Origin of the sequence: Sinomonas sp. ASV322, from assembly GCF_030908245.1 — a bacterium.
Classification (GTDB): domain Bacteria; phylum Actinomycetota; class Actinomycetes; order Actinomycetales; family Micrococcaceae; genus Sinomonas.
The window spans coordinates 1-54565 of sequence record NZ_JAVFJJ010000017.1; the positions used below are offsets into that span (position 1 = coordinate 1).

The window sequence follows — 54565 nt, forward strand, 5'->3', positions numbered from 1 at the left end:
TGGCGCGGGTCGTGGTGCCCCCAGCCGTGGACCCGTCGGTCTTCGAGGCCTTCGACGGGCTGGGCGCCGAGGCCTGCGAGATCGAGGCCCTGTGGGAGGCGGCGCTTCCGGCGAGGGCGCTCATGGCTCGGGCGCGGGCCGAACGGGCCGAGGAGCTCGTCGCGGAGCTGGAGCGCATCGATGCGGCGCAGGCGCGGCTCGAGGCGCGCAAGGCGATCACCCTCGCAGCGCTCGCCGCCGCCGTGGGAGGGTCCTCGGAGAACCCTGCCCACCGGCTGGACGCCCCCGCCGTGGCCGCGTCGGAGCTGGCCGCGGCCCTGCGGATCTCCCAGCGCACGGCCTCCGCCGCCGTCGCCGAGGCCCTCACCATCACGAACCGCCCCTGGGCGCCGGTGCTCGAGGGCATGTTGTCCGGTGCCCTGCCCCGCCGGCGTGCCGCCGCGATCCTGGACGCCGCCGTGCCCGTCCCCGTGGAACGGCTCGAATTGTTCGCCTCCGAGGCGGTGGCCATCGCCAGCCCGCCCGACCCGGAGGCCATTCCCACCCAGGGGGCACTCAGGCGCCGCTTGCGCCGCCTGGCCGAGAAGCACGCCGAGGAGCCGCTGGAGGTCCGGAAGGAGCGGGCGGGCGCCCACCGGCGGGTCGAGCTCGAGCCGGACCAGGACGGGATGTGCTGGCTGAGCGCCTACCTGCCGCTCGAGGTCGGGGCCGCGATCGACACCCGGCTGCAGGCCATCGCCCGGTCCCTGCAGAGCCCCGAGGAGGAGCGCACAGTCAACCAGCTGCGGGCCGACGCCCTCGCGGACCTCCTCACCGGCCACGGCCATTCCCCGCTCGGAGGGGTGCGCACCGAGCTGATCGTCACCGTCCCGGCCCGCACCCTCGCACGTGGGGCCGCCCCACCGGGGGAGGACGCGCCGGGGGAGGACACACCGGGGGAGGACGCACCGGGGGAGGACGCCCCGGGGGAGATTGTCGGCTACGGGCCGATCGACGCCGACGCGGTCAGGCTCCTCGCCGCCGAGGCCGCGACGTGGTCCCGGCTCTACGTCGAGCCGGGCACCGGCACGCCGCTCGCCCTCGGCAGGCGGCGCTACACGCCCACCCCCGCCATGCGCCGCTTCCTCGGGGCCCGCGACCGGACCTGCCGGTTCCCCGGCTGCGACAAGCCGGCGGCCGCGACGGAAGCTGACCACACCCGGGAATGGTCCGACGGCGGCGCCACAGCCACGGACAACCTCGCCCTCCTGTGCCCACAGCACCACCGGCTCAAGACACTCGGACACTGGCAGGTCCGCCAGATCGGCACCGCGAACGACACCCCCGGCGCTCGGGCCAATGCGGGAGTGGCGAGCACCGGCGCCGCGGCCAGTGGAGTGGCCGGTACCGGCGCTGCGGCCAGTGCCGGCGCTTCGCCCAGCAGCCGGGAGACCTCGCCGCCGCCCGGAACTCTCGAATGGACCGCGCCTTCCGGGCGGAGATACATCACCTATCCCGAAGGCGATGCGCCGCCGCCCTTCTGATGCGCCAACTTTGACGATGGCAGCTTGATTCAGCACAGGGATCCGTGCCCTGCTCGAAGCGTGGTGGGCAGGGACACTGTTGGGCGGGGCACGGTTGGGCCGGGATATGGTGCGGACCGGACCCGCCCGCGCGGACCCGCCCCCGCGGAGGGACCTCGCTGTGGACTCTGACGAGGCTGACCCGCCGTCCCGGCACGCGGCGATCGACGTCAACGACGTCGCTGCGCGCCTCGCACCGTCGCTCGAACAGGCCCGCGCTGAGGCGCGTGGAGCGTCGCCCTGGGGCGCAGTCAGCTGGGCTGAGTGAGGCCGAGCAGATTGCCCTCAGAGTCGTGGAACCACGCAGAGCGTCGCCCACCCATATCGGCAATGCCATTCACGGTCTTGAGGCCGGGCAGGTCGTACTCCTCGAACCGGACTCCCCTTGAGCGGAGCTCCTCCACCGCAGCCTCGACGTCGTCAGCGGAGAAGGCGACCTGCGTGTGGTCTCCGCTAGGCTTGCCCGAACTCGGGAAGACGAGCAGCCGACTGCCTCGCCCCAGTTCGTACGTCAGGCCTTGCGCCGTATCCTCGACCGGGTCGAGGCCCAGCGTCTGAGAATAGAAACGCCGGTCCCGGTCAATGTCTTGAGCCGGCATGGTCGCGTACGCCAGTGCTTGTCCTAGCCTTGTGCTGTTGGCCAAGGTCGACTCGCCTCCTTCGGATGCCCCTCGACCAAGATCCCGGCTGCAGAGTAACGCCGCCCAGAAACCCCGACAAGACCGGGCGCACGGAATCCCGGTCACGTCGTCCGGCATGTGGTCGAAACGTGAGAATCTGTCGCATCCCGCGTCCCTGACCAACGAGATCTCACGCCTCGGGACGCCCTAACCGTTCGCGTCGCGGTGCCGATAGTCCACTCTGAGCACGGAATGCTCGCCCACTTCTGGCCACGGATCGGCCGGCACGTTCGGACCCAGGCAGGATTGTGTGCTCGATTCCGTGACCTCCGCTGCGCTCTCGAGCGCCCTCGACGGTCTCTCACTGCGCCAGCAGGCCATCGCGGACAACATCGCGAACGTCAACACGCCTGGCTACCACGCCAAGCGGGTCCAGTTCGAGGCCGCCCTCGCCGCCTCGGTCCAGGACGGCAACGGGCACGCGGCCGCGACCACCGCGACGTCGCTCGAGCCCACGCGGCTCGACGGAAACAACGTGAACCTCGACACCGAGACGCTCTCGAACATCGACACGGTGTTGCGCTACCAGTTCGCGTCGCAGGCCGCGGGCGCCGAGTTCGCCGGGTTGCGCACGGCGATGCGGACGGCGTGAGAGGGGCAATGAGGATGAGGAGCGCCGGATGACCTTCGACACCATCGGCATCGCGGGGACCGCGCTCACGGTCCACCGCAAGTGGCTCGACGCGATCTCGGACAACCTCGCCAACGTCAACACGGCCGCCCCGACGAGCGGCCCCGCGTTCCAGGCCCGGTACATCGAGGCGCAGGCCGGGCCCGGCACGAGCGGCGTCTACGTCAAGAGCACCCCCGAGGGCGACGCGACCGGCAGGCTCGTCTACCAGCCGGACAGCCCGCTCGCCGACAAGGACGGCTACGTCCGCTACCCGGACATCGACCTCAACGAGCAGATGGGAGCGCTCATCATGGCCCAGCGGGGCTACCAGGCCAATGCGCAGGTCGTGGACCGCGCGCGGGACATCTATGAGGCGGCCCTCCAGATCGGGAAGCAGGCATGAGCGTCGCACCCGTCGGCTCGATTGGCTCGGCCGTCGCCGGAGTCGCCGCGCCTACCGTGCAACAGACGACGACGGCGGGCGCCGGGGCTTCCAGCGGCGACTTCGCCGCGAGCCTCGCCGGCGCCGTCGACCACCTCCAGCAGCTCCAGTCGGCGTCGAACCAGCTCGCGGTCCAGGCCGTCACGGGCAACCTCGACGACATCCACCGGGCGACCCTCGCCGCGACACGCGCCCAGGTGACCTTCGAACTCGCGGCCGCCGTGCGCAACAAGGGCGTCGACGCGTTCAACGAGATCATGAGGATGCAGGGCTGATGCCGCCGTTCGCAACCGCCGGGTTCCGCCGTTTCGCCGCAACCGTCAAGGGCTTCACGGTCGGCCAGCGGACCGTCGCGATCATCGGGCTCGCGGTTCTCGCCCTCGGCTCGGCCGCCCTCGTTTCGTGGCTCACGAAGCCGAACTACGTGCCGCTCTTCACGGGCCTTCAGAGCTCGGACGCGAGCGCGGTCGTGCAGCAGCTCGGCAAGGACAACGTGCCCTACGAGCTGGCCGACGGCGGCGCCACGGTCCTCGTCCCGCAGGACAAGGTGTACGACGAGCGGCTTAAGGCGGCCTCCGCTGGCCTTCCCGCGGCCCCGGCCACAGGGTATTCGCTGCTTGACAAGATGGGCGTGACGTCCTCGGAGTTCCAGCAGAACGTCACGTACAAGCGGGCCATCGAGGGCGAGCTCGGCACGACCATCTCTCATCTCGACGGCGTCCGGGCTGCGACCGTGCAGCTCGCGATCCCCGAGAAGACGGTCTTCACGTCCCAGCAGCAGGACCCGACCGCGTCCGTCTTCGTCCAGACCCAGCCGGGCACGACTCTCGCGAGCGACAAGGTCGACGCGATCGTTCACCTCACGTCGGCGGCCGTCCACGGGCTCAAGCCGGCCAACGTCTCGGTCGTGGACTCGCAGGGGAACGTGCTCTCGGCGGTGGGGACCGGGACGTCCAGAAGCGGCACGAAGCAGGCCGCGGACTACCAGCAGCGGACGCAGGCCGCCGTCCAGGCCGTGCTCGATCGCGTGCTCGGCCCGGGCAACGCGACGGTCGCGGTGATTCCGGACATCAACCAGGAGTCCGCGCAGCAGAAGTCGGAGACGTTCTCGAGCTCCAAGGACACGGCCCCGCTGAGCCAGTCGTCCAAGACCGAGAAGTACACGGGAAGCGGGGGCTCGGGGGCGTCGGGCGTGCTCGGGCCGGACAACATCGCGGTCCCGTCGGGTGGGGGACCGACGGCGGCGGGCGGCGTGGGTGGGACAGGGGGTGGCACCTACGACTCGACGACGGACACTCGCGACAACGCGATCAACAAGGTGACCGAGGACCGTACGGTTCCCGCGGGCGCGCTCAAGCGCCAGTCGGTCTCGGTCGCGGTCAACCAGGCGGCTGCGAACGGCCTCAACCTCCAGAACCTCAACGCGCTCGTCTCCGCCGCGGCCGGCATCGACACGGCCCGCGGGGACGTCCTCTCGATGCAGGTCGTTCCGTTCAGCACGGCGTCCGCGGACCAGGCCAAGGCCGCGCTCGCCCAGGCCCAGGCCGACGACGCCGCGAAGGCGCAGGCAGCCATGTGGACGAACATCATGTGGGCGGCGATCGCGCTGCTCGCGATCCTCGCGGGGGCGCTGCTGATGTGGCTGCGATCCCGCCGCGGGACGGTCCGCGAGCCGCTCGACGTGGGGGCGAGCATCGTGTTCGACGAGATCGAAGAGCCCATCGCGATCGAGGCTCCGGCCACGGCGGCGCTGCCGGTCGCGGAACACCTCCCCGCCCTCCCCGACCCCGCCGCCGAGGTGCTCGACGCCGAGCGGCGCCGTGCCCAGATCGACCGCCTCGGTGCGACGGATCCGCAGAAGACGGCCGAGTACCTACGCGGCCTCATGGACGAGAGGCAGCCGGTATGAGCCCCGCGGCGACGCTCACGGGGACGCAGAAGGTCGCCATCGTCCTCATGCAGATGAGCCCTGCGAACGCGGCGAAGGTCATGGCGCAGTTCAGCGAGTCCGAGGCCGAGGATGTCGCGGCCGAGATCGTGCGGCTGAGCCGCGTCGATTCGGCCGTCTCCGAGGAGGTCATCGCGGAGTTCCACGAGATCGCGGTCGCGGGACGGCGCACGACGCGCGGCGGGCGCGAGCTTGCGGCGGGGCTCCTCGAGTCCTCGTTCGGGGCGGACCGCGCCGCCGGCGTCCTGGACCGTCTCGCCTCGACGATGGCGGGCAAGTCTTTCGAGTTCCTCGAGTCCGTGGACCCGTCCCAGCTGCTCACCCTCCTCGACGGCGAGCTCCCCGAGACGATCGCGCTCGTCCTCGCGCATCTGCGTCCGGACAGGGCCTCCGCCGTCATGGCGGGCCTCGGCGAAGGCCAGGCGATCGACGTCGCCCAGGCCCTCGCGACGATGGGCGCCGCGACCCCCGAGGCCGTGAGCATCGTCGCCGAGAGCCTCCGGGCGCGCACTGGCGTGGCGCTTGCGCCCGGGCGGCGTCAGGTCGAGGTCATGGGCGGCGTCCAGCCCCTCGTGGACATCATCAATCGCTCCGACATCTCGACCGAGCGGACGGTCCTCGACGGCCTCCACGAACGCGACCCCGAGCTCGCCGAGGAGGTCCGTTCGAAGATGCTCACATTCGCGGACATCGTCAAGCTCGAGCGGCGCGACATCCAGCAGATCCTCCGTGGGGTCGACGCCGGCGTCCTCGCCCGGGCGATGAAGGGGGCGGCGCAGCCGGTGCTCGACGCGATCAACGGCAACGTCTCCGATCGCAACCGCGAGATCCTCCAGTCCGAGATCGCCGCCGTCGGTCCGGTCCGCGCGTCCGAGGTGCAGGAGGCCCGCGCGTCGATCGTCCGGGCCATCCGCGAGCTGGAAGCGTCGGGCACGATCACCGTCCGCCGCGGGGAGGAGGACGACTTTGTCTACTGAGCTTTTTTCCGCGCTTCGCACGGAGGTTCGGCCCGTCGTGTTTCCCGCGCTGCGTGCGCCTGGCGAGGCCGAGGGCTTCACGCGCGGCCATGCGGCCGGCTACGCAGCGGGGCTGCGCCGTGCCGAGGCCGAGGCGCGTGCGCGGCGCGACCAGCACGAGGCGGAGCTCGCCGGCGTCCTCGCGGCGGGTCGCGAGCGGGTTGAGCGGGCGGTCGCCGTCCTCGACACGGCGGCGGACGCCCTCGCGCGGCGCGTAACCCCGGTCCTCGCGGAGGCCGAAGCGCAGCTCGCCGCGGCCGCCGTCGCCCTCGCCGAAGCGGTCATCGCACATGAGCTGACCGACGCGCCGCGGGGCGCGAAGCTCGCGCTCGCCCGGGCGCTCTCGGGAGCCGATGCCGCAGACGTCGTCGGCGTGCGGCTGCACCCCGAGGACCTCGAGCTCCTTGCGAGTCTTGGGGGCGACGCCGAGGCGCGCCCCGGCGTCGCGCTCGTCGCGGACCCCACGCTCGCGCGCGGCGACGCCGTGGCCGCGTATCCCGACGGAGAGCTCGACGCGCGCATCGCGACCGCCCTCGCACGCGCGGTCGAGGCGCTCACCGAAGAGTGCGCGGGGGAGCGCGCATGAGGGGGCTGGTCTCATGAAAGGTCTGGCCGCCGCGATCGAGGCCGCGGCGCCCGAGCGCGCCGGGGTGGTCACGTCGGTGCTGGGGCTCGGGCTTGAGACGGCCGGGCTGCCGTGCGCGGTCGGCGACCTCGTCGTCGTGACGAACGACGACGGCGCCTTCACCGAGGCGGAGGTCGTCGCCTCCACGCGGGGCCGGGCCACGTGCATGCCGCTCGGCAGCATGGCCGGCCTCCGCCCGGGCGACCCCGTCCGCGCGCGGCGGGGTGGCGCCGTCGTCCCCACGGGGGCGGGCCTGCTCGGCCGGGTGCTCGACGGCCTGGGCCGGCCCATCGACGGGAAGGGGCCGCTCGCCGCCGTCGAACGCGTCCCGCTCGACCGCGAGGCGCCCCGCGCGATGGCCCGCGCCCGCATCGACTCCCCGCTCGAGACCGGGGTGCGCGCGATCGACGCCCTCGCGACCCTCGGCCGCGGCCAGCGGCTCGGCCTCTTCGCGGGGTCGGGCGTGGGCAAGTCGTCGCTCCTGTCGATGATCGCGCGCGGCACGGAGGCGGAGGTCTCCGTCATCGCGCTCGTGGGCGAGCGTGGACGCGAAGTCCGCGAATTCCTCGAGGACGACCTCGGCCCCGGGGGGCTCGCGCGCTCGGTCGTCGTCGTCGCGACGTCCGACGAGCCCGCCCTCATGCGCCGCCGCGCCGCGTTCACGGCGACCCGCATCGCCGAATCGTTCCGTGACCGCGGCGCCCACGCGCTGCTCATGATGGACTCGCTCACGCGCGTGGCGATGGCGCAGCGCGAGATCGGGCTGTCCGCCGGCGAGCCGCCCGCGACGCGCGGCTACCCGCCGTCGACCTTTGCTCTGCTCGCCCGGCTCCTCGAACGCGCGGGCACCGCCGAGGCTGGTTCCGTGACGGGCATCTACACCGTCCTCGTCGACGGCGACGACCACAACGAGCCGATCGCGGACGCCGCCCGCTCGATCCTCGACGGCCACGTGGTCCTCGACCGGAAGCTTGCCGTCATGGGCCATTACCCGCCGATCGACGTGCTCGGCTCGGTCTCGCGCGTCGCGTCGAAGGTCACTCCGCCCGAGCGTATCGAGCTCGCCGCGGCGCTTCGCCGCGTGCTCGCGGCACGCAAGGCCGCGCAGGACCTCATCGACGTCGGCGCCTACCAGCGCGGGAGCAACCCGCTCGTCGACGCGGCCCTCGCCCACGAGGCCGAGATCGATGCCTTCCTCCGCCAGCGCCTCGACGACCAGACGCCGGGTCCCGAGGCCTGGGAACGGCTCGCCCGGCTCACCACGATCCTTGGAGGTGCACGATGACCCCCTCATTCCCCCTCGCGGGGCTACTGCGGCTGCGCCGCCTCGAGCAGGACCAGGCGGCCGCGCGCTTCGGCGCCGCCAACGCGCGGGTCCGGGCGCTGTCGACGCGCGAGGACGCGGCGAGGTCAGACTCCGAGCGGATCGCGTCTGACGTCGACGGCGCGGCGGCGCTGCGTGCGATCGCCGCAGCGCGGGCCTCGTCGCTCGGCATGCTCGCCGAGCTTCATGCGCTCGCCGACGTCGCCGACGCCGAACGCGACGAGGCGCTCCTCGAGTTCGGGACGGCCCGCGCCCGCACGATCGGGCTCGAGAAGCTCGAGGCCCGGCACGCCGCCGCCCTCGCCGCGGCAGACCTCGCGGCCGAACAGGGCGTCCTGGACGACCTCGGGTCCGGCGCGCTCCGGCGCGAGAGCCCCGATCCCCGCGGGCAGGACCTCAGCGGGCGCGGGATGGTGGCGCCGTGACGCTCGACGCCGCGATCGGACGGATCGGCGAGATCCAGTCGACCCTCAGCCAGCTCGATCCCGCGCTCGCGGCCGTGACGGCCCGCGCACAGGCCAGCGCAGGGGCCCGCACGTCGTCGGACGCCGTCGGCCGGGCCTCTCGCGCGTTCGGCGCCGCGCTCGCGGGTGCCGTGGGGGCGTCCGGTTCCGGGGGTCCGACCGGGGACGCCGTCGCCGCGGACGCTCAGCGCTACGTGGGCGTGCCCTACGCGTGGGGCGGAACGGATCCCGCGACGGGCATGGATTGCTCCGGGTTCGTCCAGCGTGTCTATGCCGACCTCGGGGTCTCGCTACCGCGCGTCGTACACGACCAGATGACCCAGGGTACTCCCGTGGCCTCGTTCGCGGACGCCCGCCCGGGCGACCTGCTCGTGAGCTTCGGCGGCGAACACGTGGCCATCTACCTGGGCAACGGCAAGGCGATCGACGCACCCGAGCCGGGCAAGACCATCCAAGTCCGCGACGCGTGGGAGCGACACGCGAACCTCACGGCGATCCGGCGGATCGTGCCAGACGCCGGCTCCGGGCCGGGGGCTGGGTCGGTGTCAGGATCCGGATCGGGGGCGGGTACCAGCGGCCTCGACGCGACCCAGCTCGGCTACGCCCGGGCGATCGTGGGCGAGGTCCGCGCTCGCGGGCTCCCACCACAGGCCGCCGTCGCGGCCGTCTCGACCGCGCTGCAGGAGTCCTCGCTGCGGATGTACTGGAACCCGAAGGTCCCCGGATCTCAGGCCCTCGCCCCCGACGCGTCCGCACGCGGCACCGACGGCTATTCCGTCGGGCTGTTCCAGCAGCAGGTCCATGGGACGGACTTCTCGTGGGGCACGGTCGCGGACGCGATGGATCCCGTGCGGTCCACGGACGCCTTCCTCGACCGCCTCGCGGTGATCCCCGGCTGGCAGAGCCTTCCGGTCGCCGCCGCGGACCAGGCCGTTCAGCGTTCGGCCTATCCGGACGCCTACGCGAAGTGGGAGCCCGCCGCGCGCCGGATCGTGGCCGAGCTTTCTGGGACGGGAGCCTGATGCGCGCTCTTTCTGGCCTTGCGTCTCTCGGTGTGGGAGCGCCTGCCGCATCCCCGTCGCCCGCGCCTGCGGACTCCGGCGGGCAGTTCGCCGAGACTCTCGCGGGGCTGCAGCCTTCGTCCCGCCCGGGCGGGCTCGCTCCCGACGGGTCGCCCCACCCCCGTGGTCCCCGCGGGGTGAAGACGGACGACGACGGCGGGGCCGCCGCGTGCTCGTCCGGGTCCGACCCGCAGATGCTCGCCTCGTGCGCTGGGCTTCTCGCCTCTCAGAGTGTGGGGGGTCAGGGGCTCGGCGCGGCTGGGGCTGGGCTTGACGGGGGTGGGGTCGGCGGGCCGGGGCTCAGTGGGGTTGAGTTAGGCGCGGCGGGACTCGGCGGGGCGGGGCTCGACGTCGAGACCGCCGCTGGACCGCCGGGTGCGGGACCGGCGGGTGCGGGACCGAGGGGTGCGGGATCGGGGGGCGCAGGTTCGGGGTTGGCGCGATTCGGGTCGGACGGGCTCGTGGCCGGTGTGCCATCGTCGAGTCCTGCACAGTTGAGTCCTGCGCTGCCGGGTCTCGCGCCGGCGGTGCCCGGGGCCGATGCGTCCAACGTCGCCGCTGCGTCCAACGTCGCCGCGTCAATGACGGGCGCCCGCGCTGAAGCGCCCGGTCTCGGTTCGCCCGGTCTTGGCTCGCCCGGTCTCGGTTCGTCAGGTCTCGGTGCGGCGTCCGGGTCCCGGTCCGTGCTGGCTGGCGGTGTCGCGATCGGGGGAGTCGCGGTCGGAATCCCTGGCACTGCTGGCGTTCTTGGAGCCGTCGGGGCTTCCGGCGCCGACGGCGTCCGGGCGGCCGATCACGCGGCAAACCTGTCCGGCGCGGCCGCGGGCCCGGCCGGATCCCCCGTGGGCACCGCGGCGCTGTCCGCGGCTCTGGTCGGGGACGCTCAACAGGCCCCCGGACCGGGCGGCACGTTGGGGCGTCGCCCCGGCGCGGGCCCGACCGGGAAAGCGCTATCGGCCACGGCGTCCGCCGCGCTCCCGCCGTCGTTCGCTCCGCTCGGGCCGCACGCGACGGGAGGCGCCGTTGTTCCCGGAGCCACCGGCGCGCCGGGCGAATCCACGCCGGCGCCGCCGTCGTTCGGGTCGCAGCTCGCGAAGCCGCTCTTCACACTCGCCGCCGCGGCGCCCGGAGAGCACGTCATGACCGTGAAGGTCACACCGGAGGACCTCGGGCCGGTCACCGTTCAGGCCCACATCGGTCCGGGCGGCACGCGGGTCGAGCTCTTCGCGCCCACGGAGGCGGGTCGCGCCGCCGTCCAGGCCGCCCTGCCCGAGCTCCGCCGGGAGCTCGCGGCTGCGGGGATCGGCGCGAGCCTTGATCTCTCGAGCCGCAGCGCGCCGCACGACGCCGGTCCCGGCCCGGGCGGCCACGGCGGCCCGGGCGGCAGCGGCCCGGGGGACGGGAGCGGCGCTCGCCAGCCGGACGCCGAGGCGCGGGGCGGGTCGGGGGAGGGGGCCCGCGCGTCGCCCGCCTTCCGTGGCCTCAGGGCAGGCACCCTCGGCAGCGGCCCCCTCGGCACCGCCGGCCTCGACATCCTCGCGTGAGAAAGCAGAAACCCATGAGCATCAGCCCACCGAACATCACCCCTTTGGCCGGCGCGGCCTCGACGAGTCTGACTTCCGCCGCGCCGACCCGCACGCCGCAGCAGACCATGGATTCCAGCGTGTTCATGTCCCTCCTCGTGACGCAGCTCAAGAACCAGGACCCGAGCTCGCCCATGGACACCAACGCGATGATCAATCAGACGACGCAGCTCTCGATGATGGAGAAGCTCACCCAGCTCACGGCCACCAGCGCCTCGGGCCTCTCGGTCCAGGAACGCGCCGCGGCCGCGGCGCTCATCGGGCGCTCGGTGACGTACCTGGGCGCGGATGGCGGCTCGGGGCGCGGGACCGTCGCCTCGGTCTCGTTCGGCGGGGTTGCGCCGTCGCTGTCCATCGGGGGCGCGTCGATTCCCCTGTCATCGATCACGGGCGTCGCAGGCGCCTGACGCCGTCCCGGCAAGCCCCCAAGAACCTCGCCCACCGAAGAAAGGCAGCACCGTGCTCCGTTCCCTGTACTCCGGCATCTCGGGCCTCCGTGCCCACCAGACCATGCTCGACGTCACGGGCAACAACATCGCGAACGTCAACACCGTGGGCTTCAAGGGGTCCGCGACCGAGTTCGAGGACACGCTCTCGCAGCTCACGCAGGGCGCCTCGGGGCCGCAGGCCGCGACGGGCGGCACGAACCCCGCGCAGATCGGCCTCGGGGTCAAGGTGGCCGCCGTTGCGACGAACTTCAACCAAGGCTCTGCCCAGTCCACGGGCAAGGCCACGGACATGATGATCTCCGGCGACGGATTCTTCATCACGAGCCGCGGCGGGCAGCAGCTCTACACGCGCGCGGGGTCGTTCGGCTTCGACGCGTCGGGACAGCTCGTCACGCCCGACGGCGGCCTCCTCCAAGGGTGGACCGCGGATGCTTCCGGCGTGGTCAACTCGGGCGCACCGCTCGGGACCATCGCGCTCTCGCCCACCGCGACGATTCCTGCCGTCGCGACGAGCAAGGCCAGCGTCGACGGGAACCTGCCCTCGGATGTGGCCGTGGGGACCACCCTCGAACGGGACCTCCGCGTGTTCGACGGCAACGGCGTCGCCCGGAATCTCGCGCTCACGTTCACGCGCACCGCGGCCGGCTGGGACGTCGCGGGAGCGGACGCCAACGGCAGCACGGGCGCGGGCTCGCTCGCGTTCACGAACGGCGCCCTCACGTCGGGCGGCTCGCTCACGGTCGGCGGGATTGCGGTGAACCTCGCGGCCGTGACGGGATACGCGGGCATGACGACGGTCGCCGCCGCGGGCCAGAACGGCTCGGCGGCCGGCACCCTTGAGTCCTTCACCCTCGGCGGGGACGGCTCGCTCATCGGGGCGTTCAGCAACGGACTCAAGCAGATCGTCGGGCGGGTCGCGCTCGCCAAGTTCACCAACCCCGCGGGCCTCGAGAAGACCGGCGACTCCTCCTACACGGTCACGGCGAACTCGGGCGCCCCCCAGATCGGGCAGGCCGGGGCGCCGGGGTTCGGGACCCTCACGGGCGGGGCGCTCGAGATGTCCAACGTCGACCTCTCGCAGGAGTTCACGAACCTCATCGTCGCGCAGCGCGGCTTCCAGGCGAACGCCCGCATCATCACGACGTCGGATCAGGTGCTGCAGGAGCTCGTGGACCTCAAGCACTAGCGCCCCGCGCTCCTGTCCGGCGGAGACAGACGGCTTGTGGGCGAGAAGACGGACCGAGGGCGTCTTCCCTGCCACAAGCCGTCTCAGGCGGTCGGGGCCGCGCGCCCGGGCCCCCCGTGCGTGGCCGCCGCGACCCGCGCCGTGAGCTCGTCGAGCCATGCACCAACCGTCGAGCGGGCGACGGCGTTGTCGGGGTAGCGGCAGCGGAGGTGCAGTCCGTCCTCGGCGACGATGAACCAGATCATGATGTTGTCCGTCGGGAGAACGGCCGAAACGAACTGCGGTTCGAGCGAAGGGTCGATGCCCAAGGGCAGGCGGCGCATGTCGAGCCACGAGATGGCGAACATCCCGGGGGGTTCTTTAGCACTGCCGATACGGTCGAAGATCGGAGCCAACGGGTGGGCCCCGAGGCGCACTGCCTCGGCGACCGCGGCAGCGCAGGACGACGGGTCTGGATCCGCGATGTCCAGCACGGCGTTGGTGATGTACCACCCGACCGAGTCGCGCCACCGTGGCTCGTTGCGCGAGTGCACGGGGAATACCGCGCGCAGCGGCACGTTCGCGACGTCGCGGAAGAGCTGCGCGAGCTCGGAAAGTACTAAGGGCAGAATCCGGACTCCGTGCGCGTCGGCCCGCTCTTCGAGGCGTGCGAGCTGGCCGCTGTCGAGCACATCGCGCACCTCCACGACCGCCGGCGACGCTCGCGACACATCCCCCAAAGGCAGGGGGAACGCGGGCATCCCTCCTCCGCCTGCCCGCAGGATCTCCTGCCAGTGTTCGATGATCTCGGCCGGCGCCTCGGGCATCGCGGCGAGGGCGCGCGTGTGATCGACGAATGCTGCGGCGGGGAGCGGGTCGGCGGGCGCCCCGGGCTGCGAGGCGCCGTCTGCGCCGTCGTCCTCGACTCGTGTCCGCACCTCGTGGGCGAGGATCAGCAGTGACCACATGTCAACGTGCGCGTGGTCGCTCGCGAGGACGACGACGGGTCGCGGGTCGGGTTCGGCCGGAGCGGGCACCACCACGGCGAGCAAGTACGACGGCGCCGCACACGGACGGCACTCGGCGTCCAGGAGCGTACGAAGCGCGTCGCGCGACGATCCGCCGCCCATCGCATCGTGCTCTCGCCACATGCCGCCGTCGACCGCGGCCTCGTGCAGCCGGACGCGCGAGCCGTCGAACGAAAAGACGGTGCGCAGGGTTCCGTGGCGAGCGATCGCCTCTCGCCAGGCCTGTGCGAGCGCCGCGCGATCGAGGGACTGGGCGAGCCGGAACGACACCGCCATCCATGACCCCGAACGGTCGCCGCGGCCGACGTGGCGGCCCTGATCAAACGAAACGGGCAGCTCGCGCGACGGATCGGGCGCAGCGCGAACAGCGAAGCTGTGGAGGGATCCCTCCGGCAGGGCCATCTGGGCCACCGTGGTAAGGCGCATGGTGCCGTAGTGTAGGGCCCAGATGTTTCGCGAAAGCACGCGGGAGGGCTCGTGGCCTCATTTCAGACGCGCGGCGCGACTCTTGACTACGATGTCGCCGGATCTGCCGGCCCCTTGGTCGTGCAACTGCACGGCCTGACATCCAGCCGCGAGCGCGACGGACAGCTCGGCCTCAACCTCGCCCGTGCCCTGCGCGACCACCGCATCCTCCGCTACGACGCCCGCGGTCATGGCCGGTCCACGGGAACGCTCGACGAGGCCGACTACAGCTGGCCGCGCCTTGCCGACGACCTCCTGGCCCTCCTCGACCACGTCGCCCCGGGCGAACAGGTGCACGGGGTCGGGCCGTCCATGGGGACGGGGACTCTTCTGCATGCCGCGGTGAAGGATCCCGACCGATTCGAGTCGCTGACCCTTGTCACGCCCCCGACGGCGTGGAAGAGCAGGGGCGCCCAGCGCGAGACCTACCTCGCGAACGCCGCGATGGTCGAGCGGGAGGGCATCGCCGCGTTCGAGCAGCGAGGCTCCACGGCGCCCTCCCCGCCCGCGCTCGCCGATGCGCCCGAGACCGGCATCGCCGTGCCCGAAAGCCTCCTGCCGACCGTGATGCGCGGTGCGGCCGCGACTGACCTGCCGACGAAGAAGACCATTGCGACCATCGAGGCGCCAACGCTGGTCCTCGCGTGGAGCGGCGACCGCTCGCACCCCCTGACAACGGCGAACAAGCTGCACGCCCGGATGCCTCAAAGCCGCATCGTGGTGGCCCGCACACCCTACGGGGTCATGGCGTGGCCGGGGCTCTTCGCGGAGTTCATCACGACCGTCGACAAGGCTGGGTGAGCGTCTTCGTCGTCGTCCGTTCGCGACCTTCTTTCACACACTTTCGCGGGATCTCAACGTTGCGTCCCGCGGAATTCCGCGGGCGCAGCTTGCGGCGACTGCCGAAAGAAGGTCGGAATGGGACGTGGGTTACTCTCGACCAGCGAGGCTGCGCCCGCCTGTCGGGGGCTCGGGGGGATCGCCCGTTCCGTCGTCGTCGTCCCACCGGCGTCCGTACTGGTCGGGGATGGAGCCCCAGCCCCAGTACGGGGTCGGGGATGCCGGGACGATCCCGAGGACGTCCAGTGGGTCGATCCGCCGGGGATCGATAGCGCATTGGTGGGTCCACTGGTCGCCGAAGTCGAACGTGTAGGTGAAGAGTTCCCCCGTGGTGATCTTGCGCAGGCTGGTCCGTGCGGTGTCGATGTCCGCCAGCTCGGGAAAGTCTGGATCCGGGATGCCTGCCCGGGTCCCGTCCGCGAATTCGAATTCGTGCTGGTGTGCGTGGTCCCATCTGGCGAACGCGATGTCGATCGCGGTCGCCAGATCCAGCAGGGTGTGCGCTGTCGAGGCCGCGAAGATTCGCCCGGGCCTCGGCCACAGCTGTTCGCCGCGCCCGCCGATCAGTTCCACGCGTATCGACAGCCATGTTTTCGCCACGCGCCGGTCCTCTCAGAATGAGCCAGGAGCCGTCGAGCCGCGACCGGGGCGACCAGCAGGCGGCTCAGCGGCTCTCGAGCCGATCGATGATAGTGGTCAGGAGGCCCTTGAGGACTTCCGCCTGCCCGACGTCGATCCCCACCATGGCGCCGACCTCGGCGGGGATCTCTGCCGCCACGCCCCTGAGCGCCTCGCCTGAGCCGGTGAGGGCGATGAGCACGCGTCGCTCGTCGGCCGGGTCCCGGCGCCGGGTCACGTGCCCCGCGGTCTCGAGGCGCTTGAGCAGCGGCGTGAGGGTTCCCGAGTCCAAGTGCAGTCGCTCGCCGAGCTCGCCCACCGAGAGCGGCGATTCGCTCGACCACAGCGCAAGCAGGACGAGGTACTGGGGGTACGTGAGCCCTGCATCGGCAAGCAGCTGGCTGTAGGCGCGCGTGACGGCGCGCGCGGCCGCGTAGAGCGGGAAGCACAGTTGGTCGTCGAGCTCGAGGGGGCGATCCATCCCTCTATCTTAGATTTGTTTCAATCATATTGTGCGCAATATGATTGCGGACATGACAGCTCTCTACACGGCAACCGTCGCCGCCATGGGCGATGGCCGGAACGGCAGGATCCAGTCGACGGACGGGCACCTCGATGCTCAGGTGCGGGTTCCGAGCGAGCTCGGCGGCCCGGGCGGGGCGACCAACCCCGAACAGCTCTTCGCGGCTGGCTACGCGGCGTGCTTCCACTCGGCGCTCAAGCGGGTCGCCGCGCAGGAGAAGGCGAACGCCGCTGATTCCGAGGTCGTCGCCGACGTGTCCCTCCACGCCCTGCCCGAGGGGGGCTATGGCCTCGCCGCGGCGCTCGAGATCACGCTCCCCGAACTCGATCGGGAGACCGCGGAAGACCTCGTCGCGAAGGCCCACCGGATCTGCCCCTACTCGAACGCGACGCGCGGCAATGTCGAGGTCACCCTCACTATTGTCTGAACTGATTCGTCGCAGCTAAGGTTCGTCGGAACAAAGGAGATCGCCTCGTGCTGGTCGTTGCTGGGCTTGTTCTCGCGGGAGTCGCCGCGCTCATCCACGTGTACATTTTCATCCTCGAGTCGCTGCTGTGGATGGGGCCGCGCGCCCGCGCCGTGTTCGGGCTCTCTCCCGAACAGGCCGGCGCGACCAGGGAGCTCGCCTTCAACCAGGGCTTCTACAACTTGTTGCTCGCCGTGATCGCGGGCCTGGGAATCGTGCTGATGGCCGTCGGCGCGACGCCGGTCGGCGCGACGCTGGTCTTTGCCGGGACGCCGGTCGGCGCGACGCTGGTCTTTGCCGGGACGGGATCCATGGTGGCCGCCGGGCTCGTCCTCCTGGTCTCGTCGCCGTCGAAATGGAGCGCGGCCCTGACGCAGCTCGCTGCGCCGCTGCTCGCCGTCGTGCTCCTCGCCGTCGGCCTCGCGCTCTGACGGCGGCCGCGGCGGCGCCCTGCCGGCCGCGGCGGCGCCCCCGAAAGCCCGACACTGCGTGTGCTCCGCCGTGCCCTAGCCCATCCGCAGCGCAGGCCCGTGGCCCGGCAGCAGCACGTCCGGGTCGAGGGACAGGAGCCGGGCGAGGCTTGCCTCGGCCCCGGCGCGGTCGTGATGGAACATCGGCGGCAGCAGTCTGGCGCTCGACGAGCCGTCGGGGAGCGTCTCGTGCGACGTGACGGCGACGTCCCCGCACGCGACCACGCGCTTCCCGCCCGCGGTGAACACGAACGCCGTCGAGCCCGAGGTGTGCCCCGGGAAATGCAGGACCGTGGGCGAACCCGGGACGTCGAGCACGTCGCCGTCGCGGAACACGGCCGACGGCGTGATCGACACGGGCTCGAGGGCCCGCAGCCTGAGGGCGAGCCGCAGCCAGCGCCGCACCCTCCCGCGCCACAGCGACGGAAGGATCCGGGTGAGCGTGACCTGTTCGCGGTCCGGCCCGACGAGATTCGACGCCTCGTCGGCGTGGCACAGCACCGGCACGGCGTAGTCGGCCGCGAGCTGCTGGAGCCCGCCAATGTGGTCGACGTGTCCATGAGTCACGAGCGCCGCCCGGCAGTCTCCGGGCCGCAGCCCGAGCAGGCCGATCGACGTCAGGAGCCGCCCGTAATCCCCCGGATAGCCCCCGTCGACGAGCGTGAACGACGGGCCACCGCCCGGATCCCGGACAATGACCCAGTTCGACGACCCGCCGCGGACAAGCCAGACGCACTCCGCGGCGCGGCTGACGGCGGGACCCTCGGTTTCGGCGCGCGACAGCTCGCTCGCCTGCTCGGCATGCTCCATGGCAGTTCCTCCCTGTCGAGAGGATCTTAGGTGCCGGTCCCTTGTTGGCGCCGCCCCGCCGTCGTCATACTGGGGCGGGCAAAGCAAGGGGGGTCCGATGAGGTTGGCAGGAACCCGCTCGTGGGAATTTCGGGGCGACGTCGGCAGCGCGACCAACGCCGCGCTCTACGTCCGGGACGCGCTGGGGCTCGGCCCCTTCGCGGACGCCGACGTCCCGCCGGCACTGGCGGCCAGCGTCCCCGATCGCTCGGAGCAACTGGGCGACGCCGAGCGGGTTGGCGCGAGCCTCGAATGGCTCCAATCGTGGCGCGCGACCGCGGGCCATTCGCCCGGAGCCCCCGTGACGCCAGGTGGCCCGTTCCGTTCGGTGTGGAAGGAGGCCTACGGGTGGGTGGGGCCGGCGCGCTTCGAGATGGTGCGGGCAAATCCTGCGTTGATCCCCTGGGGAATCCTCCGGGATGCCGTGCGGGCGGTGGCACGCGACCGGCACGTCGACGAGGGCGACCTCCGCGGGAGCCTCGACATCCTGCTGGTCCGCGGCGAGTGGTGGCATGTCATTCGCCCCGGATTCGTGCTCGCCTCGGCCGAAGCCGGTCGCAACCCTGAGACGGCGGCACGACTGGTCCGTGCCTGCCTCGAGTCGGGGTTGGGCGGCGCCTAGCCTCGAGGCCCTTCCAGCCGCGCGCTGATCCGATACGCCTCCTCCAGCAGCAGCCGCCCGAGGAACTCCTGCCGTTCGGGCCGGAACCGCGGCTCGATTCCGGTGATCGAGACGGCCCCCACGGGGGTTCCGTTGCGGTCGAAGACGGCCGCGCCCATGCCCCAGCTTCCCTCGAGGACGAGCCCGGGGTTCACGGAGTATCCCCGCAGCTTCGTCTCCGCGAGCTGCCTCCGCACGACAGCCTCGGTGTGCCCCGAGGCGAATTCGCCAGCGTGCTCGGCCCAGCGTGAGAGGAAGGCGTCCTGCTCGTCGTCGGGGAGGAAAGCCAGGATCGCGGTCCCCGCCGACGCGACGCCGAGCGGGAACCGCACGCCTTCGCGCAGCACGAACGATCGCACCGGGAAGCTCCCCTCCTCGCGGAGGAGGCAGACCGTCTCGGATCCTCGGCGGATGCTGTAGAACGCGCTCTCGCCCGATTCCTCGGCGACCCGGCGCAGACTCGGCCGGGCCAGGTCCTCGAAAGGGAACCGCGTCGACGCCGCCGAGCCGAGGAGGAAGAGCTCGGTCCCGAGGACCCAGTTGCCATTCGAGGGGTCGGTGTCGAGGAGCCCTTCGGCGGCCAGCGCTGTCAGGATCCGGTGGGCGGTCGGGCGGGTGAGGCCGGACTCCCGGACGAGCCACGCCGTCGACGCACCCGCCGGTCTTCCCCCGATGAGCCGCAGAAGCTGCGCGACCCGTCCCACGACCTGCGTACCTTGAACCTGCATCACCTGATCTCAAGCTCCTCACTTCACGCAGAAACTAGCCACATTGTGGACGACGTATCGCCGCGTGTCCACACTGTGCGCTGCGCGCTGGGTCGTCTATTGATGGCCTGCCACGCCTCTTTTAGTCTCGAAAGGACTTCAGACCCGTCCACAAAGTGGTGAACGAAAGGGCAGCGCATGGGAAAGCTGAGAGAGGACGCCCACGCGATCCTCGCGGACGTCCTGCACGACGGCGCGACCGTAGCCGTCGGCGGCTTCGGCCTGAGCGGGATCCCCGCGGACCTCATCGAGGCCGTGCGGGACAGCGGCGCGAAGAAGCTCACGGTCGTCTCGAACAACATGGGCGTCGACGGGAAGGGCCTCGGGATCCTCCTTGAGTCGGGCCAGGTCCGCAAGGTCATCGCGTCCTACGTGGGGGAGAACCGGCTCTTCGCCGAGCAGTACCTTTCGGGGGACCTCGAGGTCGAGTTCGTGCCGCAGGGCACGCTCGCGGAGCGGCTGCGCGCGGGCGGCGCGGGCATCCCCGCTTTCTACACGCGCACGGGGGTGGGCACGATTGTCGCGGACGGCAAGCCGCACGCCGAGTTCGACGGCAGGACCTACGTGCAGGAGCGCGGGATCGTCGCCGACGTCGCGCTCGTCCACGCGCACACGGCCGACGTCGAAGGCAACCTCGTCTACCGGTACACGGCGCGGAACTTCAACCCGGTCGTCGCAACGGCGGGCCGCGTGACGATCGCGGAGGCCGAGGTAATCGTCGGGATCGGCGAGCTCGACCCGAACCACGTCGTCACCCCGGGCGTGTACGTGCAGTACCTCGTGCAAGCGCGACCGCGGGTCAAGGACATCGAGCAGCGGACCGTGCGCCCCCGACGCGAGGCCCTGGCCGCGCGCGTCTGATTCCCTTGCACCGTCTCGTCCCGCGGGTGGACACCCGCGGGACGTGACGGCGCAACCGAGAGAGAGGAGAGAACCATGGCTTGGACGAGAAACGAGATGGCCGCGATCGCGGCCGAGGAACTGCACGACGGCGACTACGTGAACCTCGGGATCGGCATCCCGACGCTCGTGGCGAACAACCTGCCTGACGGCGTGCGGGTGACGCTGCAGAGCGAGAACGGCCTGCTCGGCATGGGCCCGTTCCCATTCGAGGGCGACGAGGACGCCGACCTCATCAACGCCGGCAAGCAGACCGTGACGGTCCTGCCGGGCGGGAGCATCTTCGACTCCTCTGTTTCCTTCAATATGATCCGCGGCGGGCACGTCAAGGTCGCCGTCCTGGGCGCGATGCAGGTCTCCGCGTCCGGGGACCTCGCGAACTGGCAGATCCCCGGAAAGATGGTCAAGGGCATGGGCGGGGCGATGGACCTCGTCGCGGGCACCCCGCGGATCGTCGTCCTGACCGAGCACGTCGCGAAGGACGGTTCCCCCAAGATCGTCGCCGAGTGCACGCTCCCGCTCACGGGGCGCGGCGTCGTCGACCGCATCGTGACCGACCTCGCGGTCTTCGACGTCGTGCGCGGATCAGCCGCCCCAAGGCCTGAAAAGACGGACGACGACGGTGCGCGCCACCTCGTGCTCCGCCGCCTCGCCCCCGGCGTCACCGCCGACGAGGTGCGCGGGAAAACTGGAGCCGATTTCGACGTCGTGATTGGCCTGGGCGCAGCGACCGCTGCGGCGAATGAAGAAAGCGAGGGAGTGCTCGCATGAGCCTCAGAGAACAATTCGGCAAGGACATCCTTATCACCGGCTGGGGCCACAGCCGCTTCGGGAAGCTCTCGGAGGAGACGCTCGAGTCCCTCATCGTGCAGGTCGCGGGGGAGGCCCTCGCGCACGCGGGTCTCGAGCCGGGGAAGATCGACGAGATCTACGTCGGCCAGTTCAACGCCGGGATGATGCCGCTCGCGTTCCCGTCCTCGCTCGCGCTCCAGCTCTCCCCGGACCTGCTCGGCGTCCCGGCGACGCGCGTCGAGAACGCGTGCGCGTCGGGTTCGGCCGCTGTTCAGCAGGGCGCGAAGGCGCTCCTGGCCGGGACGGCACGGAACGTGCTCGTGATCGGGGCCGAAATGATGACCCCGGCCGGGCCCGAGAAGGTCGGTGCGGCCCTCCTCGGCGCGGATTACGACATGGCCGGCCAGCCGTCGTCGGCCGGTTTCACCGCCCTGTTCGCGGAGGTCGCGAAGCACTACGAGAAGCGGTACGGGCCGGTCTCGGATGTGCTCGGGAGCATCGCGGCGAAGAACCACCGCAACGGCGTCGACAACCCCTACGCGCAGCTGAGGAAGGACCTCGGCGAGGAGTTCTGCCGGACGGTCTCGGACAAGAACCCGATGGTCGCCGATCCGCTGCGGCGCACCGACTGCTCGCCGGTGTCCGACGGCGCCGCGGCCCTCGTGCTGTCCGTCGCACCCCGCGCGGGGGCCGCCACGGCGCCCGTGCGGCTCGCCGGCTTCGGCCACGCCAACGACTTCCTGCCGGCCGCCCGCCGCGACCCGACCGCGTTCGAGGGCGTGCGCCTCTCGTGGGAGCGCGCCTTCGCGATGGCCGGAATCGGCCTTGGCGACCTCGACTTCGCCGAGGTCCACGACTGCTTCACGATCGCCGAACTCGTCATCTACGAGACGATGGGCCTCACTCCGGCCGGGCAGGGCGCCCGCGCGATCGAGGAAGGCTGGGTGTATCGCGACGGCCGCCTGCCGGTCAATGTCTCGGGCGGGCTCAAGGCCAAGGGCCACCCCGTCGGCGCGACGGGTGTCTCCCAGCACGTCCTCGCGGCGATGCAGCTCACGGGCACGGCGGGCGCGATGCAGCTCGCTTCGCCGCGGCGCGCCGCGGTGCAGAACATGGGCGGCGTCGGGATCGCGAACTACGTGAGCGTGCTCGAGGCGGTGTAGCCGGCCCTTCCCCTCGGCCATGCGGTGCTCTACCGTGTCCGCATGCCATCCCGCGGGCTGACTTCCCTTGCCGCCGACGCGCGCTGGACGGGTCACGCCGTCGGCATGGTGGGCGCCGCGGTCGCCGTCCTCGCGGCTGCCGCGGGTGCGGCGAGCGAGGTGGTGCTCGCCGGGCTGGCGGTCACGGTGTCCGGCGCGGCGACCGCGCTGCTCGCCCAATGGCGGATCGACCGCGCGTGGATCCGGTCTCGGGTCCGGCAAGCGGCGCCAGCGGACGACGACGGCGCCGCGCCCTTGAGTGCCCCGCCCGCCCTTGCGCTCGCCGGGGCTGGCGCGGCCCGTGGCGAGGCCCGCGTTGCGTCGGCGTCGGGCGCTCGGCTGGCTCGGCTCGGCGGGCGGTCCCTCGCGCGCGTGAGGCCGGGGGAGCTGACTGCGGACGTGAGGGCGGCGCTGCGCTATGTACGGGGCGCCCTTCCCCGGCCGAGTTCGAGGCCGCGGCCGAAGCGTCTGCCCTGCTCGCCGTGACGGTCTTCGACGGCCACAGCGGCAGGGCGTGGGAACGGCTGATGCTCGCCATGCCGGACACGCTGGCACTGCTTCGCGATGAGGACCTGCGCCCCGGTGGGCTCCCCGGCCATCTGCCGCTCATGGTCGCGGCCCGAGAGTTCGAGAGCTGCGCCTTCTGGCTCCCCGAGGACCGCGGGCTGCGCGGCCCGTCGCCGCACGTCTCCTACACGACCTCTCCCGACGGCGATATCTACATGGCCCTCGGGATTTCGCACCGGGGCACAGTGCGATTCCGAATTCGCTCGTCGGAATGGAGCGACGGGCCGGATCGGGTTCTGCGGTGGTTCGAGTTCGAGCGCCTCGCGAATCTCATGGCCGACGCCTTCCGGCAACGCTGATCCGGGGGCGCGCGCTCCTGTGCCGCTTCGCCGCAATTGTGCTGCTGGGCCGCGGCCCAATAGCGGGGAAGGGCGCCCGCTGCGGGGAAGCGGCACAGAAGCGCGTGATGGGACCTCCGAGAGTTATCCACATACGGGACCTGTGGGGTGTCCTCGACGGATTCCGCCGAGCACGATGGCTCTGTGGACGCAGATTCAGCAGGACGACTCATCGCCGATCGATGGCCCGCAGGGATCGTCGCCTCGACGCGCCAACTGCGTGACGGAGGCCTCGACGACAGGCTGATCACGTTCGGCGTTCGCGCGGGCGTCCTCGAACGAATCCGTCGCGGGGCCTACACCCGGTCGGAACAGTGGCGCTCGCTCAGCCCGTGGGAGCGGGACGACTACCGCATCGATGCCCACGCCGCGGGCGCTCAGAGCCCCGCCACCTACAGCCACACCTCCGCCGCGCGGCTCCATGGTTTCGCGGTGTGGAACGCGGGGCCGGTGGTCCATGTGGTGAGTCGAGACAACTCCGGGTCGAGCCACGGGTCAGACACGGTGACGCATCGCGCCCCCGCGTCACCCGATGAGCCCGTCGGCGTTCGCACCCGCGACGGTCGGCACGTGCTCGCGACGTCGCCCGCGCGGACCGTGATTGATTGCGCGCGTTTTCTTGCACCGGAAGCGGCGGCGGTCATCGGCGACAGCGCATTGAACGCCGGCCTGACAATCGGCGAGCTCACTTCAACGCTTGAGTCGGCGGAGTTCGCGCGAGGGCGGGCGCGGGCCGCGCGACTCCTCGGAATGCTCGACGGCCGCGCAGAGTCGGCCGGCGAAACCCGCACTCGCCTGATGCTGGGCGGGCTTGGAATCGAGCGGCCCGAGGCCCAGTACTGCATCGAGACGGCTCACGGCCTCTTCCGTGCCGACTACGCATGGCCCAGGCTCAGGGTCATCCTCGAATTCGACGGCCGGGGCAAGTACTTCGACTATCGGCCCACTCCCGAAGCCCTCATCCTCGAGCGACGGCGCGAGGCGGCACTCATCGAGCAGGGGTGGACGGTCATTCGGATCACCTGGGCCGACCTCGACCGGCCTGAAGTCGTGGCCGCGAGGCTGGGTGCGGCGTTCGCGAGGGCTGCGTGACGGACGGCTTCACCTCAGCGCGCCGACCCAGCTGTGCCGCTTCCCCGCTATTGGGCCGCGGCTCCGCAGCACAATTGCGGCGAAGCGGCACAATTGCGGCGAAGGGCGCCCGGTGCGGGGAAGGGCGCCCGCTGCGAGGTCATCTCCCGAACGCGAGCTCCGTCGTCGTGTCCCACGTGAACCTTCCCCGCTCGGTGTCCTGGTGCACCGCCAGGAAGTGGAGGCCGGCGACGGCGAGCGGCGGCACCGGCCCGCCGAGCGCGTCCGACGCGCGCTGGATGCGTTCGCCGCTGCCCTCGGCCACGCCGTAGCCGAGCGTGACGTGGGGAGCGAACGGCGGGTTGGGAATCGGGAGGCCCGCGTTGACGGTCTCCGCCGCGGCGGCCCGGACTCCGTCGAGGAGGGCGCTCCATTCCGGCGTGGACGGGCCCCGGACGCCGAGCGAGAAGTCGTCGACGACGGGCGCGGCGAGCGGCACCGTGAACGGTTTCGTCGAGGCGGCGAGGTCGCCGAGGCGCCCAATGAAGCGTTCGACGGCGGCCGGGTCGGCCTCGTCGTTCGTGTGGGAGAGCTGCTGGACCGTCGCGTGGAGGTACTCGGCAGGCTGGACCGAGCAATAGTCGACGTCGTCGAGGGCCCGCTGCCGCTCGACGAGGGCGGACCTCAGCTCGTCGCCCGGCAGGACGTACACGTGCAGGCGGTTCCGCATCGACGGCCAGAGAGTCGCGGGTTCCCCAAAGAAGCGCTTCATGCGCAGCAAGGTATCCGCGGTTCGTGAACGGGAGGTGAAACTTCCGCTCACCCGGAATAACTTGAAACATCAAGTGCGTTGGTTCCCGTAGTTGCCATCGACCATTGGAGCCGACCATGACCCTCGAGCCCAGCGCGCTAGCCCAGCTGCCGACGGCGAACGTCCGCACTCGCGTCCGCGTCCCGCTCCGCTTCGCCGACGGCTTCGAGACCGTCGCCGACGTCTTCACGTTCCACGATCTCGTCGACGGCCACGAACACCTGCTGCTGGGCCTCGGGGACTGGGCTGGCGCCGTCGAACGCTCGACGGCGGGAGGCGAGCCGCCGCTCGTCCGCCCGCACAGCGAGTGCCTCACGGGCGACGTCTTCGGCTCCCAGCGCTGCGACTGCGGCCCTCAGCTTCGAGAGGCGGTCGAGCGGATCTCCGCCGCCGGCGGGTTCCTTCTGTATCTGCGCCAAGAAGGGCGCGGGATCGGGCTCTACGCGAAGCTCGACGCCTACGCGCTCCAGGACGACGGCCTCGACACGTACGAGGCGAACCTCGCCCTCGGCCGCGGCGAGGACGAGCGAGACTACCGCGCCGCCGCACAGATGCTGCACGCCGTTGGCGCCGACCGGATCCGCCTCCTGAGCAACAACCCCGACAAGGCGGGGCAGCTCGAGGCACTCGGCGTCGAGGTCGCGGAGCATGTTCCCACGGGCGTGCACGTCTCGGCGTCGAACGTGCGGTATCTCGAGGCGAAGCGCGACCGCACGTCGCACACGCTCGACCTCGCGGGCATCGGCGAGCTCTTCGGCGTGACGGCCTGATCTTCGGGGGCCCGGCGCGAGGCATGATGAAGGTGCGCCGGGCGCCCCGACGTGCGAAAAGTGAGACCCAACCCGCGTCATGATCCCCAGCCGCCGCGCTCAGAAAGGGTAGCGGGCCGCCCCGGGAGTGGGCAGCGAACCGGACCTGGCGGCCCGCCCCTAGGGGAACACCGGGAAAGGGGAACCCGCATGGAAACCGAACGCGTCCATTCGAGTGCCGAGCTCGTGCGCGAGGACAAGATTGAGGCCCGCCGTCAGGGGGTGGTCCACTTCGCGGGGCACGTGCACGAGGTCATGCCCAAGCTGGACCTGTTCTGGGCCACGTCCGATCTCGGCGAACGCCGCATCATCGAATTCTCCGAGTACTCGATCCACCGGCACCTCCTCCAGTAGGCACGCTCCTCGCCAGAAGGCGATGACCATGCAGCTGAGCGAGCTCAGCGTCCTCGCGAACATGCCGATTGCGAGCATCAAGTTCAACCTCCGCGAGGGACTCCTTCCGTCTGGCGAGCTCCTGACGGCGAAGCGCGCGGACTACGGCGAGCGGCACCTGCGAAGGATCCACACGATCCAGACGCTGCGCGCCGTGAATGGGCTGCGCATCTCTCAGATCCGCCGGATCGTGGCGATGATCGACAGCGGGGCGAGCCGCATCGAGATCCTCACGGCGCTCCAGCTTGAGATTCAGCTTCACGGCGATGTCGAGGCCGGGCACACGGAGGCGGGCGACGTCGTCGTACGCCGCCGCGGGTGGCCCGATGTCCCGTCGGCGGCCCGGCGCGCCCTCGACGAGCACCTCGGTGAGATGGAGCGCCTCGGTGTGGCGCCCTCGCCCGAGGTCCTCGAGGTCTACAGCCGCGCGGTAGGGCAGAGGTGATCGCCGCCAACTTCCCCAACTCTTGACGCAACCCCTCGGCGCGTCGTGCCCGACTCGCCGCGCCGAGCCCCGCCGGCGTCCGTGAAATTGGGGAGGCCGGCCGGCGACCCCTAAACGGACGACGGCGGAATGAGTCCCCGCCGCCGCAGCTCCTCCCACAGCTCGTCCGGAACCGGCTCCTCCATGCGGGCGACGTTCTGCTCGATCTGGGCCGGGTTCGAGGCGCCGACGACGACGGTCCGCACCGCCGGGTGCCGCAGGCCGAAGTGGAGCGCCGCCGTCGGCAGTTCGACGCCGAACTCGGCGCACGCCATGGCGAGCCGACGGGCACGCTCGAGGATTTCGGCGGGCGCCGGCGCGTAGTTGTAGTTCGCGCGGGCGCTCACGGTGGGCCGGGAGAGGAGCCCCGAGTTGTAGACGCCCACGTTGACCACCCCGACGCGGCGTTCGACGCACAGCGGCAGGAGGTCGTGGAGGGCGGGCTGCTCGAGGAGCGTGTAGCGCCCCGCCAGCATCACGAGGTCGAGGTCGGCGCGGGAGACGCATTCGGCCAGCGCCTTGCTCGAGTTCGCGCCGACGCCGATCGCCCGCACGAGGCCCTCGTCGCGGAGCCTCTCCATCGCGGGGAGGGCCTGCGTGATGCCGGCCTCGAGGTCGTACACGTCGGGGTCGTGCAGGTAGAGGACGTCGACCGCATCGAGGCCGAGCCTCGCGAGCGAGTCCTCGAGGCTGCGCCGGATGCCGGACTCGGACGGATCCCACACGCGCCGGAAGTCGGCGGGGACGTCGAAGCCTTCGTCGTCCCGCGCGTCGTCCGGGTGCGCCGCCGGGTCGAGGAGCCGGCCCACCTTCGTCGAGACGAGGAACTCGCCGCGCGGTCTGCCCCGCAGGGACGCGCCGAGGCGCCGCTCGGACAGCCCCAAGCCGTAGTGCGGGGCCGTGTCGAAGTAGCGCACGCCGCCCTTCCACGCGGCCTCGACGGTCGCGGCCGCCGCATCGTCGTCGACCGCGCGGTAGAGGTTCCCGATGCCCGCGGCGCCGAACCCGAGCCGGCCGAAGTCGAGGGCGCTCACGGAAGCCTCCAGACCCGCTCGATCCCGTGGTCGTCCCCGGAGTAGTCGTCCTCGACGGCGAGGAGCGCGGACATGCGCTCCTGCCACGCGACGTTGACGGGATCGTCCGCGAGGGCCCTGCGCATGGCCTGGTAGTCCTCGACCTCGACGAGGTGGAAGAGCTCCTCGCCGCTGCGCCAGATCCGCCAATCGTGGACACCCGCCGCGCGGAGGGCGGCCACGAGTTCGGCCGGGATGTTCGCGTGGGCGTCGGCATAGTCGGCGGCCGCGCCCGGCTTGAGGCGGGTGTGGAGGGCGATCGTCTCCGTCACCTAGACCCCCGGCTTGAGGAAGAGCTCGACGACGGGAACCGCGACCTCCGGGCGCTGGACCGGGAGCTTGAGCGTGAGGGTGTCCTCGGGCTGCGCGCCCTGCGCCGTCGTCACGGCGTGCCGATCCCCGCTCAGCTCGAACAGCGCCACCTCGGAGGCGTCGTTGAGCAGCTGGGCGTACTCGACCTTCCCGGCGAGCTCGGGCAGGTGCACGTACTCGAACGGCCACGCGAAGAGGTGAAGGTACAGCCGGTCGCCGCGGCGCGTGTACCGGGCGTCCGCCGGCGGAGTCCACGGGGCCTCGCCTGCGCCGTAGACCGAGCGCGAGTGCAGCTTCATCCAGTCTCCGATCCCGCGCAGCGAGGCGACAGCGCGCGGGTCGAAGTTGCCGCGGCCCGTGGGACCGACGTTGAGGAGCAGGTTTCCGCCCTTCGAGACCCCGTCGACGAGCATCCGGACGAGCAGGTCCACTGACTTGTAGTCGAGGTTGTCGCGATCGTAGCCCCAGCTCCCGTTGAGCGTCTGGCAGGCCTCCCACGGAACCTCGACCCCGTTGACGACCATCGGCCCGGACGGCTGGTACTGCTCCGGCGTCGCGAAGTCCCCAGGGATGTCCAAGCGGTCGTTGACGATGATCCCCGGCTGGAGCTCGCGGACTTGTCCGAGGAGCTCCTCGGACCCCCACGCCTCGCGGCCCTTCGCGCCCCAGATGGTCTTGTGGTGCTCGCTCCCGTCCGCGTAGGAGAAGTCGAAGAAGAGGTAGTCGATCGTGCCGTAATTCGTCAGGAGCTCGCGGACCTGGCCGTGCAGGTACTCGCGGTACCGGGCCATGTCGCGGCCCTCGTTGAGCCGTTCCGCCTCGGGATTGTCCCGCTCGGGGTGGAAGCCGTCGATCGTGAAGTCCGGGTGATGCCAGTCGATGAGCGAATGGTAGAAGCCGACCCTGAGGCCCTCCTCCCGCAGCGCCTCGACGTAGGCGGCCACGAGGTCTTGGCCGCACGGGGTCTTCGTGGACTTGTAGTCGGTGAGTGCCGAGTCCCAGAGGCAGAAGCCCTCGTGGTGCTTTGTGGTCAACACGACGTACTTCATGCCGGCGTCCTTGGCCGCGCGGGCCCATTCGCGGGGATCGTAGAGATCCGGATCGAAGTGCTCGAAGTACCTCTCGTAGTCGAGCGCGCTGATGCGCTCGCGGTTCATGACCCATTCGTGGCGGGCCGGGAGCGCGTAGAGCCCCCAGTGGACGAACATGCCGAAGCGGGACTCGGTGAACCACGGGGCGTGCGGGATCATGCGTAACTCCTTGAGGGTGGGTGGGCAGGCGGGGCAGGTGACGAGCGGGGTCAGCGGCCGCCGAGGCCGCTCGTGACGATCCCTTTGATGAGGTGGCGCTGGAGCAGGACCAGCAGGACGAGAGTGGGCACCATCGAGACGACCGAGGCGGCCATGACGAGATGCCACTGCTCGCCCTGCTGCCCGAAGAACATCTGGAGTCCCAGCGGGATGGTGCCGAGGTTGTTGACGTCGTTGATCACGACGAGCGGCCAGAGGAAGGAATTCCAATAGTTGATGAAGCTGAACACGGCCAGGACTGCGAGTGTGGGCCGTGCGAGCGGAAGCATGACGAGCAGGAACGTCCGCACGGTCCCCGCACCGTCAACCCGCGCGGCGTCGTCGAGCTCTTGGGGCACGCCGAGGAAGAACTGCCGCAGCATGAACGCCCCGAATGCCGTGAAGGCCCACGGGACGATGAGCGCCTGGAACGTATTGACCCATTTGACCTGCTGCATCATGACGAACATCGGCACGATGAGGACTTCCTGCGGGATCATGAGCGTCGCGAGGAACACCATGAACGTGAGGTTCCGGCCGCGCCAGCGCAGCCGGGAGAAGGCGTAGCCCGAGAGCGACGAGACCACGAGGGAGAGTGCGGTCCCGGCGGCCGAGACGAGCACCCCGTTGCCCATGAACCGCAGGAACGGCATGTAGTTGAGCGCCTCTTGGTAGTTCTGCCAGCGGAACTCGCTCCCGAGGAGGGTCGGCGGGATGCTGAAGATGTCCGCGGGAGGCTTGAACGATGTCGCGAGCATGTACACGAGCGGGGAGAGGAACGCGAGGGCCACAAGGCACAGGAGCGCATAGCCGACGGCGCTGCGAACCCGGGCGGTCCACGGCCTGTCCTTGCGCGCGGCGGGCTCGCGCACACTCCGGGTTCGCACGGCGGAATCAAGCATCGTAGTGCACCCACCTCTTCTGCCCGATGAACTGGACGGCCGTGACGCCGAGGATGATCACGAAGAGGACCCAGGCCGCCGCCGAGGCGAGGCCGAGCTGGTGGAACTGGAAGCCCTGATTGTAGATGTACAGGACGATCGTGGACGTCGAGGAGCCAGGCCCGCCCTTGGTGAGAATGAACGGCTGCGCGAAGACCTGGAACGAGGTGATGAGCGTCATCATCGTGGCGAAGAAGATCGACGGCGAGATGAGCTTGAGCTTGATCCGCCAGAAGACGGTCCACGCGTTCGCGCCGTCGATCGCCGCGGCCTCGGCAAGGTTCTCGGGGACGGCGTCGAGCGCCGCGGAGAACACGAGCATGTTGTAGCCGAACCCCTGCCATACGCTCATCGCGACGATCGCGAGCATCGCCCAGTGCTCGTCGCCGAGGAAGTTCGGGGCGTGGATTCCTGTGGCGGCCTGCGAGATGCCGTCGATGAATCCGCTGGGCTGGTACAGCATGCGCCAGACGACGACGTTGGCCACGATCGGCGTGATCGACGGGATGAAGAAGATCACCCTGAAGATGTGACGGCCCTTGATCCTCGGCGTGAGCCACGCGGCGAGCCCGAGAGAGACGACGAGGTTGAGCGGGACGTACAGGACCACGAACAGCACCGTGTTCCACACGACCTGGCCGAAGATCGGGTCGCTGAACAGCCTCTGATAGTTGCCGAGGCCCAGGAACGTCGGCGCCCCCAGGAGCGGCCACCGGTAGAGGCTGATGGCGAGGGAGAACGCGATGGGCGCGAGGGTGAAGATCGCGAGGCCCACCCCGTGCGGGGCGGCGAAGGCGGGGCCCCAGAAGGTCTTCCGGGCCCGCACGGGCGCGGCGGCGGACGACGACGACGACGCCCTCCCCGCCGCGCTGCGCGGCGCCTTCGCTGCTTGGGAGCTCTTCAGCAAGGTCATCTCAACATCCTCAGTGCGGAAGCTGCGCCGCGATGTCCTTCATGACGCTGGCCGCGCTCTGCTGCCCGTTGAGCGCCTTCGGGAGGTACTGGCTGAAGAGCGTGCCGAGCTGGTCGCTGTTCGTGTTGGACGGCATCGGCACCGCCGTCGTCTCGGCAGCCTTGAGTGCTTCCTGGACCCCGGGAATGCCGGCGTTGTCGATCCACACCTTCTGGTCCGCGGTGCGGGCCGGGAGGGCGCGTCCGGCCGCCCCGAGTTCACTCAGGACCTTGTCCCCGGTCATCTCCTTGAGGGCTGCGAAGGCCTTGTCCGGCGTGGGGCACTGCTTCGAGATGCCCCAGCCCGAGCCGGCGCTGAACGTCTTTCCGCCGCCCGGCCCTGCCGGGAGCGTCGTGACGCCGACCTTGAACTTGGCCTTGGATTTGGTGTCGATGAGCGACCACGGACCGTCGATGGACATGGCCGTGTTGCCCGAGAGGAACTGGTTGCTCGCGAAGGAGCCGTCGCTGCCCGGCAGCTGCGGCGCGACCTTCTCCTTGCCGATGAGGTCCGCGACCCACTGGAGGCCGGTGGCGAAGGCGGAGTTCGAGGCGTCGATGCTCGCGTCTTCCTGGGTCACGCGGCCGCCGTTGTACGCGAGGACCTGCGACTCGATGTTGAGGTCGCCGATCGACGTCGCGAAGGCGGGCTTCCCGCTCGAGGCGGTGATCTTCTTCGCAGCCGCGACGAAATCGTCCGCCGTCCAGCCCGCCGTGGGCTCGGCGACGCCCGCCGCCGCGAACTTGTCCTTGTTGTAGAACATCATGAGGGGGCCGACGTCGTAGGGCAGCGCATACAGCTTGCCGTCCGCGCTGAGGCCCTTGATCATCGACTGGTCGAAGGCCCCCAGGTCCATCCCGTCCTTCTTCACGAGGTCGTCGAGGGGCAGCATGCCGTCCTTGAGCTGCGCCGTCCTCAAGCTTTGCACAGCGACGAGGCAGGGCGCGGTGTTGGAGCTGAGCTGGGTGCTCATCTTCGTGAAGTAGTCCTGGAACGTCGATCCCTGAAGGGTGATCTTGACGTCGCCGAGCTTGGCGCTCACTTCGTCGGCAACCTTCTGCCAGCCGTTCTGGTCCTCCGTGCCGCCGACCCACATGGCCCACGTCATCGCGGTCTTGCCGTCCGCCGTCGTGGGTGACGAGCTTCCGCCGCAGCCGGACAGCCCGATCAGGCCGAGGGCCAGGGCACCTGCTACCAACGCTTCTTTGCGCATGACTTTCACCTTGTGCTTTCGGTTGGGGATGGGTTGCTGTTAGTGCTGTGATGTGAGGCTGACGGGGCAGAGGCCCAGACGGGACCGTCTGGGAAGCTGTAGTCCACGAGCGTCTGGCCGAGGATCTCGCTGCCCGCGCCGGGGGCCGACGGCGGCCAGTAGCGGCCGTCGTGCACGTCGACGGGGATCACGAAGTGCTCGTGGAGGTGGTCGACGAACTCGATCATGCGGCCCTCGATGGCGCCGGAGACCGCGACGAAGTCGAACATCGAGAGGTGCTGGACCGCCTCGCACAGGCCCACGCCGCCCGCATGCGGGCAGACACGGACGCCGAACTGTGCGGCCAGGAGCAGGATCGCGATGTTCTCGTTGATTCCGGCCACCCGCGTGGCGTCGAGCTGGAGGACGTCGATCGCCCCGGCCTGCAGAAGCTGCTTGAACACAATGCGGTTTTGCACGTGCTCGCCCGTGGCGACGGGGATCGGTGCGAGCCGCTTCGCGATCTCGGCGTGGCCCAAGATGTCGTCCGGGCTCGTGGGCTCCTCGATCCACGCGATGTCGAACCGCGCGAGCTGGCGCACCCACGTGATCGCCTGCTCGACGTCCCAGCGCTGATTTGCATCGACGGCGATTCGGATGTCCGGGCCTACGGTCTCGCGGGCGAGCCGCACACGGCGGATGTCGTCCTCGAGCGAGGCCCCGACCTTGAGCTTGATCTGCGTGTAGCCGTCGGCCACGGCCTCCTTCGCGAGCAAGGCGAGCTTCTCGTCGCTGTACCCGAGCCAGCCGGGGGTCGTCGTGTAGGCGGGGTAGCCGTCGGCGACGAGCCGGGCACGCCGGGAGGCGCGGCCGGGTTCGGCGCGGCGCAGGATCCCGAGTGCCTGGTCTGGGGTGAGGGCGTCGGTCAGATAGCGGAAGTCGACGAGCGAGACGATCTCTTCAGGGCTCATGCGGGAGAGCAGGTCCCATAGGGGGAGCCCCGCGCGCTTGGCCTTGAGGTCCCACAGCGCGTTGATGACGGCGCCGACCGCCATGTGCACGACTCCCTTCTCGGGCCCGAGCCAGCGGAGCTGGGAATCGTGCACGAGCATCTTCCACGTGGCACCCATATCGTCGAGGAGCTCTTCGGCGTCCCGGCCGACGATCCGGTCGCGCAAGGCCTCGATCGCCGCGGCCTCAACCTCGTTGCCCCGACCGATCGTGAAGACGAAGCCGTGGCCTTCGTGGCCGTCCAGGGCGTCGGTGCGGACGATGAGATACGCGGCCGAATAGTCGGGATCAGGATTCATGGCATCCGAGCCGTCGAGCTCGAGCGAGGTCGGGAATCGGATGTCGAACGTATCGAGCGCGGTGATGGTGCTCATGGTGCTCCTTGCGGGTCGCCTCCGCAGGCCGCGTCCTGCATCAGCGAAGCGGCGGCGGGATCGTGACGTGAAGTCTGCACCGACGATATACATCGGATGTTTAGCTTGTCAACGGGGTCTTTGGGGGGATTTTCCGGCGATTGCCCGCCCAAAGCTCGGATGTCACGGTGGCTTGTCTGCTCCTTCCGACGGACGACGGCGCAGCACGCCCAGGTGCGCGCCGCCGTCGTCCGCTCTGGGCCGGCGCGCCCGACGACAAGGCGACGCTCCGCGCCTCCCCAGATTCATCCGATGTATTAGGATGTGGACACTTTCATGCCCGACACTCTGGGAGCCAGCCTTGGCATTGACCGATGACGCGATCGACAAGATCAAGGAGATGCTCCTCGCCGGCGAGCTCCGGCCGGGGGACCGGCTCCCCCCGGAGAAGGATCTCGCGGACCGTTTGGGCCTCTCCCGCAGCTCGCTGCGGGAGGCCGTCAAGGCGCTCGAACTCATCCGCGTGCTCGACGTGCGGCGCGGGGACGGCACCTATGTGACCACGCTCGAGCCGAAGCTGCTCAATGAGGCCCTCGGCTTCATCGTCGAGCTCCATCAGGCGCGCGGCGTCGTCGAACTGCTTGAGGTGCGCCGCATGCTCGAGCCGGCGGCCGCGGCCCAGGCGGCCCATCGGATGGGGCCGGACGGATTCGCCGCTCTGCGGGCCTCGATGGCCGGGATCACCGAGGAGACGAGCGTCGAAGAGCTCGTCGAGCACGACGCCGAGTTCCATCGGATCATCGCCGCCCAGGCCGGCAACAGCTACCTCTCGAGCCTCCTCGAGGCGCTCTCGTCGCAGACCCTGCGCGCGCGGATCTGGCGTGGCCTCACGGAAGAGCAGGCCGTCGCGAGGACCCTGGCTGAGCACGACGCGATCGCCCGCGCCCTTGAGCAGCGGGACACCGAGCTCGTCCGGGCGCTCGTGACCGTGCACGTGAGCGGCGTCGAGGCGTGGCTGAGGCGGGCCATGGAGGAATCGCCCACCGGGGACGTGGATTTCTCCGCGCCGGGTCAGCGCCCGAGCCGGTAGGCCGCGGCGGCGGAGCGCTCGCGGAGCCATGCCTGCTCGTCCGGCGAGAGCTCGGAGACGAGGGCATCGAGGACGCCGAGGGTTTCGCGGTACGGGCCCCCGAGCGTGCTCACGGGCCAGTCGCTCCCGAGCATGAGCCGCTCGGGGCCGAACGCCTCGAGAGCCGTGTCCCACGCGCGGCGCAGGCCGTCCGGCGTGTACGGCACGCCTCCGATCCGGAGGCCGGAGATCTTCGCCGCGGTGTTCGGCAGCGCTCCGAGAGCCTGCACGCAGCGGGTCCACTCGGCCACGTCCTCGGCGGAGCCGGAGAGGGGAGGCTTGCCGAGGTGGTCGAGGACCGCAGTGAGGTCGGGCAGCGCTCCGGCGAGGTCGACGGCGGCGCGGAGGTGCCGCGGCCACGCGTCGGGGACGTCGAAGGCCAGGCCCGCGCGGGCGGCCCTCCGCAGGGAGGCTCGCACGGCGGGGAGCGCGAGGAAGTCGTCGCGCGGATCGTCGTGGACGAGGTGCCGGAGCCCGCACACGAGCGGGTCGGCGCCGAGGCGGTCGATGGCGTCGACCGCGGCCTCGGGGGAGTCGAGGGGAGCCCAGCCGACGACGCCGGCGACCCACGGGCTGGCGCGGGCGACGGCGAGCATCGCGTCCGTGTCGTCGAGCGTGTCGTCCGCTTGGACGAGGACGGCCGCGGTCACGCCCGCGGCGTCGAGCTCGGCGCGCGCTTCGTCCGCGGCGAAACTGCGGAAGAGGGGGCCGTGCTGAGGGCCGAGCCAGCTGTAGCCGCCCCGGGAGAGGTCCCATAGGTGCAGGTGCGCGTCGATGCGACCCATGCGTACTCCGATCGCTGCAGGTCCGCTTTCGACCCTAGACATCGGATGTATTGCTTGTCAATTCGCCATTGAGGCCCAATACTGGGGAACAATCACCCCAAACCTCGGATGACAGGATCCCTCATGAAGTTCACCAGGCTCGGCGCCCCAGGAGCCGAGGAGCCCGCCGTCCTCGCGGCCGGGGCTGACGGCGTCGAACGCTGCTACCTCTTGGATTCGCTCACCCCGGACATCGACGGCGAGTTCCTCGCGGGCCAGGGCATTGCTCGCACGAGGGCCGCCCTCGCCGCTGGTGAGCTCGAGGAGTTCGAGGGCTTCGCCGAGCTCAGGGTGGGCGCGCCGATCGCCCGGCCCTCCGCGCTCGTGTGCATCGGCATGAACTACGCGCTCCACGCGGCGGAATCCGGCGCCGAGCCGCCGTCGGTGCCCGTGGTCTTCCTCAAGCCCTCGAACACCGTGGCCGGTCCGAACGATCGGGCTCCCATCCCGCCCCGCAGCTCGCAGTACGACTGGGAGGTCGAGCTCGGCATCGTCATCGGCCGCCGCGCGAGCTATCTCGAATCCCTCGACGAGGCGCGGGAGTGCATCGCGGGCTACGTGGCCGCGAACGACCTCTCGGAGCGCGAGTACCAGCTCCCGGGGGCCGCGGGGCAGTGGACGAAGGGCAAGTCCCTCCCGGCCTCGACGCCACTCGGCCCGTGGCTCGTTCCCGCGGATTGCGTCGATGCGAGCGCGCTCAGGCTCCGCAGCTGGGTCAACGGAGAACCCCGCCAGGACTCGTCCACCGCGGACCTGATCTTCGATCCCGTCACGCTCGTCCACCACTGCAGCCAGTACATGCTGCTCGAGCCCGGGGACGTGATCCTGACCGGCACGCCCGCGGGCGTGGGGCTCTCGGGCCGTTTCCCGTACCTCGCCGAGGGCGACGTCGTCGAGATCGAGATCGAGGGCCTCGGGCGCCAACGCCAAGAGTTCTACCGGGCCGGCTCGGGCCGCGAAGGTGCAGCGCGCGAACGCGCAGTGCCTGAAGGCTCCGTCCGGGAAGGAGCGAGCGCATGACGCGCGAGTTCGACGGCCTCAAGGCTCTCGTCACCGGCGGTGCGTCCGGCATCGGCGACGCTGTGGTCCGTCGGCTCCACGAGTCCGGAGCCGACGTCGCCGTCCTCGATCTCAACCCGGACGGCGCGGCGCCCGGCACGGTGGCCTTCCGATGCGACGTGTCCGACGCCGGCTCCGTCGCCGGCGCGGTGCGGGCCGCCGCCGAGCGCCTCGGCGGGATCGACGTCGTCGTCAACAATGCCGGCATCGGCGCGCAGGGGACCATCGAAGCCAACCCGGACGCGGAATGGCACCGCGTCCTCGACATCAACGTGCTCGGGATCGTGCGCGTCTCCCGGGCTGCCCTTCCGTATCTCCGGGAGTCGGCGTCGGCCTCGATCGTCAACACGTGCTCGATCGCGGCCACGGCCGGGCTGCCGAATCGCGCGCTCTACTCGGCCTCCAAGGGGGCCGTCCTCTCGCTCACCCTCGCGATGGCGGCGGACCACGTCCGGGAGGGGATCCGCGTCAACTGCGTCAACCCGGGAACCGTGGACACGCCATGGGTCGCCCGGCTGCTGGATTCCGCCCCGGACCCGGCCGCCGAGCGCCGTGCGCTCAGCGGGCGGCAGCCGCACGGCCGGCTCGTGAGCCCGGAGGAGGTCGCCGCGGCGGTCGCCTACCTTGCGAGCCCGCTGTCGGGTTCGACGACGGGGGCCTCGCTCGCGGTCGACGGCGGCATGCAGGGGCTGCGGCTGCGCCCGCCGGGCAGCTGAGAGCGAGGAACTTGTCAGAGGCCCTTCGCCGCGAGCCAGTCGAGCACGGCGTCGGCGACGTCGGTCCACCCGTGGTCAATGGTCAGTGAATGCCCGCGGCCTTCGAACTGCTTCAGCTCTGTCACGGCCATCGAGTCGCGGTATTGCTTCAGGGTTGAGCGGGTGACGACGTCGGGAACGGTGTGATCGGCTGTTCCGGACATGAGCAGAAGTGGCCCGCGAGGGGATCTCTTCGTGTCGACGGCTGCGGGCGAGTGCATGACGAAGTTCGCCGCGGCCGCTTGGAAAAGCGGTCGCGCTGGCGAGGGAATCGTCCACTGCTCGTACAGGGCGTCGGATTCATCCGGTTCGAGGGCATTGCCGAAGCCGAATCGGAACTCCGATGACGTGAGGGACACCGCGCGGTGCAGATTGGCGGGGTTGCCGAGCGCAGGAAGGCCCGCGCGCAGTTGCGCCAATGGGAGCGGCAGGACGCCCTTGATCTGCGCGGGGTCGATCGCGACGGCGCCGGCGCCCACGCCCTCCCCGAGCAGCTTTTCGGCGATGAGTCCACCGAAGGAGTGGCCGACCAGAACCGTGTCCGGTCCGAGCTGCTGGGCAATCTCGGCGAAGTGGTCTGAGGCCTCGTCGATTCCGACGTCTGCGACGTCGTCCGGAGTGGCGCGAGCGGCATCGACGCTGGACGGCTCGTTCGGCCACCCCGGAGCGACCGGTGCATACCCGGCTGCCTGGAAGCGGTCGACCCACCGCTGCCAACTGCTTGCGTGGAGCCACAGGCCGTGGATGAAGACGACGGGTCTCGGTGAATCAGCCATGACAAGAGCACACACCTGCGGGGGAGCTGGTGTCCAAGACACGTTCGCAGCGGATCGATATCCGATCTTGCATCGATTGACAGGTTGCGGGAGCCTTCGTGGAGGAGGTGCGATGGATCTCGACCTGCGTCTAGTCCGGTATTTCGTCGCGATCGCCGACGAGCTCCACTTCGGCAGGGCCGCGGCAGGGCTGCACATCAGCCAGCCGGCTCTTTCCAAGCAGCTGCGCCGACTCGAGTCAGATCTGGGATTCCGCCTTCTGGCCCGGGACAGCCGCCACGTGACGCTCACCCCCGAAGGCGACCGGTTCCTCCGCGAGGCGAGAACGCTCCTCGCCCACGCGGCGCGCATGACCCATCCGGGGGAGCCCGGGCTGAGGATGGCCCACATCTTCGATCTGGACACGAGCAGACGCGTTGCGGACGCGTTCGCCACCCGATATCCAGATGTTCCGGTCATCGAGAGCTCGATGGACAGCCGCCGTCAGTTCGCCGCGCTCATGGCGGGGCTTCTCGACGTGGCCATCATCCGACTCACCCCGGCGATGCGCGCCGAGCATCCCAGCGGCTGGCGCCACCGGCTCCTGCGGTTGGAACCGTTCTGGCTCATCGGGCGGGCCGACGACGCGCCGGGGGAAACGGCGTCCCTTCACGAGAGGCCCATCGACGTTTTCGGCGACCCCCCAGGGTCCGCGCTCTTCAACGCCCACGGCGAGTACCTGTCCGCGCTCGAGGAGCAAATCGGCGTCGCGTTCAGGTGGCTCGGCAATCCTGGCACCTTCGACCAATGCCGGGTCCGCGTGCTGCGGCCGGCCAGCGTGGGATATCTCCTCGAATTCGAGTCCTACGCTCTCAGATATGAGGCATTGGGGCTCCCGCTCTATCGACCAATAGAGATCCAGCCGGTCTACCCGTGGTCTCTGGTCTGGCGGACGGAGTCCCCCAACCGGAACATTGCCAAGTTCATCGAGATCGCCGAGGAGCAAGCCGGTCTGCTGACATGGCTCACGCCAGAACGAGCGGCACCGCTGTGGTCCCCACGGCTGCCCGATCGGGCTGGCTAGCTGAGGTGGAGCTGGAGCGGACGCCGGTCGGACCGGGCCCACGACCTGCAATGTTCCACAGGGACCTCGCCCTCGCCGGGGTGCGAGTCTTCCAATCCTGTAATGGGTAAATGTCTAAAGTCAGGCCATTGACTTTCTGATGTGACGCAGGCAACAATCGCTCATCACGTTCTGCTCCTCCCCAAGACAGGCAGTACATCCATGAGTGAAGAAACCACCAAGATCCCCGACGCGCCCGTGGACGACGACGCGGCCGTCCTCGCCGAGCTCGGCTACAAGCAGGAACTCCGGCGCGGCATGTCCGGGTTCTCGAACTTCGCAGTCTCCTTCTCGATCATCTCGATCCTCGCGGGCTGCTTCACGTCATATTCCATCGCCCTGACCTCAGGCGGCCCGGCCGCCATCAACCTCGGCTGGCCGCTCGCCGGCGCCTTCGTGCTCTGCGTCGCGTTCGCGATGGCCGAAGTGTGCTCGAAGTATCCGACGGCGGGCGGCCTCTACTTCTGGGCCGGGCGCCTCGCCAAGCGGAACAAGCGCCAGTGGGCTTGGTTCGTCGGCTGGTTCAACTTCCTCGGCGAGGTCGCGGTGACCGCCGCGATCGACTACGGCGCCGCCGTCACCATGATGGCGTTCGCGAATCTCACGTGGGGCGTCGAGCCCAATCCGGTCAGCACGTTCGTCCTGTTCGTCGTCCTCATCGTCGTGCACGGCCTGCTCAACGCATTCGGCGTCAAGATCGTCAGCCTCCTCTCGAACGTCTCGGCGTGGTGGCACATCGTCGGCGTCGCGATCATCGTGGGCGCGCTGTGGATCATGCCGACCGCCCACCAGTCCGCGGCCTGGACGTTCACGGCCTGGCACAACCAGACCGGCTGGTCCTTTGCCCCGTACGTGTTCTTCGTGGGCCTCCTCATGGCCCAGTACACCTACACGGGATATGACGCCTCCGCCCACGTTGCCGAGGAGACGAAGAACGCCTCGATCGCGGCCCCCCGCGGCATCGTGATGAGCGTTGTCATCTCGATCATCGGCGGCTGGATTCTTCTCTACTCGATCACGGCGGCCATCCAGGACGGGAGCGACGACGGGCTCACGACCCTCGCCGGGACGTCGACCGGGCTCCCGCCGGCGCAGGTCTTCCTCGACGCGCTCAACAACCCGACCGTCGCGAAGTTCCTGCTCTTCATCGTGTGCGGCGCCCAGTTCTTCTGCGGCATGGCTTCGGTGACCGCGAACTCGCGCATGAGCTACGCGTTCTCTCGCGACAACGCGATCCCGGGCTCGCGCCTCTGGGCGCAGGTCAACCCGCGCACGGGCACGCCGACCAACTCGATCTGGCTGTGCGTCGTGGTCTCGATCGTCCTCGCGGCACCGGCACTGTTCAACTACACGGCCTACCTCGCGGTGACCTCGATCGCCGTCATCGGCCTCTACATCGCCTATGTGACACCCGTCTTGCTGCGCCGCCTCGACACGAACTTCAAGCCCGGGCCGTGGCACCTCGGGAAATGGAGCCCGCTCGTCGGCTGGATCGCCGTCGTCTGGGTCGTGTTCATCGTCGTGCTGTTCGTCCTTCCGCCCGTTACGCCGATCACGGTCGACACGTTCAACTACGCGCCGATCGCCGTCGTCGTCGTCGCCCTGCTCGCCACGGTGCTCTGGTTCGCGAAGGGCCGGAAGCACTTCATGACGGCGGAAGAGGCCTCCCACCTGACCATTCAGGCCGAAAAGCTCCTCGAGGAATAGCCTGACGCCATGACCAGCACGATGGATTCGCCTCTCGTCGACGCCATGCTCCACCCCGTCCGGGGCCACATGGCCTTCGAATCCTGCGTCGAGCAGCTCGGCTCGGCCATTCAGCTCGGGATCTTCCGGCCGGGGTCGAAGCTGCCGAACGAGCGCGAGCTCGCCGAGCGGCTGAACGTCTCCCGCGCGACGCTTCGGGAAGCCATCAGCGCCCTGCGCGCCGCCGGGTTCGTCTCGACGACGCGCGGGCGCGGCGGCGGGACGATCGTCGAGCCGCTCGCGGGCGAGTGGCCCGGGGAGGCGCATCCATCGCCCCATCGCCAGGCCGAGATAGAGGACATCGTGGTGTTCCGCTCCGTCATCGAGCCGGGCGCGGCCTACCGGGCCGCCAAGACCGTCCTCGGACCCGCTCAGCGCGCGCTCCTCGCGGAATGCCTCGCGGACCTCGGCAAGGCGAGCACTCCCGCCGACTACCGGCAGGCTGACGCGCGGCTGCACCTAGCGATCGCCTCGGTGTGCGGCTCCGACGAGCTCTCCAAGGCCTGCAGCCTCGTCCAGGCCAAGGTCCATCAGTTCCTCGCCGAGATCCCCTTCCTCCCCGCGAATATCGCCAATTCGGATGAGCAGCACTACACGATCGTGCACGCGATTCTCGAGGGCGACGCCGAACGCGCTCGCTTCGTCATGCATGAGCATTGCGACGCGACCGCAGCTCTTCTCAAGGGTCTATTGAAATGAGTTCACCAGCATGAACCTTTCCGCTGCGTCACTTAGCCATATGTCACTCGGCCAAACATCACCTCGCAACGACCGCATGCTCACCGTCGAGCAGCTCCGCTCCGCGATCGAGATCGGCGAGATCGACACCGTGATCCTCGCCTTCACGGATATGCAGGGCCGCCTCCAGGGCAAGCTCCTGCACGGGCAGTTCTTCCTCGACTCCGTCCTCGAGCACGGAACGGAGGGCTGCAATTACCTTCTCGCGGTCGACGTCGAGATGAATACCGTCGACGGGTACGAGATCTCGTCGTGGGACAAGGGCTATGGGGACATGGTCTTCGAGCTCGACCTCGGCACGATCCGGCGCCTCCCGCACCGCCCGGGCAGCGCGATGATCCAATGCGACCTCGCGCTCGAGGGCGGCGGTCCTGTCCGCGTCTCGCCGCGCCAGATCCTCCGGGCCCAGGTCGAGCGGGCCGCCTCCCACGGCTGGAAGGCCCTCGCGGGCACCGAGCTCGAGTTCGTGGTCTACGACACGAGCTACGAGGACGCGTGGGCGAGCGGCTACCGCAGCCTCAACCCCGCGAACCAGTACAACGTGGACTATTCGATCCTCGGCTCGGCCCGTGTCGAGCCGCTCCTGCGCGAAATCCGAAACGTCATGTATGGGGCGGGCCTCAACGTCGAATCGGCCAAGGGCGAATGCAACCTCGGCCAGCATGAGATCGCCTTCAAGTACGACGACGTCATCACCACGGGCGACAACCATTCCGTCTACAAGACGGCGGCGAAGGACATCGCGCAGCAATTCGGGAAGTCCATCACGTTCATGGCGAAGCCCAATGAGCGCGAAGGCAATTCCTGCCATATCCACATGTCGCTGCGCGGACTCGACGATTCGCTCGTGTTCTGGGATCAGGGCCGCCGGACGGCGGTCTACGACCACTTCATCGCGGGCATCCTTGCGACCATGCGCGATTTCACGCTCTTCTACGCGCCGAACATCAATTCGTACAAGCGCTTCGTGAAAGGCTCGTTCGCGCCCACCGCGATCGCGTGGGGCCTCGACAACCGCACGTGCTCGATCCGGCTCGTCGGCCACGGCCAGAGCGCGCGCCTCGAGAACCGCCTGCCCGGCGGCGACGTGAACCCGTACCTCTCGCTCGCCGCGATGCTCGCGGGCGGCCTCTACGGCATCGAGCACGAGCTCCCGCTCGAGCCGCAGACGCTCGGGAGCGCGTACGACTCCGGCGCCCCGACCGTCCCGACCAATCTGCGCGAGGCACGCGAGGCCTTCGCCCGGTCGGCGATCGCGGCCGAGGTGTTCGGCGAAGACGTCGTCAAGCACTACCTCAACTACGCCGACATCGAGCTTGCGGCCTTCGATGCGGCCATCACCGACTGGGAACTCCGCCGCGGATTCGAGAGGCTCTGACATGCGCATCCCCACGTCCCCCTTCGGCGCGGGCGGCGACGTCACCGTCCTGAACCCGGCGACGGCGGAACCTGTCGCCGTCGTGCCCCTCGCCGACCTCGCCGAGACCGACGCCGCAATCGAGCGCGCGCACCGCGCCTTCCCCGCGTGGCGCGCCGTCGCCCCCGCGGACCGGGCGCGGCTCCTGCGGAACTTCGCCGCCGTCGTCGACTCCCACCTCGAGGAACTCGCGTGGCTCGAGGTCGCCAACGCGGGGCACACGATCGGCAACGCCCGCTGGGAGGCCGGGAACGTCCGCGACGTCCTCACGTACTACTCGGCCTCGCCCGAGCGGCACTTCGGACGGCAGATTCCCGTGGCGGGCGGGCTCGACGTGACGTTCCACGAGCCGCTCGGCGTCGTCGGGGTCATCGTGCCGTGGAACTTCCCCATGCCGATCGCGGGCTGGGGCTTCGCTCCCGCGCTCGCGGCCGGCAACACCGTGGTGCTCAAGCCCGCGGAGCTCACGCCGCTCACCGCGATGCGGCTCGGCGAACTCGCGCTCGAGGCGGGGCTCCCTGAGGGCGTGTTCACGGTCATCCCGGGCAAGGGCAGCATTGTGGGGGAGCGCTTTGTGACGCATCCCCACGTGCGGAAGGTGTGCTTCACGGGCTCGACGTCCGTGGGCAAGGGGATCATGCGCGGCTGCGCGGACCAGGTCAAACGGGTCACGCTCGAGCTCGGCGGCAAGAGCGCCAACATCGTGTTCGCCGACGCCGACCTCGAGAAGGCCGCCGCGAGCGCGCCCGGCGGGGCCTTCGACAACGCAGGCCAGGACTGCTGCGCGCGTTCGCGGATCCTCGTCGAGCACACCGTGTACGAGCGCTTCCTCGAACTCCTCCAGCCGGCGGTCGAGGGCTTCCGGGTCGCTGACCCGTCGCAGCCAGACGCCGAGATGGGGCCCTTGATCTCCGCCCGCCAGCGCGACTCGGTCGCCGCGTACCTCGACGGGGCCGACGTCGCCATGACGGGACAAACCGTGACGCGTTCGGGCTTCTGGCTCGCCCCGCGCGTCGTCCTCCCCCGGGGCGTCGAGGACCCGGTGTGGCGGCACGAGCTGTTCGGGCCCGTCGTCGCCGTCCTGCCGTTCACGGACGAAGCCGACGCAATCGCGAAGGCCAACGACACCGAGTACGGGCTCTCGGGCTCGATCTTCACGCGGGACGTCGGGCGCGCGCTGCGCGTGGCGCGCGGCGTCGAATCCGGCAACCTCTCGGTGAACTCGCACTCCTCGGTGCGGTATTGGACCCCCTTCGGCGGGTTCAAGCAGTCGGGCCTCGGGCGCGAGCTCGGCCCGGACGCCCCCAACTCCTTCTCCGAGGTGAAGAACGTCTTCATCTCCACGGACAGCTGACTTTTACGAATACCGCACAACGCACCTACACGAAAGGCATCAGAAACATGGGAAAGCTCGACGGCAAGGTTGGCGTCATCACGGGCGGCTGCAGCGGGATCGGCCTCGCGACCGTGCGGAAATTCGCGGCTGAGGGCGCGAAGGTCGTCATCGCGGACCTCGACGAGGTGCGCGGCAAGGAGATCGCCGACGAGGTCGACGGCTCGTTCGTGCGGGCCGACGTGACGGACGCGGACGACGTCGCGGCGATGTTCGCGCACGCGAAGGAGACCTACGGGCGCATCGACATCGCGTTCAACAACGCGGGGATATCGCCCGCGGACGACGACTCGATCCTCAAGACCGGCATCGACGCCTGGGATCGCGTCCAGAACGTCAACCTCACGAGCGTGTACCTGTGCTGCAAGGCGGTGCTGCCGTACATGCTCGAGCAGGGGAGCGGCTCGATCATCAACACGGCCTCCTTCGTGGCCATCATGGGCGCCGCGACGTCGCAGATCTCCTACACCGCCTCGAAGGGCGGCGTGCTCGCGATGACGCGCGAGCTGGGAGTGCAGTTCGCGCGCAAGGGCATCCGGGTCAACTCGCTCTGCCCCGGCCCGGTCAACACGCCGCTGCTCCAGGAACTGTTCGCGAAGGACCCCGAGCGCGCCGCGCGGCGCCTCGTCCACGTCCCGATGGGTCGCTTCGCCGAGCCCGAGGAGATCGCGAACGCCGTCGCCTTCCTCGGGAGCGACGAGTCGAGCTTCATCACGGCGACGGACTTCCTCGTGGACGGCGGGCTCTCGAACGCGTACGTCACGCCGCTGGAGTCCGACTTTGAGTGACACTCCCGTCATCGGCCTCACGACCTACCGCCAGCCGGCCGATTGGTCGACCTGGCGGCGGGTCGAGGCCGACCTCCTGCCGTCCGACTACGCACGCTCCGTCGAGCGCGCGGGCGGCATCCCCGTGCTCCTGCCGGCGTTCGCGACGGCGGACGCCGCGGCGGCCGCCGTCGACCGCCTCGACGGGCTGCTCCTCGCGGGAGGCGCGGACATCAACCCGGCCCGCTACGGCCAGGCGCCGCACGAGAGCATTGCCGGCTGGTACGACGAGCGCGACGCCTCGGAGCTGTGGCTCCTCGCGGCGGCCGACGCGCGGGAACTCCCCGTGCTCGGCATCTGCCGGGGCATGCAGCTCATGGCTGTCGCGGCCGGGGGGACGCTCGTGCAGCACCTGCCCGACGTCGTCGGCCATGCGCGGCACGCGGGGGGCGACAGCGAGTATTCCGCCGTGCCCGTCTCGGTGGGGCCCGGGCACCGCATCTCCGAGCTCATCGGAGGGGCCGTGCTCGCGCCCTGCCACCACCACCAGGCCGTCGCGACGCACCCCGCGTACGTCGCGACGGCGCGCGACGGCGACGGCGTGCTCCAGGCGATGGAGGCGCTCGGCTCGCGTTTTGCTGTCGGCGTCCAGTGGCACCCCGAGACTGCGGACGATCCGGGTCTGTTCAAGGGGCTCGTCGCGGCCGCGCGGGAGTACGCGGAGCGGCGGGCGTAGGCACGCGAGCTCGGTGACACGCTGGCCGCGGCGGACGACGGCGTGTCGCGCCGTCGTCCGCCTCAATGATGGGGAGGTTGGCGCAGAAGCTGGGGAGGTCGGCGCAGAAGCTGGGGAGGTCGGCGGAGGGCCGGCCGGCCGCCGGCGCCCTAGCCCCCCAGTGCCCCCCGCACCGTCGCCGTGAGCGAGGCGAAGCGGGGGTTCGCCGCGAGTTCGTCCAGCAGGACCGCCTGGCCATCCGGGCCCGCGAGCGGGATCCGCCAGTTGGGGTATTCGAGATGCGTACCGGGCTGATTCTGGGTGCGGGTCTCGCCGACGGCGTCGACGAGCGCGACGCCGAGCAGGGACGACGGCGTGAGCGCCGTGAACGCGTACAGCGCCTCGACGGTGCGCTGCACCTCCTCAGGCGAACGACGGCGGCCTGGCCCACCGCCGTCGCCGTGGTCGCCGTCGCCGTGGTCGCCGTCGCCGTGGTCGCGGTCGCGCGGAGACAGGAGCCCCCTCTCCCGCACGCGCTCGAGGACGGCCTCCTGCTCCGTGGCGTCGGCGGCGAGTTCCTCCTCGACCGGCCGGCGCAGGAGCCCGAGCGACTCGCGCAGGGTCACGTGCTCGCCCGCGAGGTAGCCGGCCGTGGGCGGGAGGTCGTGCGTGTTGACGCTCGTGAGGCACTGCTGCCGGTACCGTTCGGGCGCAAGGGGGCCGCCGCCGTCGTGCTCGAACCACAGGATCGAGGTGCCGAAGATCCCACGCTCGGCGAGGTAGTCGCGCACCCACGGCTCGAAGACGCCGAGGTCCTCGCCGATCACGATCGCGTCCGCGCGCTGCGCCTCGAGCGCAAGGATGCCGACGAGCGCCTCGTGGTCGTAGTAGACGTACGTGCCCTCCTCCGGCCCGGCGCCTTCGGGGATCCACCAGAGCCGGAAGAGGCCGAGGACGTGGTCCACGCGGATCCCGCCGGCGTGGCGCAGGATCGTGCGCAGCATGTCCCGGAAGGCCGCATAGCCGGAGGCCTCGAGGCGGCCTGGGTGCCACGGGGGCTGGCTCCAGTTCTGACCCTGCTGGTTGAAGACGTCCGGCGGGGCGCCGACTGTGACCCCCTGGGCGAGGACGTCGGACAGGATCCACGCATCGGCTCCGTGCGGTTCGACGCCGACGGCGAGGTCGTGAACCACGCCGATCCCCATGCCGGCGCGCGTCGCGGCGCGCTGGGCCGCCTCGAGCTGCTCGTCGCAGATCCATTGGAGCCAGCGGTAGAACTCGATGCGCCCGGCCAGCGCGTCGCGCTGCTGGTCGGCGCCGGCCCACTCGGGTGCGTCCGGCGATAGCTTCTCTCTGAGCGCGCACCACAGCGCGAAATCGTCCAACCCGGAACCGTGCTCGGCGCAGAACCGACGGAACTGGAGCTCGCGCGCGGGGCTTCGGGGCACGCGCGAGAGGAGTTCGAGCGCGGCCAGCTTGGCGGCGAAGCTCGTGTTCCGGTCCAGGAGGCCCGCCGAGTGGTTCGCGGGCTGCGTCCGCGCGGCGAGCCCTTCGACCTGGTCGCGGGCCGCCGCAGCGAGATAGCCGTACTCGTCGATCTCCTCGACGCGGACGTACAGGGGGTTGAAGAACCGGCGGGTCGCGGGCAGATAGGGCGAATCTTCGATGGGCGGCGTCGGCGCGGCCGCGTGGAGGGGATTGACCAGGACGAAGCTGGCGCCCTCGGACCCGGCGATCGCGGCGAGGTCGGCCAGGTCGGCGAAGTCCCCAATGCCCCACGAGCGCGACGAACGCACCGAATACAACTGCGCCATGAGACCCCAGTGGCGCCGCTCGAGGAGCCGCTCCGTCGTGTGGAGCCGTGCGGGGGTGACGACGAGCGGGCACTCGGCCGATCCGCCCAGGGCCTCGGCGTGCAGCGAGTGCCAGCCGAGCGGGAGGTCGCGGGGGAGCGCGAAGGTCGCGCGGCCGGTGAGGACGCCGTCGACGACGCGTGGCTCCTCCCAGTCCTCCTCCTGCGTGACCTCGTGGCGGCTCCCGTCCTCGGCCGTGATCCAGACCTCGACTTGGCTCCCGTGGCTCACATGGACGTGCACCGAGCGGTCCCCGCCCTCGCGCTGCACGACGATGGGCGGCAGGAGCCGTCGCCACGGCGCGAGCTCGGCGTCGCGGAGGCCCCGTTCGAGGTCGTCGGGGCTGTCTGCGGGGACCCCGAGCGCCGTGAGGACCTTGCGGAGCGTTTCGTGGGAGACCGGACGGTCGACGCCGTCCCAGCCGTAGAAGGACGTCGCGACGCCATGGCGCCGCGCGAGGTCGAGGAGGAGTTCGGTTCCGTCCGCCATGGGTTCACTGTATGGGGCCATGCCTAACTTCGTCTCCCGGCCCGCCGATAGTGGTCTGCGACAGCACCCAGCTGCCATCCCGCCACGAGCCCTCGACCAGAAACGGTTCCATGATCGTCGTCACCCGCCTCAACGGGTCCCGCTTCGCGGTCAACCCGGATCTCATCGAGCGCATCCAGGAGAACCCTGACACGACGCTCGTGATGATCGAGGGCACCACGTACGTGGTGCGGGAGACGCTTGCCGAGGTCATCGAGCTCATCGCGGGCTACCGCGCGCGCGTCCTCGCGACCGCCCGCGGCCTCCCGGCGGTGGAGGGCCAGCGGCTCAGCGTCGTCCGGAGCCCAGCGGACGACGACGGAGCCCGCCCGGGTGCCACACCCCTGCGGCCGGCGCAGCGCTAAGGAGGACAGCTCGTGGATCCCTCGGTCGTCATCGGCCTTCTTCTCGCGTTCGGTTCGGTCGTCGCCATTGTGACGATGGAGGGCGCGAGCATTTCGGCGCTCCTCCTGCCGCCGCCCATGATCCTCGTGTTCGGCGCGACGCTCGCCGTCGGCCTCGCCGGGAACACGCTCAGGGACACGGTCCAGGCGTTCAAGGCCGTCCCCAAGGCCCTGCTCGGCAAGGCGCCGAGGCCGCAGGAGAGCATCGACAAGATCATCCAGCTCGCCGAGAAGGCTCGCGCTGAGGGCCTTCTCGCCCTCGAGTCCGAGGCCACGGACACGAAGGATCCGTTCCTCTCGCGTGCGCTCCAAAACGTCGCAGACGGCACCGACGCCGAGGAGCTGCGCATCATGATGGAGGACGAGATCGGCACGAAGGCCCGGGCCGACCACGCAAGCTCGAAGTTCTTCGCGGCGCTCGGCGGCTACGCCCCGACGATCGGCATCATCGGCACGGTTGTCTCGCTCACCCACGTCCTCGAGAACCTCTCCGATCCCGGAAAGCTCGGCCCCATGATCGCGAGCGCGTTCGTCGCGACGCTGTGGGGCCTCCTCTCGGCCAACTTCATCTGGCACCCGTTCTCGTCCCGCATCGCGCGCCTCTCCGAGCTCGAGGTCGAGCGGATGACGCTCATCATGGAGGGCGTCCTCGCCGTCCAGGAGGGCGCGCAGCCCATGCTCCTCGCCGACCGCCTCCGGGCGATGGTCCCGGACCACCATTTCAAGGGGAACGGGAAGGCGGACGCGAAGGAGAATGCGCGGGCCGCGGCGTGAGGGTGACGTCAGGTCGGCGCCGTGCGGGGGGACAGCGTGAGAGGTACAGCGTGAGGGGGACAGCGTGAGCCGGCGCCGCCGCAAGCCACAGAGGAAGCCCGAGGCCTTTCACGTCGACGAGCGATGGGCCGTCTCCTACATGGACATGATCACGGTCCTGTTCTGCCTCTTTGTCGTGCTCTTCGCGATGTCCGCCGTCGACCAGAACAAGTTTGAGAAGCTCCGCAATTCGCTCGCGACGGGCTTCGGCACGACCATCTCGGACAAGATCGACACCGCGTCCGGCACGGTGGTCCCGCCGGACAAGGCGAAGGACGGCGCCGAGGGCTTCGCGAGCCTCGATCTCGCCCTCAAGGAGGTCGACCGGCTGACGGGACTCATGAACCAGATGAACGCGCGGCTCACCGCAGCGGGCCTCGCGCAGGACGTCCAGTTCCAGATCGACCAGCGCGGCCTCACCGTCAAGCTCGTGGGATCCCAGACGTTCTTCGAGCCGGACCAATCGAGCCTCACATGGCGCGCGGATCAAGTGCTCGACGCCGTGACCCCAGCCATCGTGCCGACGCCCCTCGACGTCTCCGTCGAAGGCCACGCCGCCAACCTCATCACTGCCTACCCGTCGGTGTGGGAGCTCTCGTCGGAACGCGCGACCAAGGTGCTGCGATACATGGTCGAACGCGACGGTCTCCCGGGCGCACGCATCGGCGCGACGGGCTTCGGGGCGTCCCGCCCCGCGAACTCGGACCAGACCGAGGCGGACCACGAGCAGAACCGGCGTGTCGACGTCGTCGTCCTCTCCGACCAGCCCGAAGCGGTACGGGCGCTCATCCCGGAGGCGCTCAAGGCGCGGCTGGCGGGGAAATAGCGGGCTGCGATCAGTCAGTTCTGTGAATCAGCCCGGAGATATCGCCGCAGGCCGGGAATGGCGAAATCGACTTTGCCGTATCCTGCTGATTCGATGAGGCCGGCATCCAAGAGCCTCGTCCGGTAATTGGAGACGAGGTTTGATTTGGCTCCGAGGCGGTGGCCGATGTCGCCGACTGCCGATGGGCCGACGTCTTCGGCCATCGCGCGCAGGAATTCAAGGTCTTTGGCTGAAGCCGCGGCGAGGGCGGCTTCGATGACCGTGCGCACATGACGGCGGTTGGCGGCTTCGAACGCCCGGTGCGCCGTTGCCGGGTCGACTGATCCACCACTGTTCTCAGCCTCTTTCCAGAGGAAATAGCCGACGAGTTGGATGAGGAACGGATATCCGCCAGTCGCTTCTGCGGCCTGGCGCATTAGCTTGGGCTCGATTGTGAAGCCTGCCGCGGAGAACGTCTCAGTGAATGATGCCTCAACGTCTCGGACCGCAGCGGCGTGAAGGTCGATTTTGTCGGCCCGCCGAAGGAATGTTGCAACACCCTCGTTGAGGAGATCCGATACTGTGCGGGCTCCTTGTGAATGCCTGTGTATCTTGTGTATCTTGTGTATCTTGTGAGTCTAGCGTCAGCGACCTTACGCCCGCCCGCCGCCTGCCGATAGTCGCCGCTGTGACCGTGCAGGACCTCGAAGCGCCAGCCCCGAAGACCGTCGAGGCCTACGATTTTCGGCGCCCCACGACCCTCGCGCGCGAGCACAGCCGCACCCTCGAGGTCGGCTTCGAGACGTTCGCGCGCCAGTGGGGCACGCAGCTCACGGCGAAGGTGCGCGTGAAGTCCACGGTCTCAACCGAGTCGGTCATCATGCAGACCTACGACGAATACGTGGCCTCGCTCCCCTCAACCACCGCGATGGTCCTGTGCGCCGCGGACCGGATCTCAGCCAGCTCCGGCAAGATGGTCATCCAGTTCCCGACGACGGCGGCGCTCGGCTGGGTCGCGAGGATGCTCGGCGGCCACGGCGACAAGTCGGGCCTCGACCGCAAGTTCACGCCTCTCGAGCACGCGCTCATCAAGAGCCTCATGGACGAGGCCCTCGAAGACCTCTCGTATTCCCTCGGGGGCCTCCTCGAGGGCGATGCTCGCGTCGAGGCGATCCAATACAACTCCCAGTTCGCGCAGGCCGCCGCGACGACGGACCTCATGATCGTCGTCGCGTTCATGGTCCGCGTCGGCGATTCGGCCTCGGACGCGACGCTCGCGATCCCCGCCGACGCGCTCCTGCCGCAGCTCGGCGCCGTCAACCCCATGGCGAGCAGCGCGAACGCCTTCGAACTCGTGGGCGGGCAGATCGCCCAGGTCCCCGTCGATGTCGCGGTTCGCCTCGCGCCCGCCGCGGTGACCCCGGCCCAGATCCTCAAGCTCGCCGTCGGGGACTTGCTGTTCCTCCCGCACGCCGAGCATGAGCCGTTCGACGTCTCGGTGGGCGGCAAGAACCTCGCGCAGGCGATGGTCGTCCGCAAGGGCTCCCGCGTCGCCGCCCGCATCGTCGCCTCGACTCCGACCCCCACCGAGGAGAACCACCCGTGAGCAGTCTGGCCCTCCACGCCTCCGCCGCCGATCGCCTCGCGGCGTCCCTCCCGGTCCCGGGCCTCGCCGTCACCGGGACGGTCGGAGCGGGTGCCGCGCCTGAGTACGCGGCCCTCGTTTCGGCCTCCTTCGTGGGAGCGCTCACTGCTGACTTCGCGCTCGCGCTCGCCGACGCGGGCTTCGTCGCCGGGGCTGGCGGCGGCCCGGGGGCGAGGGCGACGGCGGTGCTGCGGCCCGCCTTCGAGCGCGCCGCCGAGGCGCTGCGAGACGGCGTCCTGTCCGACCTTGCCGACGGCGACCCGGCGGGCGTCTTCGCGGATCCCGACGCCGCCGTCTTCGAGATCTCGGACGGCGCCGCGCCGTTCGGCTGGTTCGCCGTGCGCGTTCGGGAGCACGTGAACTCAGCCGCGACCCCGGACGCGTTCGCCGGCCGCCTGGGCCGGATCCACGACGTCGAGATGGCACTCACGGTCGAGATCGGCCGGACGCGCATGAGCGTCCGCGACGCGCTCTCGATGGAGCCGGGCAAGGTCATCGAGCTCGACCGCTCGGCCGGCGCGCCCGTCGACGTGCTGCTCAACGGGCGGAAGATCGCGCTCGGCGAGGTCGTCGTCGTCGACCAGGACTATGGCGTGCGCATCACGCGGATCCTGGACGTGGCCGAGGCGCCACGCTGAATGGACTCACTTCTCCTGGGCCTGCGGGTCCTCGTCTCCCTCGCGGCGGTGCTCGGCCTCATGTGGCTCCTGCACCGCCGCCTCCGCCGTGGCGCGGCGCCCGCGCGCGCGAAGGCCCTCGCGGTCGTGTCCCGGCAGGCGGTGGGGTCGAAGGCCTCCGTGGTTCTCGTCGAGGCCGACGGCCGACGCTTCCTGCTCGGCGTGACGGAGCACGGGATCAGCGTGCTGCACACTGCTGAGGCGCCCTCCCCGTGTGACGCGCCCGATTTCGCGGGCGCCGCGACGGCCCCGGAAACCCGGGCGACGGCGGTGCTGCCGCTCCCGACCGCGTCGGGGCGGCGTGCGGCGCGGCTCGCGGAAGGCGGGGCCGCAGCCTTCGGCGACGCGCTCGACACCGAGCTCGAGCGGCAGCCGCGAGTCCAGCAGCCGATGGCTGGCTCCATCCTTGACCTCGGCACGTGGCGGCAGGCCGCGGATGCCCTGCGGACCGGTCGGCGGAAGTGACCCGGCCGTGAGCCTGGCCGGGGCCCGCCCCCGCGCCGCGAACGCGACGGCGCGGATCGCCGTCGTCGTCCTTGGTGCCCTCGCGGCCGCCTGCGTGCTTGTGCTGCTCGCGGCGGCCGCCAGTCACGCCGCCCCCGGCGGGCCGACGCTCCCGGCCGGCCCCGCGACGCCGTCGCCCGCCCCCGCGCCGTCGAACGGGCCCCCGAGCATCCAGCTCAACGCGCCGGACAACGGCCCGTCGGCCGCCGTCGTCACCCTCATCGGCATCACGCTGTTCTCGGTCGCGCCCGCCCTCCTGCTCATGATGACGTCGTTTACGAAGGTCTTCGTCGTGCTCGCGATGACGCGCAACGCGCTCGGGCTGCAGAACGTCCCGCCCAACCAGGTGATCGCGGGGCTCGCGCTCTTCCTCTCGCTGTTCATCATGTGGCCGGTCGTCAACGACATCAACAACGGCGCCGTCCAGCCCTACCTCAACGGGCACCTCGACTTCGGGGGCGCGTTCAACGCCGCGACGGGGCCGCTCTCGAAGTTCATGCTCGCGCACACGCGGCAGGAGGACATCGCGCTCATGCAGCGCGCGGCGGGCCTGCCGAACCCCGCGACCCCGGACGCGACGCCGCTCCAGACGCTCATCCCCGCGTTCATGATCTCGGAGCTCCGCGCCGCGTTCATCATCGGCTTCGTCGTGTTCGTGCCGTTCCTCATCATCGACCTCGTCGTCTCCGCGGCGCTCATGTCGATGGGCATGATGATGCTCCCGCCCGTCATGATCTCGCTCCCGTTCAAGATCCTCCTGTTCGTGCTCGTGGACGGCTGGGACCTCGTCATCACGTCGCTCATCC

At 70.3% G+C, this 54565-nt stretch carries 62 protein-coding genes (1 of these 62 cut by a window edge); 44 read left to right on the forward strand and 18 right to left on the reverse strand.

From position 1 onward, the window contains the following. Both RBS12_RS17265 and RBS12_RS17270 read left to right on the forward strand, forming a co-directional pair. A partial coding sequence (locus RBS12_RS17265; RefSeq protein ID WP_307967379.1) for a DUF222 domain-containing protein occupies nucleotides 1-1523 on the forward strand: 1523 nt, incomplete at its 5' end. 160 nt (nucleotides 1524-1683) lie between these two features. Further along, nucleotides 1684-1830: a hypothetical protein gene (locus tag RBS12_RS17270; protein ID WP_307967380.1), complete on the forward strand. Its 147-nt coding sequence runs from the start codon at nucleotides 1684-1686 to the stop codon at nucleotides 1828-1830. Here RBS12_RS17270 and RBS12_RS17275 read toward each other — a convergent pair. Next, on the reverse strand, nucleotides 1814-2206 hold the full coding sequence (locus RBS12_RS17275; RefSeq protein ID WP_307967381.1) for a VOC family protein: 393 nt from the start codon (nucleotides 2204-2206) through the stop codon (nucleotides 1814-1816). The two genes, RBS12_RS17270 and RBS12_RS17275, sit on opposite strands and share 17 nt — an antisense overlap. A 286-nt stretch (nucleotides 2207-2492) precedes the next feature. On the opposite strand from RBS12_RS17275, the gene RBS12_RS17280 reads away from it, so the two are divergent. The 12 genes from RBS12_RS17280 (at nucleotide 2493) to RBS12_RS17335 (ending at nucleotide 12953) form a co-directional block, all read left to right on the forward strand. Next, nucleotides 2493-2834 carry a flagellar basal body protein gene (locus RBS12_RS17280; RefSeq protein WP_307967382.1) on the forward strand — a complete coding sequence of 114 codons (342 nt, stop codon included), beginning with the start codon at nucleotides 2493-2495 and terminating at the stop codon, nucleotides 2832-2834. A gap of 28 nt (nucleotides 2835-2862) precedes the next feature. Further along, nucleotides 2863-3258, forward strand: a complete 396-nt coding sequence (locus RBS12_RS17285) for a flagellar basal body rod C-terminal domain-containing protein (RefSeq protein ID WP_307967383.1) — start codon at nucleotides 2863-2865, stop codon at nucleotides 3256-3258. Then, nucleotides 3255-3572 carry a flagellar hook-basal body complex protein FliE gene (gene fliE / locus RBS12_RS17290; protein WP_307967384.1) on the forward strand — a complete coding sequence of 106 codons (318 nt, stop codon included), beginning with the start codon at nucleotides 3255-3257 and terminating at the stop codon, nucleotides 3570-3572. The genes RBS12_RS17285 and fliE overlap by 4 nt, the downstream gene beginning before the upstream one ends. After that, the gene (fliF, locus tag RBS12_RS17295) at nucleotides 3572-5206 is read left to right on the forward strand and encodes a flagellar basal-body MS-ring/collar protein FliF (RefSeq protein ID WP_307967385.1); all 1635 of its coding nucleotides are present in this window, start codon (nucleotides 3572-3574) and stop codon (nucleotides 5204-5206) included. The genes fliE and fliF overlap by 1 nt, the downstream gene beginning before the upstream one ends. After that, entirely contained in the window at nucleotides 5203-6222 is a 1020-nt protein-coding gene (gene fliG, locus RBS12_RS17300) for a flagellar motor switch protein FliG (RefSeq protein ID WP_307967386.1), read from the forward strand. The genes fliF and fliG overlap by 4 nt, the downstream gene beginning before the upstream one ends. Continuing rightward, a complete protein-coding gene (locus tag RBS12_RS17305) occupies nucleotides 6212-6847 on the forward strand; it encodes a FliH/SctL family protein (protein ID WP_307967387.1) in 636 nt (211 codons plus the stop codon). The genes fliG and RBS12_RS17305 overlap by 11 nt, the downstream gene beginning before the upstream one ends. 13 nt (nucleotides 6848-6860) lie before the next feature. Continuing rightward, entirely contained in the window at nucleotides 6861-8171 is a 1311-nt protein-coding gene (locus RBS12_RS17310) for a FliI/YscN family ATPase (protein ID WP_307967388.1), read from the forward strand. Beyond that, a complete protein-coding gene (locus tag RBS12_RS17315; protein WP_307967389.1) occupies nucleotides 8168-8635 on the forward strand; it encodes a flagellar export protein FliJ in 468 nt (155 codons plus the stop codon). Before RBS12_RS17310 ends, RBS12_RS17315 begins: the two co-directional genes overlap by 4 nt. Further along, nucleotides 8632-9696 carry a C40 family peptidase gene (locus RBS12_RS17320; protein ID WP_307967390.1) on the forward strand — a complete coding sequence of 355 codons (1065 nt, stop codon included), beginning with the start codon at nucleotides 8632-8634 and terminating at the stop codon, nucleotides 9694-9696. The genes RBS12_RS17315 and RBS12_RS17320 overlap by 4 nt, the downstream gene beginning before the upstream one ends. 533 nt (nucleotides 9697-10229) lie before the next feature. Next, nucleotides 10230-11279 (forward strand): flagellar hook-length control protein FliK, encoded by a 1050-nt coding sequence (locus RBS12_RS17325; protein WP_307967391.1) that lies wholly within the window; start codon nucleotides 10230-10232, stop codon nucleotides 11277-11279. A gap of 14 nt (nucleotides 11280-11293) precedes the next feature. Next, nucleotides 11294-11725 (forward strand): flagellar hook capping FlgD N-terminal domain-containing protein, encoded by a 432-nt coding sequence (locus tag RBS12_RS17330; RefSeq protein ID WP_307967392.1) that lies wholly within the window; start codon nucleotides 11294-11296, stop codon nucleotides 11723-11725. 52 nt (nucleotides 11726-11777) lie between these two features. Further along, nucleotides 11778-12953 carry a flagellar hook protein FlgE gene (locus RBS12_RS17335; protein WP_307967393.1) on the forward strand — a complete coding sequence of 392 codons (1176 nt, stop codon included), beginning with the start codon at nucleotides 11778-11780 and terminating at the stop codon, nucleotides 12951-12953. An 83-nt stretch (nucleotides 12954-13036) separates the two neighbouring features. Here the strand turns inward: RBS12_RS17335 and RBS12_RS17340 are convergent, their stop codons facing one another. Then, nucleotides 13037-14386 (reverse strand): peptide synthetase, encoded by a 1350-nt coding sequence (locus RBS12_RS17340; RefSeq protein WP_307967394.1) that lies wholly within the window; start codon nucleotides 14384-14386, stop codon nucleotides 13037-13039. Nucleotides 14387-14437: 51 nt separating this feature from the next. Between RBS12_RS17340 and RBS12_RS17345 the strand changes: the two genes are divergently transcribed. Beyond that, nucleotides 14438-15226, forward strand: coding sequence for an alpha/beta hydrolase (locus RBS12_RS17345; protein ID WP_307967395.1), 789 nt, complete (start codon nucleotides 14438-14440; stop codon nucleotides 15224-15226). A 129-nt stretch (nucleotides 15227-15355) separates the two neighbouring features. On the opposite strand, the gene RBS12_RS17350 is transcribed toward RBS12_RS17345, so the two are convergent. Both RBS12_RS17350 and RBS12_RS17355 read right to left on the reverse strand, forming a co-directional pair. Next, nucleotides 15356-15865, reverse strand: a complete 510-nt coding sequence (locus tag RBS12_RS17350) for a hypothetical protein (protein ID WP_307967396.1) — start codon at nucleotides 15863-15865, stop codon at nucleotides 15356-15358. A gap of 64 nt (nucleotides 15866-15929) precedes the next feature. After that, nucleotides 15930-16364, reverse strand: coding sequence for a MarR family transcriptional regulator (locus tag RBS12_RS17355; protein ID WP_307967397.1), 435 nt, complete (start codon nucleotides 16362-16364; stop codon nucleotides 15930-15932). Between the two features lie 52 nt (nucleotides 16365-16416). On the opposite strand from RBS12_RS17355, the gene RBS12_RS17360 reads away from it, so the two are divergent. Both RBS12_RS17360 and RBS12_RS17365 read left to right on the forward strand, forming a co-directional pair. Then, nucleotides 16417-16833, forward strand: a complete 417-nt coding sequence (locus RBS12_RS17360; RefSeq protein ID WP_307967398.1) for an organic hydroperoxide resistance protein — start codon at nucleotides 16417-16419, stop codon at nucleotides 16831-16833. Nucleotides 16834-16883: 50 nt separating this feature from the next. Then, nucleotides 16884-17303: a DUF1304 domain-containing protein gene (locus tag RBS12_RS17365; RefSeq protein WP_307967464.1), complete on the forward strand. Its 420-nt coding sequence runs from the start codon at nucleotides 16884-16886 to the stop codon at nucleotides 17301-17303. A gap of 75 nt (nucleotides 17304-17378) precedes the next feature. Here the strand turns inward: RBS12_RS17365 and RBS12_RS17370 are convergent, their stop codons facing one another. Then, on the reverse strand, nucleotides 17379-18152 hold the full coding sequence (locus tag RBS12_RS17370) for an MBL fold metallo-hydrolase (protein WP_307967400.1): 774 nt from the start codon (nucleotides 18150-18152) through the stop codon (nucleotides 17379-17381). A 97-nt stretch (nucleotides 18153-18249) separates the two neighbouring features. Between RBS12_RS17370 and RBS12_RS17375 the strand changes: the two genes are divergently transcribed. Beyond that, nucleotides 18250-18813 (forward strand): hypothetical protein, encoded by a 564-nt coding sequence (locus RBS12_RS17375; protein ID WP_307967401.1) that lies wholly within the window; start codon nucleotides 18250-18252, stop codon nucleotides 18811-18813. On the opposite strand, the gene RBS12_RS17380 is transcribed toward RBS12_RS17375, so the two are convergent. Beyond that, nucleotides 18810-19580 carry an IclR family transcriptional regulator gene (locus RBS12_RS17380; RefSeq protein WP_307967402.1) on the reverse strand — a complete coding sequence of 257 codons (771 nt, stop codon included), beginning with the start codon at nucleotides 19578-19580 and terminating at the stop codon, nucleotides 18810-18812. The two genes, RBS12_RS17375 and RBS12_RS17380, sit on opposite strands and share 4 nt — an antisense overlap. A gap of 177 nt (nucleotides 19581-19757) precedes the next feature. Here RBS12_RS17380 and RBS12_RS17385 point away from each other — a divergent pair, with 177 nt between their 5' ends. The 6 genes from RBS12_RS17385 to RBS12_RS17410 all read left to right on the forward strand — a co-directional run bounded on the left by RBS12_RS17385 (nucleotide 19758) and on the right by RBS12_RS17410 (nucleotide 24510). Continuing rightward, on the forward strand, nucleotides 19758-20480 hold the full coding sequence (locus RBS12_RS17385; RefSeq protein ID WP_307967403.1) for a CoA transferase subunit A: 723 nt from the start codon (nucleotides 19758-19760) through the stop codon (nucleotides 20478-20480). A 75-nt stretch (nucleotides 20481-20555) separates the two neighbouring features. Further along, nucleotides 20556-21290: a 3-oxoacid CoA-transferase subunit B gene (locus tag RBS12_RS17390; RefSeq protein ID WP_307967404.1), complete on the forward strand. Its 735-nt coding sequence runs from the start codon at nucleotides 20556-20558 to the stop codon at nucleotides 21288-21290. Next, nucleotides 21287-22474 (forward strand): acetyl-CoA acetyltransferase, encoded by a 1188-nt coding sequence (locus RBS12_RS17395; RefSeq protein ID WP_307967405.1) that lies wholly within the window; start codon nucleotides 21287-21289, stop codon nucleotides 22472-22474. Before RBS12_RS17390 ends, RBS12_RS17395 begins: the two co-directional genes overlap by 4 nt. Before the next feature lie 42 nt (nucleotides 22475-22516). Further along, on the forward strand, nucleotides 22517-22999 hold the full coding sequence (locus RBS12_RS17400; RefSeq protein ID WP_307967406.1) for a hypothetical protein: 483 nt from the start codon (nucleotides 22517-22519) through the stop codon (nucleotides 22997-22999). Continuing rightward, complete coding sequence (locus tag RBS12_RS17405; RefSeq protein WP_307967407.1) at nucleotides 22996-23379, forward strand: hypothetical protein; 384 nt, start codon at nucleotides 22996-22998, stop codon at nucleotides 23377-23379. The genes RBS12_RS17400 and RBS12_RS17405 overlap by 4 nt, the downstream gene beginning before the upstream one ends. Before the next feature lie 183 nt (nucleotides 23380-23562). Then, nucleotides 23563-24510 (forward strand): hypothetical protein, encoded by a 948-nt coding sequence (locus RBS12_RS17410; protein WP_307967408.1) that lies wholly within the window; start codon nucleotides 23563-23565, stop codon nucleotides 24508-24510. A gap of 139 nt (nucleotides 24511-24649) precedes the next feature. Here RBS12_RS17410 and RBS12_RS17415 read toward each other — a convergent pair whose 3' ends face one another. Beyond that, a complete protein-coding gene (locus tag RBS12_RS17415; RefSeq protein WP_307967410.1) occupies nucleotides 24650-25261 on the reverse strand; it encodes a hypothetical protein in 612 nt (203 codons plus the stop codon). Between the two features lie 116 nt (nucleotides 25262-25377). Here RBS12_RS17415 and ribA point away from each other — a divergent pair, with 116 nt between their 5' ends. The 3 genes from ribA (at nucleotide 25378) to RBS12_RS17430 (ending at nucleotide 26947) form a co-directional block, all read left to right on the forward strand. Continuing rightward, a complete protein-coding gene (ribA, locus tag RBS12_RS17420; protein ID WP_307967411.1) occupies nucleotides 25378-26070 on the forward strand; it encodes a GTP cyclohydrolase II in 693 nt (230 codons plus the stop codon). Between the two features lie 189 nt (nucleotides 26071-26259). Continuing rightward, complete coding sequence (locus RBS12_RS17425; RefSeq protein ID WP_307967413.1) at nucleotides 26260-26463, forward strand: hypothetical protein; 204 nt, start codon at nucleotides 26260-26262, stop codon at nucleotides 26461-26463. Between the two features lie 28 nt (nucleotides 26464-26491). Beyond that, complete coding sequence (locus RBS12_RS17430; RefSeq protein WP_307967414.1) at nucleotides 26492-26947, forward strand: MerR family transcriptional regulator; 456 nt, start codon at nucleotides 26492-26494, stop codon at nucleotides 26945-26947. Nucleotides 26948-27057: 110 nt separating this feature from the next. Here RBS12_RS17430 and RBS12_RS17435 read toward each other — a convergent pair whose 3' ends face one another. Genes RBS12_RS17435 through RBS12_RS17465 form a run of 7 tightly spaced genes read right to left on the reverse strand, consistent with a single transcriptional unit; the run spans nucleotide 27058 to nucleotide 34130 of the window. Next, nucleotides 27058-28020 (reverse strand): aldo/keto reductase, encoded by a 963-nt coding sequence (locus tag RBS12_RS17435; RefSeq protein ID WP_307967415.1) that lies wholly within the window; start codon nucleotides 28018-28020, stop codon nucleotides 27058-27060. Next, nucleotides 28017-28331, reverse strand: a complete 315-nt coding sequence (locus RBS12_RS17440; RefSeq protein WP_307967416.1) for an L-rhamnose mutarotase — start codon at nucleotides 28329-28331, stop codon at nucleotides 28017-28019. Before RBS12_RS17440 ends, RBS12_RS17435 begins: the two co-directional genes overlap by 4 nt. Next, nucleotides 28332-29675 carry an alpha-L-fucosidase gene (locus RBS12_RS17445; protein ID WP_307967465.1) on the reverse strand — a complete coding sequence of 448 codons (1344 nt, stop codon included), beginning with the start codon at nucleotides 29673-29675 and terminating at the stop codon, nucleotides 28332-28334. It lies immediately after the preceding gene. After that, nucleotides 29672-30562 (reverse strand): carbohydrate ABC transporter permease, encoded by an 891-nt coding sequence (locus tag RBS12_RS17450; RefSeq protein ID WP_307967417.1) that lies wholly within the window; start codon nucleotides 30560-30562, stop codon nucleotides 29672-29674. The genes RBS12_RS17445 and RBS12_RS17450 overlap by 4 nt, the downstream gene beginning before the upstream one ends. Further along, nucleotides 30555-31514: a sugar ABC transporter permease gene (locus RBS12_RS17455; protein ID WP_307967418.1), complete on the reverse strand. Its 960-nt coding sequence runs from the start codon at nucleotides 31512-31514 to the stop codon at nucleotides 30555-30557. Before RBS12_RS17455 ends, RBS12_RS17450 begins: the two co-directional genes overlap by 8 nt. Nucleotides 31515-31524: 10 nt before the next feature. After that, nucleotides 31525-32766: a sugar ABC transporter substrate-binding protein gene (locus tag RBS12_RS17460; protein ID WP_307967419.1), complete on the reverse strand. Its 1242-nt coding sequence runs from the start codon at nucleotides 32764-32766 to the stop codon at nucleotides 31525-31527. 5 nt (nucleotides 32767-32771) lie between these two features. After that, on the reverse strand, nucleotides 32772-34130 hold the full coding sequence (locus RBS12_RS17465; protein ID WP_307967420.1) for an L-fuconate dehydratase: 1359 nt from the start codon (nucleotides 34128-34130) through the stop codon (nucleotides 32772-32774). A gap of 340 nt (nucleotides 34131-34470) precedes the next feature. Here RBS12_RS17465 and RBS12_RS17470 point away from each other — a divergent pair, with 340 nt between their 5' ends. Then, a complete protein-coding gene (locus RBS12_RS17470) occupies nucleotides 34471-35199 on the forward strand; it encodes an FCD domain-containing protein (RefSeq protein ID WP_307967421.1) in 729 nt (242 codons plus the stop codon). Here the strand turns inward: RBS12_RS17470 and RBS12_RS17475 are convergent. After that, nucleotides 35181-36023, reverse strand: a complete 843-nt coding sequence (locus tag RBS12_RS17475; RefSeq protein ID WP_307967422.1) for an amidohydrolase family protein — start codon at nucleotides 36021-36023, stop codon at nucleotides 35181-35183. The two genes, RBS12_RS17470 and RBS12_RS17475, sit on opposite strands and share 19 nt — an antisense overlap. A 123-nt stretch (nucleotides 36024-36146) precedes the next feature. On the opposite strand from RBS12_RS17475, the gene RBS12_RS17480 reads away from it, so the two are divergent. Next, nucleotides 36147-37082: a fumarylacetoacetate hydrolase family protein gene (locus RBS12_RS17480; RefSeq protein ID WP_307967423.1), complete on the forward strand. Its 936-nt coding sequence runs from the start codon at nucleotides 36147-36149 to the stop codon at nucleotides 37080-37082. Continuing rightward, nucleotides 37079-37837: an SDR family oxidoreductase gene (locus RBS12_RS17485; protein ID WP_307967424.1), complete on the forward strand. Its 759-nt coding sequence runs from the start codon at nucleotides 37079-37081 to the stop codon at nucleotides 37835-37837. Before RBS12_RS17480 ends, RBS12_RS17485 begins: the two co-directional genes overlap by 4 nt. A 14-nt stretch (nucleotides 37838-37851) precedes the next feature. Here the strand turns inward: RBS12_RS17485 and RBS12_RS17490 are convergent, their stop codons facing one another. Next, nucleotides 37852-38652 carry an alpha/beta fold hydrolase gene (locus RBS12_RS17490; protein WP_307967425.1) on the reverse strand — a complete coding sequence of 267 codons (801 nt, stop codon included), beginning with the start codon at nucleotides 38650-38652 and terminating at the stop codon, nucleotides 37852-37854. 112 nt (nucleotides 38653-38764) lie between these two features. Between RBS12_RS17490 and RBS12_RS17495 the strand changes: the two genes are divergently transcribed. The 7 genes from RBS12_RS17495 (at nucleotide 38765) to RBS12_RS17525 (ending at nucleotide 46551) form a co-directional block, all read left to right on the forward strand. Beyond that, nucleotides 38765-39715: a LysR family transcriptional regulator gene (locus RBS12_RS17495; protein ID WP_307967426.1), complete on the forward strand. Its 951-nt coding sequence runs from the start codon at nucleotides 38765-38767 to the stop codon at nucleotides 39713-39715. 201 nt (nucleotides 39716-39916) lie between these two features. Next, a complete protein-coding gene (locus RBS12_RS17500) occupies nucleotides 39917-41461 on the forward strand; it encodes an amino acid permease (protein ID WP_307967427.1) in 1545 nt (514 codons plus the stop codon). A gap of 9 nt (nucleotides 41462-41470) precedes the next feature. Continuing rightward, nucleotides 41471-42199 carry an FCD domain-containing protein gene (locus RBS12_RS17505; protein ID WP_307967429.1) on the forward strand — a complete coding sequence of 243 codons (729 nt, stop codon included), beginning with the start codon at nucleotides 41471-41473 and terminating at the stop codon, nucleotides 42197-42199. Nucleotides 42200-42275: 76 nt separating this feature from the next. After that, nucleotides 42276-43616, forward strand: a complete 1341-nt coding sequence (locus tag RBS12_RS17510) for a glutamine synthetase family protein (RefSeq protein WP_307967430.1) — start codon at nucleotides 42276-42278, stop codon at nucleotides 43614-43616. Between the two features lies 1 nt (nucleotide 43617). Continuing rightward, on the forward strand, nucleotides 43618-45009 hold the full coding sequence (locus RBS12_RS17515) for an aldehyde dehydrogenase family protein (protein WP_307967431.1): 1392 nt from the start codon (nucleotides 43618-43620) through the stop codon (nucleotides 45007-45009). A gap of 47 nt (nucleotides 45010-45056) precedes the next feature. Further along, complete coding sequence (locus RBS12_RS17520) at nucleotides 45057-45836, forward strand: 3-oxoacyl-ACP reductase (RefSeq protein ID WP_307967432.1); 780 nt, start codon at nucleotides 45057-45059, stop codon at nucleotides 45834-45836. Then, nucleotides 45829-46551 (forward strand): gamma-glutamyl-gamma-aminobutyrate hydrolase family protein, encoded by a 723-nt coding sequence (locus RBS12_RS17525; RefSeq protein ID WP_307967433.1) that lies wholly within the window; start codon nucleotides 45829-45831, stop codon nucleotides 46549-46551. Before RBS12_RS17520 ends, RBS12_RS17525 begins: the two co-directional genes overlap by 8 nt. 149 nt (nucleotides 46552-46700) lie before the next feature. Here RBS12_RS17525 and malQ read toward each other — a convergent pair whose 3' ends face one another. Beyond that, on the reverse strand, nucleotides 46701-48872 hold the full coding sequence (gene malQ / locus RBS12_RS17530; protein ID WP_307967434.1) for a 4-alpha-glucanotransferase: 2172 nt from the start codon (nucleotides 48870-48872) through the stop codon (nucleotides 46701-46703). Between the two features lie 110 nt (nucleotides 48873-48982). Between malQ and RBS12_RS17535 the strand changes: the two genes are divergently transcribed. The 3 genes from RBS12_RS17535 (at nucleotide 48983) to RBS12_RS17545 (ending at nucleotide 50954) form a co-directional block, all read left to right on the forward strand. After that, entirely contained in the window at nucleotides 48983-49276 is a 294-nt protein-coding gene (locus RBS12_RS17535) for a flagellar FlbD family protein (protein ID WP_307967435.1), read from the forward strand. A 12-nt stretch (nucleotides 49277-49288) separates the two neighbouring features. Then, a complete protein-coding gene (locus RBS12_RS17540; protein ID WP_307967436.1) occupies nucleotides 49289-50089 on the forward strand; it encodes a MotA/TolQ/ExbB proton channel family protein in 801 nt (266 codons plus the stop codon). A 64-nt stretch (nucleotides 50090-50153) separates the two neighbouring features. Continuing rightward, entirely contained in the window at nucleotides 50154-50954 is an 801-nt protein-coding gene (locus tag RBS12_RS17545; RefSeq protein WP_307967437.1) for a flagellar motor protein MotB, read from the forward strand. A 14-nt stretch (nucleotides 50955-50968) separates the two neighbouring features. Here RBS12_RS17545 and RBS12_RS17550 read toward each other — a convergent pair whose 3' ends face one another. Then, the gene (locus RBS12_RS17550) at nucleotides 50969-51370 is read right to left on the reverse strand and encodes a hypothetical protein (RefSeq protein ID WP_307967438.1); all 402 of its coding nucleotides are present in this window, start codon (nucleotides 51368-51370) and stop codon (nucleotides 50969-50971) included. A 251-nt stretch (nucleotides 51371-51621) separates the two neighbouring features. Between RBS12_RS17550 and RBS12_RS17555 the strand changes: the two genes are divergently transcribed. The 4 genes in view from RBS12_RS17555 to fliP are tightly spaced (at most 7 nt apart) and all read left to right on the forward strand, a layout consistent with a single transcriptional unit that may run on beyond the window. Then, nucleotides 51622-52539: a flagellar motor switch protein FliM gene (locus tag RBS12_RS17555; protein WP_307967440.1), complete on the forward strand. Its 918-nt coding sequence runs from the start codon at nucleotides 51622-51624 to the stop codon at nucleotides 52537-52539. Next, on the forward strand, nucleotides 52536-53216 hold the full coding sequence (fliN, locus tag RBS12_RS17560; RefSeq protein ID WP_307967441.1) for a flagellar motor switch protein FliN: 681 nt from the start codon (nucleotides 52536-52538) through the stop codon (nucleotides 53214-53216). The genes RBS12_RS17555 and fliN overlap by 4 nt, the downstream gene beginning before the upstream one ends. Next, nucleotides 53217-53720, forward strand: a complete 504-nt coding sequence (gene fliO, locus RBS12_RS17565) for a flagellar biosynthetic protein FliO (RefSeq protein ID WP_307967442.1) — start codon at nucleotides 53217-53219, stop codon at nucleotides 53718-53720. Nucleotides 53721-53727: 7 nt separating this feature from the next. Further along, nucleotides 53728-54565 carry the 5' portion of a flagellar type III secretion system pore protein FliP gene (gene fliP, locus RBS12_RS17570; protein ID WP_307967443.1) on the forward strand. It continues 20 nt past the right edge of the window, so 838 of the gene's 858 nt are visible here — the first part of the coding sequence; the start codon lies at nucleotides 53728-53730; its stop codon lies beyond the right edge, outside the window.

Bases quoted from the DNA above. Each gene is read 5' to 3' on its own strand.
- RBS12_RS17285 (WP_307967383.1), top strand. From the start codon at position 2,863: ATGACCTTCGACACCATCGGCATCGCGGGGACCGCGCTCACGGTCCAC.
- fliE (WP_307967384.1), top strand. From the start codon at position 3,255: ATGAGCGTCGCACCCGTCGGCTCGATTGGCTCGGCCGTCGCCGGAGTC.
- fliF (WP_307967385.1), top strand. From the start codon at position 3,572: ATGCCGCCGTTCGCAACCGCCGGGTTCCGCCGTTTCGCCGCAACCGTC.
- fliG (WP_307967386.1), top strand. From the start codon at position 5,203: ATGAGCCCCGCGGCGACGCTCACGGGGACGCAGAAGGTCGCCATCGTC.
- RBS12_RS17310 (WP_307967388.1), top strand. From the start codon at position 6,861: ATGAAAGGTCTGGCCGCCGCGATCGAGGCCGCGGCGCCCGAGCGCGCC.
- RBS12_RS17315 (WP_307967389.1), top strand. From the start codon at position 8,168: ATGACCCCCTCATTCCCCCTCGCGGGGCTACTGCGGCTGCGCCGCCTC.
- RBS12_RS17330 (WP_307967392.1), top strand. From the start codon at position 11,294: ATGAGCATCAGCCCACCGAACATCACCCCTTTGGCCGGCGCGGCCTCG.
- RBS12_RS17340 (WP_307967394.1), bottom strand. From the start codon at position 14,386: ATGCGCCTTACCACGGTGGCCCAGATGGCCCTGCCGGAGGGATCCCTC.
- RBS12_RS17355 (WP_307967397.1), bottom strand. From the start codon at position 16,364: ATGGATCGCCCCCTCGAGCTCGACGACCAACTGTGCTTCCCGCTCTAC.
- RBS12_RS17360 (WP_307967398.1), top strand. From the start codon at position 16,417: ATGACAGCTCTCTACACGGCAACCGTCGCCGCCATGGGCGATGGCCGG.
- RBS12_RS17370 (WP_307967400.1), bottom strand. From the start codon at position 18,152: ATGGAGCATGCCGAGCAGGCGAGCGAGCTGTCGCGCGCCGAAACCGAG.
- RBS12_RS17375 (WP_307967401.1), top strand. From the start codon at position 18,250: ATGAGGTTGGCAGGAACCCGCTCGTGGGAATTTCGGGGCGACGTCGGC.
- RBS12_RS17380 (WP_307967402.1), bottom strand. From the start codon at position 19,580: ATGCAGGTTCAAGGTACGCAGGTCGTGGGACGGGTCGCGCAGCTTCTG.
- RBS12_RS17385 (WP_307967403.1), top strand. From the start codon at position 19,758: ATGGGAAAGCTGAGAGAGGACGCCCACGCGATCCTCGCGGACGTCCTG.
- RBS12_RS17390 (WP_307967404.1), top strand. From the start codon at position 20,556: ATGGCTTGGACGAGAAACGAGATGGCCGCGATCGCGGCCGAGGAACTG.
- RBS12_RS17395 (WP_307967405.1), top strand. From the start codon at position 21,287: ATGAGCCTCAGAGAACAATTCGGCAAGGACATCCTTATCACCGGCTGG.
- RBS12_RS17400 (WP_307967406.1), top strand. From the start codon at position 22,517: ATGCCATCCCGCGGGCTGACTTCCCTTGCCGCCGACGCGCGCTGGACG.
- RBS12_RS17415 (WP_307967410.1), bottom strand. From the start codon at position 25,261: ATGAAGCGCTTCTTTGGGGAACCCGCGACTCTCTGGCCGTCGATGCGG.
- ribA (WP_307967411.1), top strand. From the start codon at position 25,378: ATGACCCTCGAGCCCAGCGCGCTAGCCCAGCTGCCGACGGCGAACGTC.
- RBS12_RS17425 (WP_307967413.1), top strand. From the start codon at position 26,260: ATGGAAACCGAACGCGTCCATTCGAGTGCCGAGCTCGTGCGCGAGGAC.
- RBS12_RS17430 (WP_307967414.1), top strand. From the start codon at position 26,492: ATGCAGCTGAGCGAGCTCAGCGTCCTCGCGAACATGCCGATTGCGAGC.
- RBS12_RS17450 (WP_307967417.1), bottom strand. From the start codon at position 30,562: ATGCTTGATTCCGCCGTGCGAACCCGGAGTGTGCGCGAGCCCGCCGCG.
- RBS12_RS17455 (WP_307967418.1), bottom strand. From the start codon at position 31,514: ATGACCTTGCTGAAGAGCTCCCAAGCAGCGAAGGCGCCGCGCAGCGCG.
- RBS12_RS17460 (WP_307967419.1), bottom strand. From the start codon at position 32,766: ATGCGCAAAGAAGCGTTGGTAGCAGGTGCCCTGGCCCTCGGCCTGATC.
- RBS12_RS17465 (WP_307967420.1), bottom strand. From the start codon at position 34,130: ATGAGCACCATCACCGCGCTCGATACGTTCGACATCCGATTCCCGACC.
- RBS12_RS17475 (WP_307967422.1), bottom strand. From the start codon at position 36,023: ATGGGTCGCATCGACGCGCACCTGCACCTATGGGACCTCTCCCGGGGC.
- RBS12_RS17480 (WP_307967423.1), top strand. From the start codon at position 36,147: ATGAAGTTCACCAGGCTCGGCGCCCCAGGAGCCGAGGAGCCCGCCGTC.
- RBS12_RS17485 (WP_307967424.1), top strand. From the start codon at position 37,079: ATGACGCGCGAGTTCGACGGCCTCAAGGCTCTCGTCACCGGCGGTGCG.
- RBS12_RS17490 (WP_307967425.1), bottom strand. From the start codon at position 38,652: ATGGCTGATTCACCGAGACCCGTCGTCTTCATCCACGGCCTGTGGCTC.
- RBS12_RS17495 (WP_307967426.1), top strand. From the start codon at position 38,765: ATGGATCTCGACCTGCGTCTAGTCCGGTATTTCGTCGCGATCGCCGAC.
- RBS12_RS17500 (WP_307967427.1), top strand. From the start codon at position 39,917: ATGAGTGAAGAAACCACCAAGATCCCCGACGCGCCCGTGGACGACGAC.
- RBS12_RS17505 (WP_307967429.1), top strand. From the start codon at position 41,471: ATGACCAGCACGATGGATTCGCCTCTCGTCGACGCCATGCTCCACCCC.
- RBS12_RS17510 (WP_307967430.1), top strand. From the start codon at position 42,276: ATGCTCACCGTCGAGCAGCTCCGCTCCGCGATCGAGATCGGCGAGATC.
- RBS12_RS17515 (WP_307967431.1), top strand. From the start codon at position 43,618: ATGCGCATCCCCACGTCCCCCTTCGGCGCGGGCGGCGACGTCACCGTC.
- RBS12_RS17520 (WP_307967432.1), top strand. From the start codon at position 45,057: ATGGGAAAGCTCGACGGCAAGGTTGGCGTCATCACGGGCGGCTGCAGC.
- malQ (WP_307967434.1), bottom strand. From the start codon at position 48,872: ATGGCGGACGGAACCGAACTCCTCCTCGACCTCGCGCGGCGCCATGGC.
- RBS12_RS17535 (WP_307967435.1), top strand. From the start codon at position 48,983: ATGATCGTCGTCACCCGCCTCAACGGGTCCCGCTTCGCGGTCAACCCG.
- RBS12_RS17550 (WP_307967438.1), bottom strand. From the start codon at position 51,370: ATGCGCCAGGCCGCAGAAGCGACTGGCGGATATCCGTTCCTCATCCAA.
- fliO (WP_307967442.1), top strand. From the start codon at position 53,217: ATGGACTCACTTCTCCTGGGCCTGCGGGTCCTCGTCTCCCTCGCGGCG.